The 55278-nt window shown below is 64.5% G+C and carries 59 protein-coding genes (1 of these 59 only partly in view); 24 read left to right on the top strand and 35 right to left on the bottom strand.

All coding sequences use genetic code 11. The features are described 5' to 3' along the window. Positions 1 to 565, bottom strand: the 5' portion of a protein-coding gene (gene xseA, locus EG244_RS11595) for an exodeoxyribonuclease VII large subunit (RefSeq protein ID WP_124965160.1). The gene continues 1007 nt to the left of window position 1, outside the view; only the first 565 of its 1572 coding nucleotides appear in the window; it begins with the start codon at positions 563 to 565; its stop codon lies beyond the left edge, outside the window. A gap of 70 nt (positions 566 to 635) precedes the next feature. On the opposite strand from xseA, the gene purD reads away from it, so the two are divergent. Both purD and EG244_RS11585 read left to right on the top strand, forming a co-directional pair. Next, on the top strand, positions 636 to 1898 hold the full coding sequence (gene purD / locus EG244_RS11590; protein WP_124965159.1) for a phosphoribosylamine--glycine ligase: 1263 nt from the start codon (positions 636 to 638) through the stop codon (positions 1896 to 1898). Positions 1899 to 1967: 69 nt separating this feature from the next. After that, entirely contained in the window at positions 1968 to 3140 is a 1173-nt protein-coding gene (locus EG244_RS11585; protein WP_124965158.1) for an aminotransferase class V-fold PLP-dependent enzyme, read from the top strand. Positions 3141 to 3221: 81 nt separating this feature from the next. Here EG244_RS11585 and EG244_RS11580 read toward each other — a convergent pair whose 3' ends face one another. Continuing rightward, entirely contained in the window at positions 3222 to 4478 is a 1257-nt protein-coding gene (locus tag EG244_RS11580) for a glutamate-5-semialdehyde dehydrogenase (protein ID WP_124965157.1), read from the bottom strand. 75 nt (positions 4479 to 4553) lie between these two features. Continuing rightward, positions 4554 to 4877: a 2Fe-2S iron-sulfur cluster-binding protein gene (locus EG244_RS11575; RefSeq protein ID WP_124965156.1), complete on the bottom strand. Its 324-nt coding sequence runs from the start codon at positions 4875 to 4877 to the stop codon at positions 4554 to 4556. Positions 4878 to 4997: 120 nt separating this feature from the next. On the opposite strand from EG244_RS11575, the gene EG244_RS11570 reads away from it, so the two are divergent. Beyond that, positions 4998 to 5480, top strand: a complete 483-nt coding sequence (locus EG244_RS11570) for a peptidoglycan-binding domain-containing protein (RefSeq protein ID WP_124965155.1) — start codon at positions 4998 to 5000, stop codon at positions 5478 to 5480. Positions 5481 to 5526: 46 nt separating this feature from the next. Here the strand turns inward: EG244_RS11570 and EG244_RS11565 are convergent, their stop codons facing one another. The 9 genes from EG244_RS11565 to EG244_RS11525 form a co-directional block, all read right to left on the bottom strand. Then, positions 5527 to 6975, bottom strand: a complete 1449-nt coding sequence (locus EG244_RS11565) for a DegQ family serine endoprotease (RefSeq protein WP_124965154.1) — start codon at positions 6973 to 6975, stop codon at positions 5527 to 5529. 228 nt (positions 6976 to 7203) lie between these two features. Continuing rightward, positions 7204 to 8088: a protease modulator HflC gene (gene hflC / locus EG244_RS11560; protein WP_124965153.1), complete on the bottom strand. Its 885-nt coding sequence runs from the start codon at positions 8086 to 8088 to the stop codon at positions 7204 to 7206. Beyond that, positions 8085 to 9281: an FtsH protease activity modulator HflK gene (hflK, locus tag EG244_RS11555; protein ID WP_124965152.1), complete on the bottom strand. Its 1197-nt coding sequence runs from the start codon at positions 9279 to 9281 to the stop codon at positions 8085 to 8087. Before hflK ends, hflC begins: the two co-directional genes overlap by 4 nt. 58 nt (positions 9282 to 9339) lie before the next feature. After that, positions 9340 to 10719 carry a glutathione-disulfide reductase gene (gene gor / locus EG244_RS11550; protein ID WP_124965151.1) on the bottom strand — a complete coding sequence of 460 codons (1380 nt, stop codon included), beginning with the start codon at positions 10717 to 10719 and terminating at the stop codon, positions 9340 to 9342. Next, the gene (locus EG244_RS11545) at positions 10716 to 11228 is read right to left on the bottom strand and encodes a PH domain-containing protein (protein ID WP_158617293.1); all 513 of its coding nucleotides are present in this window, start codon (positions 11226 to 11228) and stop codon (positions 10716 to 10718) included. The genes gor and EG244_RS11545 overlap by 4 nt, the downstream gene beginning before the upstream one ends. Continuing rightward, complete coding sequence (gene rpiA, locus EG244_RS11540) at positions 11203 to 11979, bottom strand: ribose-5-phosphate isomerase RpiA (protein WP_124965149.1); 777 nt, start codon at positions 11977 to 11979, stop codon at positions 11203 to 11205. Before rpiA ends, EG244_RS11545 begins: the two co-directional genes overlap by 26 nt. A 155-nt stretch (positions 11980 to 12134) precedes the next feature. Then, positions 12135 to 12410 carry a hypothetical protein gene (locus EG244_RS11535; protein ID WP_124965148.1) on the bottom strand — a complete coding sequence of 92 codons (276 nt, stop codon included), beginning with the start codon at positions 12408 to 12410 and terminating at the stop codon, positions 12135 to 12137. Positions 12411 to 12593: 183 nt separating this feature from the next. Then, on the bottom strand, positions 12594 to 13226 hold the full coding sequence (locus EG244_RS11530) for an MlaC/ttg2D family ABC transporter substrate-binding protein (RefSeq protein ID WP_407644045.1): 633 nt from the start codon (positions 13224 to 13226) through the stop codon (positions 12594 to 12596). Beyond that, a complete protein-coding gene (locus tag EG244_RS11525; protein WP_233588992.1) occupies positions 13186 to 13938 on the bottom strand; it encodes an MlaA family lipoprotein in 753 nt (250 codons plus the stop codon). The genes EG244_RS11530 and EG244_RS11525 overlap by 41 nt, the downstream gene beginning before the upstream one ends. Before the next feature lie 156 nt (positions 13939 to 14094). Between EG244_RS11525 and EG244_RS11520 the strand changes: the two genes are divergently transcribed. Genes EG244_RS11520 through EG244_RS11505 form a run of 4 tightly spaced genes read left to right on the top strand, consistent with a single transcriptional unit; the run spans position 14095 to position 18373 of the window. Beyond that, entirely contained in the window at positions 14095 to 15828 is a 1734-nt protein-coding gene (locus EG244_RS11520; protein ID WP_124965147.1) for a type I secretion system permease/ATPase, read from the top strand. Then, on the top strand, positions 15825 to 17123 hold the full coding sequence (locus tag EG244_RS11515; RefSeq protein ID WP_124965146.1) for an HlyD family type I secretion periplasmic adaptor subunit: 1299 nt from the start codon (positions 15825 to 15827) through the stop codon (positions 17121 to 17123). The genes EG244_RS11520 and EG244_RS11515 overlap by 4 nt, the downstream gene beginning before the upstream one ends. Before the next feature lie 23 nt (positions 17124 to 17146). Continuing rightward, positions 17147 to 17611, top strand: a complete 465-nt coding sequence (locus tag EG244_RS11510) for a RidA family protein (protein WP_124965145.1) — start codon at positions 17147 to 17149, stop codon at positions 17609 to 17611. A gap of 3 nt (positions 17612 to 17614) precedes the next feature. Beyond that, positions 17615 to 18373 carry a glycerophosphodiester phosphodiesterase family protein gene (locus EG244_RS11505; RefSeq protein ID WP_124965144.1) on the top strand — a complete coding sequence of 253 codons (759 nt, stop codon included), beginning with the start codon at positions 17615 to 17617 and terminating at the stop codon, positions 18371 to 18373. Positions 18374 to 18403: 30 nt separating this feature from the next. On the opposite strand, the gene lipA is transcribed toward EG244_RS11505, so the two are convergent. Further along, a complete protein-coding gene (gene lipA, locus EG244_RS11500; RefSeq protein ID WP_233588991.1) occupies positions 18404 to 19354 on the bottom strand; it encodes a lipoyl synthase in 951 nt (316 codons plus the stop codon). 142 nt (positions 19355 to 19496) lie between these two features. Here lipA and aqpZ point away from each other — a divergent pair, with 142 nt between their 5' ends. After that, positions 19497 to 20186, top strand: coding sequence for an aquaporin Z (gene aqpZ, locus EG244_RS11495; protein WP_124965142.1), 690 nt, complete (start codon positions 19497 to 19499; stop codon positions 20184 to 20186). A gap of 5 nt (positions 20187 to 20191) precedes the next feature. Here the strand turns inward: aqpZ and EG244_RS11490 are convergent, their stop codons facing one another. Then, positions 20192 to 21991 carry a peptidoglycan-binding protein gene (locus EG244_RS11490; RefSeq protein WP_124965141.1) on the bottom strand — a complete coding sequence of 600 codons (1800 nt, stop codon included), beginning with the start codon at positions 21989 to 21991 and terminating at the stop codon, positions 20192 to 20194. Between the two features lie 128 nt (positions 21992 to 22119). Between EG244_RS11490 and EG244_RS11485 the strand changes: the two genes are divergently transcribed. The 5 genes from EG244_RS11485 to EG244_RS11465 all read left to right on the top strand — a co-directional run bounded on the left by EG244_RS11485 (position 22120) and on the right by EG244_RS11465 (position 27154). Next, a complete protein-coding gene (locus EG244_RS11485; RefSeq protein ID WP_124965140.1) occupies positions 22120 to 23052 on the top strand; it encodes a glycine--tRNA ligase subunit alpha in 933 nt (310 codons plus the stop codon). 36 nt (positions 23053 to 23088) lie between these two features. Continuing rightward, positions 23089 to 23550 carry a DUF6446 family protein gene (locus EG244_RS11480; RefSeq protein ID WP_233588990.1) on the top strand — a complete coding sequence of 154 codons (462 nt, stop codon included), beginning with the start codon at positions 23089 to 23091 and terminating at the stop codon, positions 23548 to 23550. A 3-nt stretch (positions 23551 to 23553) separates the two neighbouring features. Further along, positions 23554 to 25692 carry a glycine--tRNA ligase subunit beta gene (gene glyS / locus EG244_RS11475; protein WP_124965139.1) on the top strand — a complete coding sequence of 713 codons (2139 nt, stop codon included), beginning with the start codon at positions 23554 to 23556 and terminating at the stop codon, positions 25690 to 25692. A gap of 108 nt (positions 25693 to 25800) precedes the next feature. Next, positions 25801 to 26433: a LysE family translocator gene (locus EG244_RS11470; RefSeq protein ID WP_124965138.1), complete on the top strand. Its 633-nt coding sequence runs from the start codon at positions 25801 to 25803 to the stop codon at positions 26431 to 26433. A gap of 64 nt (positions 26434 to 26497) precedes the next feature. Further along, positions 26498 to 27154: a pseudouridine synthase gene (locus EG244_RS11465; RefSeq protein ID WP_124965137.1), complete on the top strand. Its 657-nt coding sequence runs from the start codon at positions 26498 to 26500 to the stop codon at positions 27152 to 27154. 81 nt (positions 27155 to 27235) lie between these two features. Here EG244_RS11465 and uvrC read toward each other — a convergent pair whose 3' ends face one another. From uvrC to EG244_RS11445, 4 genes are all read right to left on the bottom strand, one after another. Continuing rightward, positions 27236 to 29116 carry an excinuclease ABC subunit UvrC gene (gene uvrC / locus EG244_RS11460; RefSeq protein WP_124965136.1) on the bottom strand — a complete coding sequence of 627 codons (1881 nt, stop codon included), beginning with the start codon at positions 29114 to 29116 and terminating at the stop codon, positions 27236 to 27238. Positions 29117 to 29476: 360 nt separating this feature from the next. Next, positions 29477 to 29935: a Rossmann fold domain-containing protein gene (locus EG244_RS11455; RefSeq protein ID WP_124965135.1), complete on the bottom strand. Its 459-nt coding sequence runs from the start codon at positions 29933 to 29935 to the stop codon at positions 29477 to 29479. Continuing rightward, positions 29932 to 30114, bottom strand: coding sequence for a hypothetical protein (locus tag EG244_RS11450; RefSeq protein WP_325050389.1), 183 nt, complete (start codon positions 30112 to 30114; stop codon positions 29932 to 29934). The genes EG244_RS11455 and EG244_RS11450 overlap by 4 nt, the downstream gene beginning before the upstream one ends. Beyond that, complete coding sequence (locus EG244_RS11445) at positions 30114 to 30923, bottom strand: S49 family peptidase (protein WP_124965133.1); 810 nt, start codon at positions 30921 to 30923, stop codon at positions 30114 to 30116. Before EG244_RS11445 ends, EG244_RS11450 begins: the two co-directional genes overlap by 1 nt. A 121-nt stretch (positions 30924 to 31044) precedes the next feature. On the opposite strand from EG244_RS11445, the gene EG244_RS11440 reads away from it, so the two are divergent. Both EG244_RS11440 and aroC read left to right on the top strand, forming a co-directional pair. After that, positions 31045 to 31929: a LysR family transcriptional regulator gene (locus EG244_RS11440; protein WP_124965132.1), complete on the top strand. Its 885-nt coding sequence runs from the start codon at positions 31045 to 31047 to the stop codon at positions 31927 to 31929. Between the two features lie 61 nt (positions 31930 to 31990). Then, the gene (aroC, locus tag EG244_RS11435) at positions 31991 to 33091 is read left to right on the top strand and encodes a chorismate synthase (protein ID WP_124965131.1); all 1101 of its coding nucleotides are present in this window, start codon (positions 31991 to 31993) and stop codon (positions 33089 to 33091) included. Between the two features lie 337 nt (positions 33092 to 33428). On the opposite strand, the gene EG244_RS11430 is transcribed toward aroC, so the two are convergent. Both EG244_RS11430 and EG244_RS11425 read right to left on the bottom strand, forming a co-directional pair. Then, entirely contained in the window at positions 33429 to 34061 is a 633-nt protein-coding gene (locus tag EG244_RS11430) for a DsbA family protein (RefSeq protein WP_124965130.1), read from the bottom strand. A gap of 15 nt (positions 34062 to 34076) precedes the next feature. Beyond that, positions 34077 to 34613 (bottom strand): DUF721 domain-containing protein, encoded by a 537-nt coding sequence (locus EG244_RS11425; protein WP_124965129.1) that lies wholly within the window; start codon positions 34611 to 34613, stop codon positions 34077 to 34079. 110 nt (positions 34614 to 34723) lie between these two features. Here EG244_RS11425 and mutY point away from each other — a divergent pair, with 110 nt between their 5' ends. From mutY to EG244_RS11410, 3 genes are all read left to right on the top strand, one after another. After that, positions 34724 to 35770: an A/G-specific adenine glycosylase gene (gene mutY, locus EG244_RS11420; protein ID WP_124965128.1), complete on the top strand. Its 1047-nt coding sequence runs from the start codon at positions 34724 to 34726 to the stop codon at positions 35768 to 35770. A gap of 201 nt (positions 35771 to 35971) precedes the next feature. Continuing rightward, entirely contained in the window at positions 35972 to 37123 is a 1152-nt protein-coding gene (locus EG244_RS11415) for an alkane 1-monooxygenase (protein ID WP_124965127.1), read from the top strand. Between the two features lie 79 nt (positions 37124 to 37202). Continuing rightward, positions 37203 to 37673, top strand: coding sequence for a hypothetical protein (locus EG244_RS11410; RefSeq protein ID WP_124965126.1), 471 nt, complete (start codon positions 37203 to 37205; stop codon positions 37671 to 37673). A 7-nt stretch (positions 37674 to 37680) separates the two neighbouring features. Here EG244_RS11410 and EG244_RS11405 read toward each other — a convergent pair whose 3' ends face one another. Then, positions 37681 to 38370: a rhomboid family intramembrane serine protease gene (locus EG244_RS11405; RefSeq protein WP_124965125.1), complete on the bottom strand. Its 690-nt coding sequence runs from the start codon at positions 38368 to 38370 to the stop codon at positions 37681 to 37683. 77 nt (positions 38371 to 38447) lie between these two features. On the opposite strand from EG244_RS11405, the gene trpS reads away from it, so the two are divergent. Beyond that, on the top strand, positions 38448 to 39488 hold the full coding sequence (gene trpS, locus EG244_RS11400; protein ID WP_124965124.1) for a tryptophan--tRNA ligase: 1041 nt from the start codon (positions 38448 to 38450) through the stop codon (positions 39486 to 39488). 113 nt (positions 39489 to 39601) lie between these two features. Here the strand turns inward: trpS and EG244_RS11395 are convergent, their stop codons facing one another. After that, positions 39602 to 40312: a response regulator gene (locus EG244_RS11395; RefSeq protein ID WP_124965123.1), complete on the bottom strand. Its 711-nt coding sequence runs from the start codon at positions 40310 to 40312 to the stop codon at positions 39602 to 39604. Continuing rightward, on the bottom strand, positions 40312 to 40818 hold the full coding sequence (locus tag EG244_RS11390) for a MarR family winged helix-turn-helix transcriptional regulator (protein ID WP_124965122.1): 507 nt from the start codon (positions 40816 to 40818) through the stop codon (positions 40312 to 40314). The genes EG244_RS11395 and EG244_RS11390 overlap by 1 nt, the downstream gene beginning before the upstream one ends. A gap of 155 nt (positions 40819 to 40973) precedes the next feature. On the opposite strand from EG244_RS11390, the gene EG244_RS11385 reads away from it, so the two are divergent. Then, positions 40974 to 41843 carry a branched-chain amino acid aminotransferase gene (locus EG244_RS11385; RefSeq protein ID WP_124965121.1) on the top strand — a complete coding sequence of 290 codons (870 nt, stop codon included), beginning with the start codon at positions 40974 to 40976 and terminating at the stop codon, positions 41841 to 41843. A 59-nt stretch (positions 41844 to 41902) separates the two neighbouring features. On the opposite strand, the gene EG244_RS11380 is transcribed toward EG244_RS11385, so the two are convergent. From EG244_RS11380 to EG244_RS11360, 5 genes are all read right to left on the bottom strand, one after another. Beyond that, entirely contained in the window at positions 41903 to 42091 is a 189-nt protein-coding gene (locus EG244_RS11380; protein WP_124965120.1) for a hypothetical protein, read from the bottom strand. 65 nt (positions 42092 to 42156) lie between these two features. Beyond that, positions 42157 to 43206 (bottom strand): tRNA epoxyqueuosine(34) reductase QueG, encoded by a 1050-nt coding sequence (queG, locus tag EG244_RS11375; RefSeq protein WP_124965119.1) that lies wholly within the window; start codon positions 43204 to 43206, stop codon positions 42157 to 42159. A gap of 84 nt (positions 43207 to 43290) precedes the next feature. Next, complete coding sequence (gene fzlA / locus EG244_RS11370) at positions 43291 to 43956, bottom strand: FtsZ-binding protein FzlA (protein WP_124965118.1); 666 nt, start codon at positions 43954 to 43956, stop codon at positions 43291 to 43293. Positions 43957 to 44016: 60 nt separating this feature from the next. Next, positions 44017 to 44751: a monofunctional biosynthetic peptidoglycan transglycosylase gene (gene mtgA, locus EG244_RS11365; RefSeq protein ID WP_124965117.1), complete on the bottom strand. Its 735-nt coding sequence runs from the start codon at positions 44749 to 44751 to the stop codon at positions 44017 to 44019. 49 nt (positions 44752 to 44800) lie between these two features. Continuing rightward, positions 44801 to 46483, bottom strand: a complete 1683-nt coding sequence (locus tag EG244_RS11360; RefSeq protein WP_124965116.1) for an acyl-CoA dehydrogenase family protein — start codon at positions 46481 to 46483, stop codon at positions 44801 to 44803. Positions 46484 to 46666: 183 nt separating this feature from the next. On the opposite strand from EG244_RS11360, the gene EG244_RS11355 reads away from it, so the two are divergent. From EG244_RS11355 to EG244_RS11340, 4 genes are read left to right on the top strand one after another with little or no spacing between them, the layout of a single operon-like run. Beyond that, positions 46667 to 47437, top strand: a complete 771-nt coding sequence (locus EG244_RS11355; protein WP_124965115.1) for a sulfite exporter TauE/SafE family protein — start codon at positions 46667 to 46669, stop codon at positions 47435 to 47437. 11 nt (positions 47438 to 47448) lie between these two features. Then, positions 47449 to 48222, top strand: a complete 774-nt coding sequence (locus EG244_RS11350) for an alpha/beta fold hydrolase (protein WP_124965114.1) — start codon at positions 47449 to 47451, stop codon at positions 48220 to 48222. Further along, on the top strand, positions 48215 to 48730 hold the full coding sequence (cobU, locus tag EG244_RS11345) for a bifunctional adenosylcobinamide kinase/adenosylcobinamide-phosphate guanylyltransferase (protein WP_233588989.1): 516 nt from the start codon (positions 48215 to 48217) through the stop codon (positions 48728 to 48730). Before EG244_RS11350 ends, cobU begins: the two co-directional genes overlap by 8 nt. Next, on the top strand, positions 48727 to 49305 hold the full coding sequence (locus EG244_RS11340) for a histidine phosphatase family protein (protein ID WP_124965112.1): 579 nt from the start codon (positions 48727 to 48729) through the stop codon (positions 49303 to 49305). Before cobU ends, EG244_RS11340 begins: the two co-directional genes overlap by 4 nt. Before the next feature lie 6 nt (positions 49306 to 49311). On the opposite strand, the gene EG244_RS11335 is transcribed toward EG244_RS11340, so the two are convergent. The 7 genes from EG244_RS11335 to EG244_RS20950 all read right to left on the bottom strand — a co-directional run. Continuing rightward, positions 49312 to 50133, bottom strand: coding sequence for an SDR family oxidoreductase (locus tag EG244_RS11335; RefSeq protein WP_124965111.1), 822 nt, complete (start codon positions 50131 to 50133; stop codon positions 49312 to 49314). A 14-nt stretch (positions 50134 to 50147) separates the two neighbouring features. Beyond that, positions 50148 to 50789 (bottom strand): 5'-methylthioadenosine/S-adenosylhomocysteine nucleosidase, encoded by a 642-nt coding sequence (locus tag EG244_RS11330; protein ID WP_124965110.1) that lies wholly within the window; start codon positions 50787 to 50789, stop codon positions 50148 to 50150. Then, complete coding sequence (dxs, locus tag EG244_RS11325) at positions 50786 to 52705, bottom strand: 1-deoxy-D-xylulose-5-phosphate synthase (protein WP_124965109.1); 1920 nt, start codon at positions 52703 to 52705, stop codon at positions 50786 to 50788. Before dxs ends, EG244_RS11330 begins: the two co-directional genes overlap by 4 nt. 19 nt (positions 52706 to 52724) lie before the next feature. Continuing rightward, complete coding sequence (locus EG244_RS11320; protein ID WP_233588995.1) at positions 52725 to 53531, bottom strand: polyprenyl synthetase family protein; 807 nt, start codon at positions 53529 to 53531, stop codon at positions 52725 to 52727. A 59-nt stretch (positions 53532 to 53590) separates the two neighbouring features. Next, on the bottom strand, positions 53591 to 53848 hold the full coding sequence (locus EG244_RS11315) for an exodeoxyribonuclease VII small subunit (protein WP_407644044.1): 258 nt from the start codon (positions 53846 to 53848) through the stop codon (positions 53591 to 53593). Positions 53849 to 53985: 137 nt separating this feature from the next. After that, positions 53986 to 54969: a complex I NDUFA9 subunit family protein gene (locus EG244_RS11310; RefSeq protein WP_124965107.1), complete on the bottom strand. Its 984-nt coding sequence runs from the start codon at positions 54967 to 54969 to the stop codon at positions 53986 to 53988. 38 nt (positions 54970 to 55007) lie between these two features. Continuing rightward, on the bottom strand, positions 55008 to 55278 hold a 271-nt coding region (locus EG244_RS20950), incomplete at its 5' end, for a hypothetical protein (RefSeq protein WP_233588988.1).

Genomic DNA, 55278 nt, shown 5'->3' with positions numbered 1-55278 from the left:
GGGCGCATTTCTCGCCCTGAACCACCACCGGCCAGATCAGCACATGACGCGGAAAGCGGTCACGCAGCCGGTGCAGAATATCGCGGATCACCGCCCCCGAAAGTGAGGTCACCACGCCGATCACTCCCGGCAGCGCCGGAGTGGGCTTTTTGCGGGCGGGATCAAAAAGCCCCTCCGCCGCCAGCGCCTTTTTGCGCTTCTCCAGCATCATCATCAGCGCGCCAAGGCCCGCCGGGGCCACATCATCGACGATCAGCTGATATTTCGACTGCCCCGGAAAGGTGGTCAGACGGCCGGTGGCGATGATCTCCATGCCCTCTTCGGGGCGCATCTGCATCTTTGCAACCTGCCCCTTCCAGGAGACCGCCGCGAGAACGGCATTGGCGTCCTTCAGATCGAAGTAAAGATGCCCCGAGGAGGGGCGCGAGACACGGCCCACCTCACCGCGCACACGCACCCGGGCGAATTCGCCTTCGAGTACGCGTTTCACCGCTCCGGAGAGTTCCGAGACGCTCAACTCGGGGGCATTGCCGCGCGGCGGCTCTTCTTCGAAGAGATCAATCATCAGGCTTCACTTGTTCTCATGGCAGCCAGACCTTAGAACGCGCGCAGCAAAAGGCCAAGCGGAGGCGGCGATGAACATTCTGGTGCTGGGCAGTGGCGGGCGCGAACATGCCCTCGTCTGGGCAATTCGTCAAAACCCGAAATGCGACCGGCTTTTCGTCGCGCCGGGCAATGCGGGCATGGGCTCGCTGGCCCGTCAGGTCGATCTTGATATCCTCAGCGCCGATGCGGTGCTGGAGTTTGTTGCCGCTGAAGCCATTGATTTCGTGGTGATCGGCCCGGAAGCGCCGCTGGCGGCGGGGGTGGGCGATGCCCTGGCGGCGGCGGGGATCCTGCATTTTGGCCCCTCAGCCGCAGCGGCGAAGCTCGAATCCTCGAAAAGCTTCACCAAAGAGATCTGCGACGCCTGCAAAGCGCCCACCGCAGGCTATGGCCATTTCACCGATGCGGAGGCCGCCAAAGCCCATATCCGCGCCAATGGCGCGCCGATCGTGGTGAAGGCGGACGGCCTTGCCGCCGGCAAAGGCGTGGTCGTTGCCATGACCGAGGCCGAGGCGCTGGCGGCCATCGACGATATGTTCGGCGGGGCCTTTGGCGCTGCAGGCGCGGAAGTGGTCATTGAGGAATTCATGGCCGGGGAAGAGGCCAGCTTCTTTATCCTGTCGGACGGCAAATCCATCCTGCCGGTCGGCACCGCCCAGGACCATAAGCGCGTCGGCGACGGCGACACCGGCCCGAACACCGGCGGCATGGGCGCCTATAGCCCCGCCCCGGTGCTGACCGATGCGATCCAGGACCAGGTCCTGCGCGAAATCGTGCAGCCGACGGTGGATGAAATGGCACGCCGCGGCACGCCGTTTAAGGGCGTGCTTTACGCGGGCCTGATGATCGAGAATGGCCGCGCGCGTCTGGTGGAATATAACGTCCGCTTTGGTGATCCGGAGTGTCAGGTGCTGATGATGCGGCTGGGCGCGCAGATCCTTGATCTGCTGCTGGCCTGCGCCGAAGAGCGCCTGCATGAGGTGCAGGTCAACTGGGCCGATGACCATGCGCTGACCGTTGTGATGGCGGCTGAGGGCTATCCGGGGGACTATAAAAAAGGCACCGAGATCCGTGGTCTTGCGACCCTGCCCGAGACCTCCTCGCAGATGGCCTTCCATGCCGGAACCCTTGAGCGTGATGGCAAAATCCTTGCCAATGGCGGGCGGGTTCTGAACATCACTGCCCGCGCTGACAGCCTGAGCGAGGCGCGGGTGCTGGCCTATGATATGGTGGCGCAGATCGACTGGCCGGAGGGCTTTTGCCGCAGCGATATCGGCTGGCGCGCGCTTTAAGCGCCTTTGCCCTTGCGGCAGAGTGCAGAACATCAGAGCCTCCGGGAGATCACTCCCGGAGGTTTTTTCATGCTCGATATCGCCCGCATCCGCTCTGAGACCCCTGGCGTTGAAAAGGTGCTGCATTTCAACAATGCAGGCTCCTCGCTGATGCCGCGCCCGGTTTATGAGGCGGTGAAGCGGGTGCTTGATCTGGAAAATGCGCTTGGCGGCTATGAGGTTGAGCGGCAGATGGCCCCGGAACTGGAGGCCTTTTACACCGAATTCGCGGGCCTTCTGAATGCAAAGCCCCATGAGGTGGCCTGGGTCGAGAATGCCACCCGCGCCTGGGATATGGCCTTTTACGGTCTGCCTTTGCAGCCCGGCGACCGGATCATCACCCATGCCTCGGAATATGTCTCAAATTACATCGCGCTTTTGCAGCAGGCAAAGCGGCGCGGGCTTGAGATTGATCTTTGCCCCTCAGATGAGAGCGGGCAGATCGATGTGGTGGCCCTTGAGCGGCTGATCGGGCCGAAGACACGGCTGATCGCGCTGACCCATGTGCCGACGCAGGGTGGGCTGGTGAACCCGGCTGAGGCCGTCGGACGGGTGGCGAAGGCGCATGGGCTTTTTTATCTGCTCGATGCCTGTCAGTCGGTCGGGCAGATCGATCTCGATGTGCAAAAGATCGGTTGTGACATCCTGTCGGGGACGGGGCGCAAGTTTCTGCGCGGGCCGCGCGGGACCGGGTTTCTCTGGGTTTCGGACCGGGTGATCGATCAGATTGAGCCGCCCTTTGCCGATATGCGCGCCGCCGACTGGACCTCAGACCAGGGCTATACCCTGGCGAAGGGCGCGCGGCGGTTTGAGAACTGGGAGACCTATGTCGGCGGCCGCGTCGGGCTGATGGCGGCGGTGCGCTATGCCCGCGCTCTGGGGCTTCCGGCGATTGAGGCGCGGGTTGAAAGGCTGGCGGCAGATCTGCGGGCCGGGCTGTCGGGCCTGTCCGGGGTGAGTGTGCGCGATCTTGGGGTGACGCGCTGCGGGATTGTGACCTTTGAGAAGACGGGTCTGGCCGCAAAAGAAATCTATGAGGCGCTGCGGGTGCAGGGGATCAATGTCTCGGTCTCAAGCCATAGTTCCGCGCGGCTGGATTTCGGGGCGCGGGGTCTTGAAAGCCTGGTGCGGGCCTCGGTGCATTATTTCAATGATGAGGCGGAGATTGCCCGGTTTCTCGCGGCTGTTGAGGCGCTGAAATGAAAAACGGGGAGGGCTGCCTGCCCTCCCCGAACCCCTCCCGGGAGTATTTTTAAAAGCCAAAGCCGAAGGGGCTGGCGCGGATCAGGCGCGGATGGTGCCATCGCCGCGGACGAGATATTTAAAGCTCGTCAGCTGGTCTGCGCCCACCGGGCCGCGGGCGTGCATTTTGCCGGTGGCGATGCCGATTTCACCGCCCATGCCAAATTCACCGCCGTCTGCGAATTGCGTCGAGGCATTGCGCATCAGGATCGCGCTGTCGAGGCGCTGGAAGAAGCGATCGGCGGCAGCGTCATCTTCGGTCAGGATCGATTCGGTGTGGCTGGAGCCGTAGCGGCGGATATGGTCGATGGCGCCGTCGACATCATCGACCACTGCCGCGGCGATGATCATATCGAGATATTCGCGGCCGAAATCATCGGGCTTCGCCTTAGTGACGCCCGGCAGGTGGTGAAGCCCCTCACCGGCGCGCACTTCGACGCCCGCGGCGATCAGATCGGCGATGATCTGCGCGCCGAGGCCCCCGACCAGATCGCGGTGGATCAGCAGGCATTCGGCTGAGCCGCAGATGCCGGTGCGGCGGGTTTTGGCGTTGAGGACCACGCGGCGGGCTTTTTCCGGGTCTGCCGCTTTGTCGAGATAGACGTGGCAGATGCCTTCGAGGTGGGCAAAGACCGGGACGCGGGCCTCGCGCTGCACCAGACCCACAAGGCCTTTGCCGCCGCGGGGCACGATGACGTCGATATAATCGGTCATGCGCAGCATTTCGGTCACGGCCTCACGGTCGCGGAGGGGGACGAGCTGGATCGCAGTCTCGGGCAGGCCTGCGGTTTTCAGGCCCTCGACCATGGCGGCATGGATGGCGCGGGCGGAATGGAAGCTTTCCGAGCCGCCGCGCAGAATCACGGCATTGCCGGCCTTGAGGCAGAGCGCGCCGGCATCGGCGGTGACATTGGGGCGCGATTCATAGATCACCCCGATGACGCCGAGCGGCGTGGAGACGCGCTGGATGTTCAGCCCCGTGGGGCGGTCCCATTCAGAGAGCACGCGGCCGACCGGATCGGGCTGGCCTGCCACATCGCGCAGCCCTTGGGCGATTGCTGCGATGCGTGCGGGGGTGAGTTCCAGCCGGTCGAGCATGGCCGGGGTCAGGCCCTTGTCGCGGCCGTATTGCATATCGAGGGCATTGGCGGCGAGCAGCGCGTCCTGATGCGCGATCAGGTGATCTGCGGCGGCTTCGAGCGCCCTGGTTTTCTGCTCTGGCGGGGCAAAACCGAGCCCGGTTGCAGCGGCGCGTGCGTTCGCGCCAATGGTCTGCATCAGTGCTGCGAGTTCGGTCATGATAAGCCCCTCAGGTCTGAAATCCGGCCGGGAGTTTCGCCCGGGGTCCGGCCGGAGGACGGGGCGTGAGCGCGCTTAGATCTGGCGCTCGGGAAGATGAACCACCAGGCCGTCGACCGCATCCGAGACGCGGATCTGGCAGGTGAGGCGCGATTTCACCGGGTCTGGTGCCCAGGCGAAATCCAGCATATCGGCCTCCATCGGGTCTTTCGGCGGCAGCCGGTCGACCCAGGCGGCATCGACGTAGCAATGGCAGGTCGAGCAGGCGCAGGCGCCGCCGCAATCCGCCTCAATGCCCGGCACGCCATTGTCGCGCGCGCCTTCCATCACGGTCAGGCCGCTGGCCACCTCAAGGACATGCTCGGTGCCATTGTGCTCGATATAGGTGATACGGGCCATAACCGGGGGGCTCCTGATGCTGCTGCCAGTCGTTTCAACACTCAGATAATGCAGCCGGAGAGGTTTGACCAGTGCCACGGCCTGCCGCTAAACTGAGGAAGGAACAGCAGGCAGGGCGGAATGCGCGGGTTGATTTACTACGGAGCCATGGCGCTTCTGCTCGGCGGATGCACGACGCGCCCTCAGGTTCCCCCGCCTCTGGCGCAGCCGGACCTGAGCGCAGAGCTGCGCTTTACCCCGCCCCTGCCCGATGCGGGACAGTGCTGGCACAGCAGCGAGCGTCCGGCGCAGTTTGAAACCGTCACCGAGCAGCGGCTTGATCCGTTGCGCGGAATTGTCAGCGAGAGTGTCCAGCGCGAGCTGCGCCCGCGCAGCCGGATCTGGTTTCGCATCCCCTGCCCGCCGGAAGTAGGCGGCGCAGATCTCTTTTATGCCTCCCTCCAGCGGGCCCTGAAGGCGCGGGGGCTTTATGAGGGGCCGGTGACCGGAGAGCCCGATGGCGCCACTCTGACGGCGCTGCAGCGCTATCAGGCGGCGGCGGGTCTCAACAGCCCGATCCTGTCGCGCGGCGCGGCGCTCTCGCTGGGGCTGATCGCGCATTAAAAAAGGCAGCTCCGCAGAGCCGCCTTTCCGGATTATCCGCGCAGGCTTATTGCAGCGCGAGCGCCACAAAGCGCGAATCCGTGCCGCGGCGCACCAGCAGCAGCAGCGATTTGCGGCCCGCATCCTTCGCCTCTTCGACGCGCTTTTGCAGATCCTGCACCGAGGCCAGCGGCTGTTGCCCGGCTTCGGTCAGCAGATCTCCGGCGCGCAGGCCTTTGGTTTCGGCTTCTGCACCCGCGTCAACAGCCTCAATCAGCAGGCCCTGGGCCACACCGGCGGCTTTGCCTTCGGCTTCCGTCACCGGGCGCAGGCGCATCCCCATCAGGTTTTCCTGCTGCGGCCGGACCTGCGCATCCGGACGGGCGGCATTGCCTTCGCCTTCAGCGGTCTCACGGCGACCCAGAGTGACGTCGATGGTTACTTCCTTACCGCCGCGCAGAACCAGCACCGGCACAGCTTTGCCGACATCGGTATCGCCGACCTGACGCACCAGCGCACGGGTATCGGCCACATCCACGCCGTCGAACTTCAGGATGACGTCATTGGCCAGGATGCCCGCGTCTTTGCCCGGGCCTTCCGGGACATCGGTCACCAATGCGCCTGCGGCTTTCGACAGGCCCATGGCTTCGGCGATATCCGGGCTCACGTCCTGGATGCGCACGCCCAGCCAGCCGCGACGGGTTTCGCCGAACTCACGAAGCTGCTCGACCACGCGCGAGGCGACATTCGAGCTCATGGCGAAGCCGATGCCGATCGAGCCGCCGTTGGGCGACAGAATCGCCGTGTTCACGCCGATCACTTCGCCGTCCATATTGAAGAGCGGCCCGCCCGAGTTGCCGCGGTTGATGGCAGCATCGGTCTGGATGTAATCGTCATAGGCCCCCTGGAGCGAGCGCTTGCGCGCCGAGACGATCCCGGCCGAGACCGAGAAGCCCTGACCGAGCGGGTTGCCCATGGCCACGACCCAGTCGCCCACACGCGAGGCATCGGCATCGCCGAAGGTCACGAAGGGCAGCTTTTCAGTGGCGTCGACCTTCAGCACCGCAATATCGGTCTTGGGATCGGTGCCGATCAGCGTGGCCTTCATGCGGTTGCCCGAGAAGAACTCAATCTCGATGTCATCCGCGCCTTCAATGACGTGGTTATTGGTGACGATCAGCCCGTCTTCCGAGATCACAAAGCCCGAGCCAAGCGCCTGGCCGCGCTGCGGAGCCTGCTGGCCGGGGTCGCGGTCCATGAACTCACGGAAGAAATCATTAAAGGGCGAGCCCTCGGGGAAACGTGGGCCGCCCTGGCCGGCGGGCTGCTCAACCACCGTTGAGGTGGTGATATTGACCACCGCAGGGCTGACTTTATCAGCCAGATCCGCAAAGGTTTCCGGCGCTCCACGCGCCTCAACAGCCATGGTCTGCGACAGGGCAAAAGCCAGCGCAACAACACCCAGCCAGAGCGCACGCAGCGGACGCTGCGGCAGGGTCAGGGGACTGGAATTCATCTCAAAGACATCCTCCGTCTTGGTCATGGGGCGCGGAGTGCCCCCATTCCTGTCGAACATGGGCAAAGGAAGGGGGAAAGCAAAGAGTGTTGCAACAATCTCCCCGGCTTGTGAGGACTCGCGATTAACGCGAGATGATCCGGCGTTATCACGCTTAAGCTGAACCCCGCTCAGGAAAAAAGGCCGGTCGCGGGGACCGGCCTTTTCTGCATTTCATCCTGCGAAGGATCAGTTGCCAGCCGGAGCCGGCGGCTGATCGGAGCGCAGATATTCGAAGAAGGTGCTGTCGGGCTGCATGACGATCGAGGAGTTCCCCGGCTTCATCGCGCGCTGATACGAGGTCAGCGAGCGGGTGAAAGCGAAGAATTCCGGATCGCGGCCAAAGGCTTCGGCATAGACGCGGTTCCGCTCTGCATCGGCCTCACCGCGGATCACTTCGGCCTGACGACGGGCGTCAGAGGTCAGCTCAACCACGGTCCGGTCTGCAGAGGCGCGCACACGCTGTGCGGCTTCTTCACCACGCGCGCGCTCATCCGCGGCCTCACGCTCACGCTCAGCCCGCATACGGGCATAGGTGGCGGCAAGGTTTTGCTCGGGCAGATCGGTGCGGGTCAGACGCACGTCGACGATATCCACGCCAAGCGACGCGGCCTGACGGCGCGCGCTGTCGCGGATGGTGTTCATCAGCGCGGTCCGGTCCTCTGAGAGCACCCGGTTCGAGGGCACGCCGCCGAGAACCTCACGGATCGCGGCGGTAACGATGCGCTCAAGACGGACCTGAGCCGCCTCTTCGCCGCCTGCGCCCACCGCTTCGCGGAAGTCCACGAGATTGGTGATGCGCCAGCGGGCGAAGGCATCAACCACCAGACGGCGGTCATCCAGCGGGGTGACTTCCAGCGGCTGGGTCTGCAGACCGAGGATCCGGTCTTCATAGGTCACGACTTCCTGGATCAGCGGGATCTTAAAGCCCAGACCCGGCTCTTCCTTGACCTGTTTGACCTGACCAAACTGCAGCACCATGGCCTTTTCACGCTCATCAACGATGAAGACCGACGAGAGCACGCCCACAGCGATCAGCACCAGAACAGGAATCGCAAAGTTCAGTTTGTTCATTGGCTTACCCCCGTCTGCGCAGCACCTGCCGCCGGCGCGGTCAGACCGCGGTTCAGCTCATTCAGCGGCAGGAAGGGCACCACGCCCTGGCCGTTTTCGCCGCCGCTTACGCCGTCAAGAATGACCTTGTTCACGCCGCCGAGTACTTCTTCCATGGTCTCCAGATACATCCGGCGACGGGTAACTTCCGGCGCTTTGACATATTCCTCATAGACCGCAAGGAAGCGGCTTGCCTCACCCTGGGCGGCGTTGACCACCTGGGCGCGGTAGCCCTCGGACTGCTCCATCAGGCGCGCGGCTTCACCACGGGCACCGGCGGTGACGCGGTTCGAATAGGCGTCTGCCTCTTTTTCAAGGCGGTCACGCTCCTGCTGCGCGGCCTGGACTTCGCGGAAGCTGTCGATCACTTCGCGCGGCGGGTCGGCGCGGTCAAAGTTGACCCGCACCACGTTGATCCCGGCCTCATAGCTGTCGAGGGTGGTCTGAACGGCCGCGCGCAGATCCGAGGCAATCGCGCCACGGTCCCGATTCAGAATCGGCGACAGCTCCGAGCGCGCAATGATGTCGCGCATCGCGGATTCAGAGACCGCCCGGATGGTATCCGAGGGCTCACGCAGGTTGAACAGGAACTTCGACGGATCCGAGACGTTCCAGACCACCTGGAATTCGATATCCACGATGTTCTGATCGCGCGTCAGCATCAGCCCGGTGTCAAGCGCACCGCCACGGCCGGTGCCGACATCGGTCACCCGCTCGCCGGTCACCTGAACGATCTCAGCGCGGACCAGCGGCCAGGGCGCGAAGTTCAGACCCGGGCTGCCGATGCCGCGATATTCACCAAGAAACAGCTCAACCGAGCGTTCTTCGGGCTTTACGGTGTAGAATGAGGCCATGCCCCAGACCACCGCAGCCCCCACAACCGCCAGCAGCGCCGTGCCTTTGGAGAACAGCGGGCTGCCCGAAGACGGGCCCCCGGGGCCGCGTCCGCCGCCCTGACCATTGCCGCCACGACCGCCCATAAGGACGCGCAGCTGCTCCTGGCCTTTCTTCATCAGCTCGTCGATTTCGGGGATCTGGGGACCCTCGGGTCCGGGCTTACGCCCGCCGCCACCGCCGTTGCCGCCCTGCTGGCCACGTTTATCACCGTCGTTGCCACCCGAGCCGCCGCCCCATGGTCCTCCGCTGCCTGCCATTCCCTGTTCCTTCTCACACAATCCGGTTGGTTCTAAACTGGGTATTGATCCGCTGAAATCAAGCGGTTCCCACGGTTCTGACCGGATTTCTCATGGTTACGAGTTCCTCGGCAATGGTCGGATGCACCGCCATCGTCCGGTCGAAATCTTCTTTTGTTGCGCCCATGCGGATCGCAATGGCCACCAGCTGGATCAACTCGCCGGCCGAAGGCGCGACAATATGACACCCAAGCACTTTGCGCGAGGTGGCACAGACCACCAGCTTAAAGAAAGCGCGATCATCGCGTCCGGCAAAAAGCGTCTGCATCGGGCGGAAGGAGGTCGTGTAGATCTCCACCACGCCCTGGGCCGCGGCGGCTTCTTCCGACAGACCCACCGTCCCCATCTCAGGCTGCGCGAAAACGGCGGCCGGGATCAGGCTGTGATCGGCCTTGCGCGGCTGGCCTTTAAAGACGGTATCGGCAAAGGCATGACCCTCGCGGATCGCCACCGGGGTCAGGTTGACCCGGTCAGTGACATCGCCCACCGCAAAGATCGAGGGCACCGAGGTCTGGCTGTAGTCATCGACGATGACCTCGCCCTTCACGCCCAGTTTCACGCCCGCCTCTTCAAGGCCAAGACCCTGCGAGTTCGGCACCCGGCCCGTGGCGAACATCACTGCCCCATAGGTGGTCACCGCGCCCGTGGTGTCGGTGACGGCGACGCCGCCCTGCGCTTTTTCAAGCTGCACCAGATCGGTCTCAAGGCGCAGATCAATCCCGCGCCCGGTCATGGCGCGCTGGACATAGCCCGTCGCCTCCAGGTCAAAGCCGCGCAGGATCTGTTTGCCGCGGTACATCTGCGTCACCTTCACCCCGAGCCCATGCAGGATGCAGGCGAATTCGCAGGCGATATAGCCGCCCCCCACCACCAGAATGCTTTCAGGCAGCTGGTCGAGCAGGAACATCTCATTCGAGGTCAGCGCCAGTTCCGCCCCCGGCAGATCCGGCACCATCGGCCTGCCGCCCACGGCGATCAGAATGTGTTTGGCCGTGACCTCTTCCCCGGTGCTGAGGCGCAGGGAATGCGGCCCCGTCACCGTGGCACGGGCGGCGTAAAGCGTCACACCCGCCCCGGTCTGGCCCGAGCGGTAAGCCGCCTCCAGGCGGTCAAGCTCGGCGTCGAGTTTGCCGCGAAACGCCGTCCAGTCGAAAGCGCCGACCGAGGCCTGCCAGCCATAGGCCGCCGCATCCTCAACCTGGGCCGGAAAGCCGCTGGCGAAAACCATCAGCTTTTTCGGCACACAGCCGCGGATAACGCAGGTGCCGCCCAGGCGGTATTCTTCGGCCAGAGCGACCTTTGCTTTGCCTTCACCGGCAGCGATCCTTGCCGCGCGCACGCCGCCTGAGCCGCCGCCGATGACAAAGAGATCATAATCAAAAGCCTGCGCGCCCGTCATTCTGCGCTCTCCTTCGTCTGCGCGAGGGGGATCCCCGGCTGTCCCATGGTCTGCGGCAGATCCGGGCGGTGCTGCGCGAAAAGCGCTGCCGCCTCCTCAAGATCCGCCACACTGGCGATGCGCTTGGGCACAGCCGCATAGCGCATATTGCCATTGATATAGCCGCCAAGGATCACCGCGCGATCCGAACCGTCGAAATTCGCGAAGGTGAGGTCCTTCCACGCGAAACTGTGATGTCCGATCAGCCGCCGCACCCGCACGCCCGTGCCATCCGCCGACATCAGCACCGGACGGCGCAGCCCGTTGGAGATCACCCCCGCCCAGAGCAGCAGCAACACCCCGACGATGATCATCGCCGTTGAGGGGCGCAGCGCCATATATTCGCGGCTCAAAAGCAGGCAGCCTGCCCCGAGAAAAAGCCCAAGGCTGACCAGGGAAGAAAGCGTGCCGCGGGCTGAGCGGCGGACATCCACCGTCATGCGCTCAAAGATCTCCGTCGGTGAAGACATTGCCCGGCACCGGCTCATCCCCGACTTCGCGCCCGGCCATGTCGTGCAGCTCCACCCGGCCATCGCCATAGCCCACGATCACCGTGTCGCAGATATCGAGGAAAAGGCCGTTTTCGACCACCCCCGCGATCTGGTTCAGCAGCAGCGACAGCTCACGCGGATTGCCGATGCGGCCCAGATGCAGATCCAGGATGAAGTTGTTCTCATCGGTGCGGAAGGGCTGATCGCCGTTCATCCGCAAAGTGATCTCATGGCCCATGACATCCGAGCCGCCGATCAGTTCAGCGATCAAAGTGCGGCTGGCCTGCCAGCCAAAGGGGATCACCTCCACCGGCAGCGGGAAGGCACCAAGATGCTTCACCTCTTTGGCGGCATCGGTGATGACGATCATCCGGTCCGAGGCCGTGGCCACGATCTTTTCCTGCAAAAGCGCACCGCCGCCGCCTTTGACGAGCGAGAGTTCGGGATCAAACTCATCCGCCCCATCGATGGTCAGATCCAGCCAGCCCGCCTCTTCCAGGGTGACGATATTGAGGCCCAGTTCCCGCCCCAGCTCCGCCGTGCGGGTCGAGGTCGGCACGCATTGCAGCTTCAGCCCTTCGGCCTTCACCCGCTCTGCGAGGCAGCGCACCATCCAGGCGGCGGTCGATCCGGTCCCGAGGCCGACCCGCATTCCGTCCTCAACAAAATCCACCGCCCGGCGCGAGGCGGCATATTTGGCGCGGTCAATGGGGGAAAGGTCTGCAGGCATAACAACACTCCGTCTGGCATGCCTGCTTATAGGCAAACCGGCCTGCCGGGGCGAGAGGAAATCCCCCCGCAGGTCTTATCGCAATCCACCAGGGGCATGAAAAAGCCCGCCTGCGGGGGACACAGACGGGCCAGGGGAGGAGGAGAGAGGTCTTTTCAGATCCGCCGCGTGGCTGCAGCCCTGGCAGAGGAATTCGCCTCAGAGCGCCTTTCCCGCAGGGCGTCCAGATCAGCGGCAAGTTCATAGTGCAGCCGTGACGACGCTTCGGAACCGGCTGACAGGGCGCGGCGCAGAGTGACCCCGAAAACCACAATCAGGCAGAGCCAGATCCCCAGCACCGACCACAGTCCCACACCACTCAGGCTGATGACAGCGAGGACCGACAGCAGCCAGCCCAGCGAGGACAGAATTATCAAAACAATCACAGGCATCATCATCACCTTATATCAGGGTCATGCTGCAACCAACAGATGCAGGATACGATGCTTTCTTAATTTTAGTCCACACTAAAGTATGTAATACATACAATGTGATATGTTAAGCTTAACGGCGGCGCCGTCCCAAACGAAAAAGGGGGCCCGAAGGCCCCCGTTGTGTGATTCTGTCGCCTGCGCTCAGATCGACTTCAGATCCTGGATCAGCAGGTTCAGATCGCCACGGCGACGGTCGAACATGGCGCCAATCTCTGCACGCTCGGTCGCAAGCATATTGATGCCTTCAATAATAATATTGAAAAACAGCGGCTTGCCTGAGCGGTCCGAGACCTGCCAGCGCAGATCAAAGGGCGACTGACCGCGCAGACGCGCGATCGAGCTGACCTCAAAGTAGCTTTTGATCGGCTTCGCCCCGGTCACTTCGATCTGCCCGCCGATAAACTCGCGGAAGCGGCGGCCATATTTGCGCGCGATATAAACGCGGAACGCCTCGGTGAAAGCCGCAAGCTGTGGGGCAGAAAGCGACCGCGCGGTCGGCCCCAGCGCAGAGCGCGCGATGGCATTCACATCCGCATAGCGGGCGAAAATCCCTTCAAAATCGCGCAGCATGGCGGCCTCGCCCTTACCAGAGGCGATGATCCCATTCACATCGGCAATCGCGCGGTCGATCAGACTGCGCGCCGAATTGACGTCAAATGCCATAACCGGCGCACCCGCCAGCATCAGCCCGGCAAAAACCGCGCCTCCTGCCAGCAAGGCCCGACGGCGCGGGTCAGTTGCTGTCAGCGTCTTCATACGGATCGATGAACGCATCGTCTCCGGCCTCCTGACCAAGTTCAAAGCGGCGGTTCTGTTGATACATCAACCGCGTCTGCGCGTAACTATCGGCACTTCCGTAGAGGATCGAGTCCACAGTCTCCAGATAGCGGGCCCGATCACCGACTTTTGACAGGACCCAGGCGCCGGTCGCCACCTCCTGCTGCCCGTCGCTCAGCACATTATCGAGCGGATCGGTGAAGACATCGACGACTTCTCCCAGCGCATCGCGGGCGTTCGACGGCCCCTTCAGCGGCAGCATGACGAAGGGCCCCTCGCCCATGCCCCAGCTGTGCAGCGTTTCGCCGAAATCGGTGTCGCGCTCCTCCAGCCCCATCACGGTCGCCGGATCAAAGAGACCGGCAAGGCCGATGGTGCTGTTCACCGCAAAGCGCCAGGCGCTGTGGGTGGCATCGGCAAAGCGCGCCTGCAGCAGGTGATTGACCGCTGCCTGAGGCGTGCCAAGGTTATCCGAGAAATTGCTGACCGCCGTGCCCACCGGGCTTTGCATCACCGGACCACTCACCACCGCCGCCGGGCGCAGCACAAAGCGGTCGGCAGCCAGGTTAAAGCCGTGCACCGCCCGGTTCACCGGCTCCAGCGGATCTTCGGCGCTGCGCGGTGCCGGCGCACAGGCCGTGAGCAGAACCGCAGCAGACAGTGCCGCCAGCGGAAAACGGGATGATTTGGCAGATGCTACAACGGTCACGTGATACCTCACCAGGGGCGGATCTTCGACAGAACATTCCGGCTGTCCTGATATACCTAAAATTCTCGGGGTCAACCGCAATGGAGCACCCGATTTATCGCATTATATTAACCGTTTTCAGGCTCACTTCTGCGGCAACGGAAGGGAGTCTCTGCGATGAGAGAGGCGGACAGCCGCACAGGTCTGCAGGAGTTGCGCGCCGCGCAGCGCGGCCAGCGCGGGCTGTTTGTGACGGTGTTTTTCTTCACCGCCATGGTCAATCTGCTGATGCTGGCGGGGCCGGTTTATATGCTTCAGGTCTACGACCGGGTGCTCGGCTCTCACTCAGAGGCCACACTCGTCGCATTAAGCGGGCTGATTGTCTTTCTTTTTTCCGCCATGGGGCTGCTTGATCATCTGCGGGGGCGGATTGCGGCCAGGATCGGCGCGGTTTTCCAGGAGCGCCTCGACGGGCGGGTGTTTCTGGCAGCGGCCCGGCTCGCTGCCGTCTTTCCCGGTGATGCTCTGGCACAAACCGCCCCGCGCGATCTGGAGGCCGTGCAGCGCCTGCTGATCTCGCCCGCGCTGATGGCGCTGTTTGATCTGCCCTGGGCTGCGCTCTTTTTGCTGCTGCTTTTTGTGTTTCACCCGCTCTGCGGCGCTTTTGCGCTGTGCGGCGGCGCGGTGCTGATCTGTGTGACCCTGCTCAATGAGCGGGTGACCCGCCTGCCGCTGATCCGCGCCGCCGCGACCGCGCAGCACGAAGAGCAGCTCGCCGATCAGTTTCGCGCAGAGGCCGCCACCCTGCGCGTTCTGGGGATGCAGGCAAACGCGCTTCACCGCTGGACAGAGGCGCGCCGCGCGCGGACGGCGGCGGCGCTGCAGGCCTCGGATGCGGGGGGCGGCTTTGGCGCGCTGACCCGGACATTTCGGCTTTTGCTGCAGTCCCTGATGCTGGGGCTTGGGGCATTTCTGGTCCTGCGCGACGAGTTGACGGCAGGCGCGATGATCGCGGCGTCGATCCTGCTGGGCCGCGCCCTTGCCCCTGTTGAAGCGGTTATCGGCCAATGGGGCGTCATCACCCATGCCCGTGAGGGTCATGCGCGTCTGGCGCGCCTGCTGACCCGCGTGCCCAAGCCCACCCCCCGTCTGCCCCTGCCGCGCCCCCGCGCGCATCTGTCGGTGCAAAACCTGACGCTCGCGCCGCCCGGAGAGGCGGCGGCCGTGCTGCGCGGCCTCAGTTTTGATCTGCACCCCGGCCAGGCTCTGGGTGTCATCGGCCCTTCGGGGGCGGGAAAATCCAGCCTTGCCCGCGCGCTGACCGGTCACTGGCCCGCCGGAGCCGGGCGCATCACCCTGGATGCAGCCCCCCTTGCGCAGTTCGACAGTGACCGGCTCGGCCGGCTGATCGGCTGTCTGCCGCAGCGGGTTGTGCTTTTTGAAGGCACGGTCGCCGAGAATATCGCCCGTCTGGATCCTGCGCCTGAGCCTGCCGCCATTCTGCGCGCCGCCGCCCGCGCCGGAGCCCATGAGATGATCCTGCAGCTTCCCCAGGGCTATGAGACCCGGCTCAGCGCCGCGGGCGCGCCGCTCTCAGGCGGGCAGATCCAGCGCATCGGTCTGGCACGCGCGCTCTATGACGATCCGGTGCTGCTGGTGCTCGATGAGCCGAATTCCAACCTTGATGCCGAAGGCTCAGGCGCGCTGAATCAGGCCGTGCGCAGCGTCAAAGAGGCGGGCGGGGCCGTGCTGATTATGGCGCACCGCCCTGCCGCCATTCAGGAATGCGACCTTCTTCTGGTGCTTGAAGGCGGGCTTTGTACCGCCTTTGGTCCCCGCGATCAGGTGCTGCGCGCGCAGGTGCGCAACCACACGGACCTGCGCTCAGCCGTGACGGGGGGCGCATCATGACAGCCCCGCCCTGGTCCGCACGCCGACAGGTTCTTCCGGGACTTGTGACGGTGGCTCTGCTTTTCGCAGGCAGCATCGCCTGGGGCATGATGACCAGGATCACCGGCGCGATTGTCGCATCCGGGCGCATTGAGGTCGCAGAAAGCCGCCAGATCCTGCAGCATCCTGAGGGCGGCATGGTGGTGGAAATTCTGGTGCGCGAAGGCGACGCGGTGACCGAGGGCCAGGTTCTGCTGCGCCTTGACGGCGGGATGCTGCGCTCTGAGCTGGCGGTCCTTGAGGCGCAGTATTTTGAGCTGCTTGCCCGCCGGGGCCGTCTTGAGGCGGAAGAAGCCGGCCACCGCATACCGCAGATGCCCTCTGAACTGCAGGAGCGCGCCAGGCTGTCGCCGGAGACCGCCGCAGTTCTGACCGCGCAGACCTCTCTCTTTGAGGCGCGCCGCGCCAGCCTGACCCAGCAGCGCGCACAGCTGAACCTGCGCGCCGCCCAGACCCGCAGCCTGCGCGAAGGCCTGGTCGCGCAGACCATCGCCCTTGAGGAGCAGTCGCGCCTCATCGGCCAGGAGTTGCGCGCCCAGCAGGATCTCTTTGACAAGGGGCTGGCGCAGATCGGCCGCCTTCTTGCGCTGCGCCGTGAGGCGGCGCGGCTGTCGGGCGCGCGGGGCGAACTGCTCGCCGCGCAGGCCCAGGCGGGAGAGCGCATTGCCGAAACCGCGCTTGAGGTCCTGCGCCTTGATGCCACCCGCCGCACCGAGGCCGGGCTGGAGCTGCGCGAGACCGCCCTGCGCCTCGCCGAACTCTCTGAGCGCCGCCGCAGCCTGACCGACCGTATCGCCCGGCTGGATCTGCGCGCCCCCGCCGCGGGCCTTGTGCTGAACCTTGCGATCACCACCCCCCGCGCCGTGCTGCGCGCCGCCGAGCCTGCGCTTTATATCGTTCCGCAGGACCGACCCCTGGTCATCAGCGCCCGGGTTCCGGACCGATATATCGATCAGGTATACCCCGGCCAGGAGGTGCGGATTACCTTCCCTGCCTTCACTTTGCGCAATGCGCCTCAGATGACCGGCACCATCGCGAGGCTTTCTGCCGATGCCCTCAGCGAAGCGAATCACCCGCAGCCCTACTACCGCGCCGAAATCACATTGCACGACGCAACCACCGGGAATCTGCACGGAGTGACCCTCCGGCCAGGGATGCCCGCTGACGCCTGGATCCGCACCGAAGAGCGAACTCCTTTGCAGTTCCTGATCCGGCCCTTTACGGATTACTTCACCCGGGCCTTCCGGGAGAGTTGAGCCGATACGACAGGAGATTGCAGATGACCGGTAAAATCGACGCCCGCCTTACGGAACTTGGCCTCACCCTGCCCGACGCCCCCGCCCCGGCGGCAAATTACGTCCCCGCCGTCAAAAGCGGCACGATGCTTTATGTCTCGGGCCAGATCAGCGCAGGCCCCGAGGGCCTGATCACCGGCAAACTCGGCGCCGGGCTGAGCACCGAAGACGGCGCTGCCGCCGCAAAGCGCTGTGCCCTGGCCCTGATTGCCCAGGCCCGTGCGGCCTGCGGGGGCGATCTCGACCGGATTGCCCGCGTCGTGAAACTGGTGGGCTTTGTCAATTCGACGCCTGAGTTCACCGACCAGCCGAAGGTGATCAACGGTGCCTCGGATCTGATGGTTGAGGTCTTTGGCGAGGCAGGCCGTCACGCCCGTTCGGCGGTCTCGGCCGCCTCGCTGCCCTTTGGCGTGGCGGTCGAGGTTGAGGCCATCTTCGAGCTGGTCTGAGCCATGCCCGCGCCACGGCTGCCGGAGCGGTTAAAGCGCCTGCCTGTGGCGCATCGCGCCCTGCATGACGGCACCGCCGCCTGCCCCGAGAACAGCATGGCTGCCATCCGCGCGGCCATGGCTGCGGGCTATGCGGTTGAACTGGACCTGCAGATCAGCGCCGATAATGAGGTTTTCGTCTTTCACGACGAAGACCTCAGCCGTCTGACCGGCACATCCGGCCGGGTGGATGAAACCCCGGCCGGACGCCTGAGCACCCTTCCGCTGCTGGGCGGAGCGGAGCATCCGCCGCCTCTGTCTGATGTGCTGGATCTGGTGGCAGGCAGCGTACCGCTTTTGCTGGAATTCAAACCCCAGCGGGATGGCGGCGACCGCCTGGCCGCGGCGGCAGCGCCCCTGCTGCGCAGCTACCGGGGCGCTCTGGCGGTGATGTCTTTCGATCCCGCCCTCGTCGCCTCGCTGGCGGATCATCTGCCCGATGTGGCCCGCGGGCTCACCACCATGACCTGGCGCGGAAAAGACGCCGAAGGGCTGTCCCCGGCGACGCGCGCCCGGCTGAACGCAATTGCCGATTACGAGACCACCGGGGCCTCGTTCATCTCGCATCACCACCGCGATCTCGGCAGCGCTGCGGTGACACGGCTGCGCGGGCTTGGGGCGGATGTGCTGTGCTGGACCATCCGCTCTGCAGCGGAAGAAGCCAAAGCGCGGCAGATCGCCTGCAATGTGACCTTTGAAGGCTACCGCGCTGCGCTGCCATGAAAAAGCCGCCCCGGGGGGCGGCTTATCCGTTCAGACCCGGCCGAGGCGGGCTTCGCGCGCGGCGCGCATCCGCTGAAAATCATCGCCCGCGTGATAGCTCGAACGGGTGAGAGGCGTGGCCGACACCATCAGGAAGCCCTTGTTCAGCGCGGCTTTTTCATAAGCGGCGAACTCTTCGGGCGTGATGAACCGCGCGATGCCGTGGTGCTTCGGCGTCGGCTGCAGATACTGACCGACGGTCAGAAAATCGATATCCGCCGAGCGCATGTCATCCATGACCTGCAGCACCTGCTGACGCTCTTCGCCCAGGCCGACCATGATGCCCGATTTGGTGAACATCGACGGATCCAGCTCTTTCACGCGCTGCAAAAGACGCAGCGAATGGAAGTAGCGCGCGCCAGGGCGCACTTCGTGGTAAAGCGCGGGCACGGTTTCGAGGTTGTGGTTGAAGACATCCGGGCGCGCCTCGACCACCTTCTCAAGCGCTGAGGGCGGGCATTTCAGAAAGTCCGGCGTCAGCACTTCAATCGTCGTCCCGGGCGAGCGGTGGCGGATCGCGCGGATGGTCTGAGCGAAATGCTCGGCCCCGCCGTCCTCCAGATCGTCGCGGTCAACCGAGGTCACAACCACATGGTTCAGACCGAGTTTCTGCACCGCATGGGCCACGCGGCCGGGCTCAAAGGCGTCAAGCGCCTGGGGCTTGCCGGTGGCGACGTTGCAAAAGGTGCAGCCGCGGGTACAGATCTCGCCCATGATCATCATGGTGGCGTGACCCTGGCTCCAGCATTCGCCCACATTGGGGCAGCCCGCTTCTTCGCAGACGGTGACCAGCTTATTCGACTTCAGAATATCGCGGGTCTGCCTGTAACCCTCTGAGGTCGGGGCTTTCACCCGGATCCAGGATGGTTTTTTCGGCTGGGCATTGTCCGGACGGTGGGCTTTTTCCGGATGGCGCTGTTCGGGCAGCTTGAGATCGCGCAAAGGAATTCCCCCCCTGACGGCATGGCTGACCCTGAGATAGGCTGATTTTGCCCGCAACGCAACGCCACCTGCCCAAGGGCCGGGGTGAGCCATTTTCAGCGGGATGTATCAGGAGCCCCGCCAGGCGGGGAGGGAGTATTTTATGTCGCATAAACTCGTCGCAGAGGCGCTCGGAACTTTTATTCTTGTCATATTCGGCTGTGGCGCCGCCGTCCTTATGGGCGATAAAATCGGTATGCATGGCATCGCGATGGCCTTCGGGATCGGCGTGATTGCCGCCGCTTATGGTCTGGGGGCGATTTCCGGTGCCCATCTGAACCCCGCCGTGACCATCGGTATGGTCAGCGCGGGCCGCATGCCCATGGGAGAGGCCGCGGGCTATATGATCGCCCAGGTGATCGGGGCGGTGATTGCCGCTGCTCTGCTGTGGATGATTGCCAGCGGCACTGCGGGCTATGACATCTCGGTCAATGGCCTTGGCCAGAACGGCTATGGCGCGGGCTATCTGGGGGAATACAGCCTCGGTGCCGCGCTGATCTTTGAATTTGTGATGACCTTTGTTTTTGTCACCGTGATCCTTGGCGCCACCTCGGCGGCAGCGCCTGCGGGCTTTGCGGGTCTGGCGATCGGTCTGACCCTGGCGGGCATTCACCTTGTCGGCATCAATGTCACCGGCGTTTCGGTGAACCCCGCCCGCTCGATCGGGCCTGCGCTCTTTGTCGGGGGCAAGGCGCTGGCCGATCTCTGGGTCTTCATCCTGGCGCCGCTGGCGGGTGGTATCGTCGCCGGGGTGGTTTATGCGGCGGGCCTGACGCGGCCCGACGCGAAGTAAGCCGCTTAACTGCGGCAGATCACCTGCACCGCGAGGTCTGACCCGATCCGGGTCAGATCCTCCGGGGCTTTGACCCCACCCTGAGACGGAGCGGCCTGCAGACGCGGGCCGCCACGGCCCAACCCACCGAGGATCTGCGGCGCGGGCGCGATCAGCGACACGCCCTCTGGCAGGGCCGTGCCCGCAACCTCGGTGTCGGGCAGCAGCACACCGATCACCAGCCCGTCCGGCCCCAGCACGGCCCCGCCCGCATCCGCGAGGGTCGCCGCCATGCGCAGGGTGGCGCGGCCCGGCGTGCCGTCCGGCGCGGTCCCGGCCTCCAGCCGCCCGAAGCTGACCGAGGGCAGCGAGAGCCCCGCGCCAAAGGAAAAACCGCTGAGCACGGCTTCCGCGCCGCGCACCGGCAATGCAGCCGCAAAGCCCGCCACCACCGCGGGCGCAAGCGGCGTGGCCGGGCGCAGCACTGCCAGCCCCAGATCCGCATCCTGCCAGCTCACCTCAGCCCGGGTAACATTGTCGAGATAGACCTCGCGGCAGCCCTCCAGCGGTGCGAGGGCCGTCATGACCTGACCGGCACCGTCGATGTAAAACCCGCTGAGGGCTGCCCGCGGCGGCGCAGGCTCAAGCCCGTTTTGCAGCTGCGCGCGCAGCCCCTCATCAATCGGCACGAGACCAGGGTCGAGGACCTGCCGCCCGATGCCCTTAAAGCCCGAGGACAGGCTCTGCATCACCCGCAGGCTGCGGTCCGCCTCAGCCACCGGGGCGCGCAGCAGCCAGCCCCGGATCGCCGCGCCATCAAGCTCCGCCCGGGCATGCACCTCGACCGCGCCATCGCGACCCGAAAGGGTAAAGCCGCCGCGGCGCAGCTCGCGCGGCCCCTCAGAAGGCACGAGGCCACTGGCAGCGAGGTCGTGATAAAGCGCCTCCAGCAGCGCCTGATCGCCGGGCTGGCTGATAAGGCGCAGCTCCATCCCGCTTTGCGCTTTGGGTCGGTAGAGCACGAAGGGCGGGGCATAGCGGTCAAATTCCACCAGCCCCAGCGGCAGCACCGCCTGAATGCCCGCCTCTTCGTCCTTCACCAGCTCCAGCCCCAGGGCCGTCACCTCGGCCTGCCAGGCACCGACCAGCTCGCTGCGCTGCGCCGTGCTGAGAACGCCGGTCGGATCATACTCCATCCGGCCCTGCCATTCGCTGATGGCCGCCCGGGTGCCCGGACCAAAGGCCCCGTCCACCGCAGAGGTATAGGTTCCCGCCCAGGCCAGAGCTTCCTGGATATTTCGGCGCTCTTCGCGGGTCAGACGGGCTTCCGCGGCGCGGGACTGTGCAAGTGTCTCAGCCGGAGCCTCGGGCGCAGGGGAAGTGACCTCCGATGCCCCGGGGCCCGGCGCGGCCGGATCCGTCAGCGGCGCGGCTGTGACCGGCGCAATCGGTGCCCCCAGCGGCGGGGCGGCCAGTGGCGCGCTGCCGTCTGACCAGATTTGTTCGCGCAACAGGCGGTTGTCGGGGATATAGCTGTCGGCGGGGATCATCCCGGCGGCGCGCAGCTCGCTCAGCCTTGCGCGGGCCTCATCGGGGGAGAAAGGGCCAATGGCCACGGCGATCCAGCCCGAAGACAGCCGAAAGCCCGTCACACCGGGAAGCTCTGCCGACCAGCGCTGCAACCGCTCTTCTGCGGCGGGAAGCGAGTTGCGCGCCTCGATCTGAATCCAGACCTGTCCGGCCCCCTCCTGTGCCCGCACCGCCCCGGTCCATCCCACCAGAGCCACCAGAGCCGTCGCCGTTCCAAGTCTCAACCGCCGCACCATCCGCACCCGTTCCTTCAAAATCCGTCTTACCCGGAAGATTTGTTAACAAAAACTGCGCTGAATCGAGCCCTTTATTGACCCTTCCCCGCCTCTTGCCTATGAGACAAGGGCTTTTCAAGAGGTCAACCATGGCTGTCAGCCCCGAGAAACCCCGTTGTTTCCAGGATGTGATCCTGCGTCTTCAGAATTACTGGGCGGCCCAGGGCTGCGCGGTTCTTCAACCCTATGATATGGAAGTCGGCGCCGGCACCTTCCATCCCGCCACCATTCTGCGTGCGCTCGGCTCGCGCCCCTGGGCTGCGGCCTATGTGCAGCCCTCGCGCCGTCCGACCGACGGACGCTACGGCGAAAACCCGAACCGGATGCAGCATTACTATCAGTATCAGGTCATCCTGAAGCCCTCGCCGCCGAACCTGCAGGAGCTCTATCTGGGCTCTCTGAAAGAGATCGGCCTCGACAGCAGCCTGCATGACATCCGCTTTGTCGAAGACGACTGGGAAAGCCCGACGCTGGGCGCCTGGGGCCTCGGCTGGGAAGTCTGGTGCGACGGGATGGAAGTCTCGCAGTTCACCTATTTCCAGCAGGTTGGCGGGCATGACTGCCGCCCCGTCCCGGGTGAGCTGACCTATGGGATCGAGCGTTTGGCGATGTATGTCCTTGGCGTCGACCACGTCATGGAGATGCCCTTCAACGATCCCGACAGCCCGGTGCCGCTGAGCTATGGCGATGTCTTCCGCCAGACCGAGCAGGAATACAGCCGCCACAACTTCGACGGGGCCACCCCTGAGATGCTGCTGCGTCACTTTGAGGATGCCGAAGCCGAATGCGCGCGTCTGCTGGCCTTTGAGGCCACGGATCCGAAGTTCCACGGCCGCGCCAATGTCATGGTGCACCCGGCCTATGACCAATGCATCAAGGCCTCGCATCTCTTCAACCTGCTCGACGCGCGCGGCGTGATCTCGGTCACCGAGCGTCAGGCCTATATCGGCCGCGTCCGGGCGCTGGCGAAGAAATGCGCCGATGCCTTTGTGCTGACCGAAGCCGCAGGTGCCACCCTATGACCCGTGCGCCTGAGCGCCGGAACGGGAAGGTCTGACATGGCTTTCACCGGACGCACCGCCGCCATCGCCATCGTCGCCTCTGCCGCTCTGGCGGGGGGGGCGATGTACTGGCTGCAGGTCTATGCCTATTACGACACGCTGCCCGAAACGACCGTGCTGCGCGCCACCACGCAGACCGGTGTTGAGCCGCTGTCGCTCTCAGAGTTTGAGGGGATCGACGCCACCTCCTCGCCGCTGCGCTTTCGCGCCTGCGCCCAGCTGGCCGATCCGGGTGAGCTGAGCCACGCGGTTCCGGCCGAAAAGCCCGAACCGCTGACGGGGCCGTCGTGGTTCTCCTGCTTTGACGCCGCCACCATTGGCGCGGATCTGCAAAGCGGAGCCGCCAAAGCGCTGCTTTCTGAGCGCGAAATTCACCTCGGTGTTGACCGAATTCTTGCAGTTTACCCTGACGGCCGGGTCTTTGCCTGGCACCAGCTTAACGGCACATTGGAGAACTGAGCCATGCCGGACCTTCTGATCGAGCTTTTCTCGGAAGAGATCCCCGCCCGCATGCAGGCGCGTGCGCGTGAGGACCTGAAGAAACTGGTCACCGACGGTCTGGTTGAGGCGGGTCTGACCTATGCCTCAGCCGGTGCCTTCTCGACCCCGCGCCGCCTGTGCCTGACCATTGAGGGCCTGAGCGCCGAAAGCCCGGCCCTGCGCGAAGAGCGCAAGGGCCCGCGCACCGACGCCCCCGGCCCCGCCATTGAGGGCTTTCTGCGCTCGACCGGGCTGACGCTGGACCAGCTGGTCGTGCGCGACGACAAAAAGGCCCAGGTCTATTACGCCGTGGTGGAAAAGCCCGGCCGCAAAGCCCCGGCGATCATCGCGGATGTGCTGGAAAAAACCATCCGCACCTTCCCCTGGCCGAAGTCGATGCGCTGGGGCTCGGGCAATCTGCGCTGGGTGCGTCCGCTGCATTCGATCCTGTGCATCCTCACGACTGAGGCCGGAGCCGAAGTGGTCGATCTGAACGTCGATGGCATCGTCGCCGGCAATTCCACCCAAGGCCACCGCTTCCTCGCGCCGGGCCGCTTTGGCGTGCAGAGCTTTGACGATTATCTCGCCAAGCTTCGCGCCGCCAAAGTGATCCTCGATCAGGCCGAGCGTGCTGAGATCATCCGCAATTACGCGACCCAGACCGCTTTTGCCCAAGGGCTGGAAGTGGTGGAAGACGCGGGCCTTCTGACCGAGATCGCGGGTCTGGTCGAATGGCCGGTGCCGCTGATGGGGCCGATTGCGGAAGAATTCCTCGGCCTGCCGCCGGAAGTGCTGCAGACCTCGATGAAAGAGCATCAGAAGTTCTTCTCGATCCGCAACCCCGCCACGGGCCGCATTGAAAAGTTCCTGACCGTCGCCAATACCGAGGCCGCCGACAATGGCGCGACCATCCTTGCGGGCAACGGCAAGGTTCTGGCCGCACGTCTGTCGGATGCGCGCTTCTTCTGGGACAACGATCTGCGCGTTGCCAATGAAGGCATGACGCTCTGGGCCGAAGGCCTGAAGTCCGTGACCTTCCACAACAAACTCGGCAGCCAGGCCGGTCGTATCGACCGCATCGCCCTGCTCGCCCGCGAGCTCTCCGCGGTGACGGCTGCGGATGCCGCGCTGACCGAACGCGCCGCCCGCCTCGCCAAGCTCGATCTGCGCTCGGCCATGGTCGGCGAATTCCCCGAGCTTCAGGGCACCATGGGCCGCTATTACGCTCTCGCCGCCGGTGAAGATCAGGCTCTGGCCGATGCCGCGCGCGATCACTACTCGCCGCTCGGGCCAACCGACACGGTGCCGACCGCGCCGGTTTCGGTCGCCGTGGCGCTGGCCGATAAGCTCGACACGCTGACGGGCTTCTGGGCGATCGATGAAAAGCCCACGGGCTCAAAAGATCCCTTCGCGCTGCGCCGCGCGGCTCTGGGGGTGATCCGTCTGATCCTGACCAATGATCTGCGCCTGAACCTGCTGCAAACGCTGGTAGAGCCGGTGCGCCGCAACCGCGCCGCCATGCCGGTGGTGACCTCGGACGAGGCCCCGAGCCTCTCTTCCGACCGCGTTGAGGCCGAATGCGCCCTGACGCCTGCCACCGATCTGCTGGGCTTCATCCACGACCGCCTGAAGGTCTTCCTGAAAGACGAAGGCATCCGCCACGACGTGATCGACGCCTGCCTTGCCATGCCGGGCAATGATGACATCACGCTGCTGGTGAAACGCGCCCGCGCGCTCTCGGCGATGCTGTCGACGGAAGATGGCACCAACCTGATCCAGGGCTTCAAGCGCGCCAATAACATCCTCACCCAGGCCGAGGCGAAAGACGGCGTCGAATACAGCTTCGGCCCCGACATCAAATTCGCCGAAGGCGATGAGGAAAAGGCGCTCTTCACCGCGCTCGACCAGGCTGAAGCCAGCATCACCCCGGCCATGCGCACCGAGGATTTCGCCGCTGCCATGGCCGCCATGGCCGCCCTGCGCGCGCCCATTGATGCCTTCTTCACCGCCGTTCAGGTCAACAGCGACAACCAGCTGGTGCGCCGTAACCGGCTGAACCTGCTGCACCGCATCCGCACGATCTGCGGCCAGGTCGCCGACCTCTCCCGCATCGACGGCTGAGACCTTTCAAAAACCCTCAGGGCCGTGAAGCACCCGCTTCACGGCCCTTTGCTTTGCCCTTGCGCAGACCACCCGCGCGGTCCACCGTCCCCTGAGACGGAGACTGACATGCCCGAAATTCTGACTTTCCTGAGCCTGCCGCAGCTGATGACCTTTCTCTCAGCCGGTATCGTGCTCAATCTGATCCCCGGATCCGATGTCCTGACCGCCACCGCCTTTGGCATCAAAGCCGGGCCACGCGCAGGCGCAGCCTCCGGCTTCGGCACCGGCCTTGGCAGCCTTTTCCACATCGCCCTCGCAGCCCTTGGTGTCGCCGCCCTCATCGCTGCCCATCCCCTGGCCCTCGACGTGATCCGCTGGGCCGGTGCGGGCTATCTGGTCTGGCTCGGCTGGAAAAGCTTCACCGCAACACCAGGCCCGGATGCGACAGAGGTCGGCCGCAGCGACCGCCTGCTGCCGGTGATCGCCAAAGGCGCGCTGACCAATATCCTCAACCCGAAACCGATCCTCTTTATCCTCGCCTTCCTGCCCCAGTTCATCACCCCCGAAGGCCCGCCCGCCGCACTGCAGATCCTGGCCCTCGGCCTTCTCTTCTGCACCACAGGCACCCTTGTCACCATGGCCTACGGCCTCCTCGCGGGGCTTGCAGGCCGCAGCATTGGCCGCCGCATGGGGCTTTTGAACCGCATCGCCGGGCTGATGTTCGGCGCCCTGGCCCTGCGGCTTGCCACCTCAGGCTGAGGCGCTGGAAAGCAGCCGGCCAATCCGCTAGAACCCCCCGACCATCAGCCCGGGGACCACCAGCGTGAGCGAGACCACCTTCATCTATGCCCCCCCGCCGGGCCCGCCCGCGATCCTCTTCGCGGATGAAACCCTCATCGTTGTGAACAAACCCTCAGGCCTCCTCTCCGTGCCGGGACGCGGCGAAGACCGCACGGATTGCCTGATCAACCGACTGCGCGATGACTTCCCCGATGTGCTGCTGGTCCACCGCCTCGACCTCGACACCTCCGGCGTCATCATCTTCGCCCGGACCAAAGCCGCCCAGGGCCACCTCGGCAAACAATTTGAGGCGCGGATCCCGAAGAAAGTCTATGCCGCCCGCCTTTGGGGCGAAATGGCGCAAAAAGAAGGCCGGGTGGATCTGCCGCTGATCGTCGACTGGCCCAACCGCCCGCGCCAGCACGTAAATTTCGAAACCGGCAAACCCGCCATTACCGACTGGCGCGCGGTCAAAACCGGCCATGGTGAAACCCGCGTGCGCCTCATGCCGCTGACCGGCCGCAGCCACCAGCTGCGGGTGCATATGGCCGCCCTCGGCCATCCAATCCTCGGCGATCCGCTCTACGCCGAGGGCGAGGCCGGCAATCACCCCCGCCTCATGCTCCACGCCGAGAGCCTGCGCCTGCGCCACCCCGACACCGGCGTCATGCAAAGCTTCACCGCCCCCGCCCCCTTCTGACGTACTCCCCGGCTTTGGCTTTTCTCAAATACTCCGGGGTCCGGGGCAGCGCCCCGGCGCTCTCCAACCCGGACAGCCCTCTCACCCTTTGGCGTTGAAGAAATCATAAATCTTCTGCGCCAGAGAGGCTGAAATCCCCTCGACCGCCATCAGATCCGGCACCCCCGCCCGGCTCACCGCCTTGGCCGAGCCGAAATGCGCCAGCAGTGCGCGCTTGCGCGCCGCCCCCACTCCCGGCACTTCATCAAGCGGCGTCGCCATCATGGATTTCGCCCGCTTCGCCCGATGGGTGCCAATGGCAAAACGGTGCGCCTCATCGCGCATGCGCTGGATGAAATAGAGCACCGGATGATTGCGCGGCAGCGCCATGGGACGCTGACCGGGGCGGTGGAATTCTTCCTTGCCGTGATCGCGGTCCACCCCCTTGGCCACCCCGATAAAGGGGATATCCTCCACCCCCATCCCGGCCAGAACCTCCGCCACGGCAGAAATCTGCCCCGCCCCGCCGTCGATCAGCAAAAGATCCGGCCAGGACGGAGAAGCCCGCTCCGGATCCTCTTTCAAAAGCCGGGCAAAGCGCCGCGTCAGCACCTCTTTCATCATGCCGAAGTCATCGCCCGGCGTCAGATCTTCGCCGCGAATGTTGAACTTGCGGTATTCGCCTTTCATCATCCCCTCAGGGCCCGCGACGACCATGCCCCCCACGGCATTGGTCCCCATGATGTGAGAGTTGTCGTAGATCTCGATGCGCTTTGGCGGCGCATCCAGCTCAAAGGCCTCCGCCAGCCCGGCCAGCAGCTTTGACTGCGCCGTGGTCTCGGCCAGCCGGCGGCCCAGCGACTCGCGGGCATTGCGGGCGGCGTTTTCCACCAGCTCTGCCTTCTCACCGCGTTTGGGCACCAGGATTTCCACCTTGCGGCCTGCCTTTTGCGACAGAAGATCACTCAGAAGATCCGGGTCCTCAACCTCATGCGACAGCAGGATCTGCCGCGGCGGCTCATGGGCGTCATAAAACTGCGCAAGGAAGGCCTGCAAAATCTCGGGCTCTTCCGCGCCTGCGCCGGTGCGCGGGTAGAAATCCCGGTTGCCCCAGCTTTGATTGGCGCGGATGAAAAACACCTGAACACAGGCCTGCCCGCCCTCCAGATGCAGCGCCACCACATCGCCCTCAGCCAGGCTGCGCGGGTTGACTGCCTGGCCCTGCTGCACAGCCGTCAGCGCGCGGATACGGTCGCGCAGCGCCGCCGCGCGCTCAAATTCCATCGCCTCAGAGGCCGCCTGCATCTGCCCGGCCAGATCGGCCTGAATGCGGGTGGATTTTCCTTCCAGAAAGCGGCGGGCGTCTTCGACCAGCGCCTGATAGTCCGGCTCGGAGATCTCGCCGGTGCAGGGAGCCGAGCAGCGCTTGATCTGATAAAGCAGGCAGGGCCGGGTGCGGCTGGCGAACATCGTATCGGGGCAGTTGCGCAGCAAAAACACCCGCTGCAACTGCGTCAGCGTACGGTTCACCGCGCCCGCGCTGGCGAAGGGCCCGTAAAAATGCCCCGGGCCCGAGCGGCGGCCGCGGTGTTTGGTGATCTGCGGATAGCCCGGATGGGCAGTGATCAGAATATTCGGAAAGCTTTTGTCATCGCGCAACAGCACGTTGTACCGCGGCTTCAGCTGCTTGATCAGGTTTTGCTCGAGCAGCAGCGCCTCGGTCTCTGTCCGGGTGGTCAGAAACATCATGGCGGTTGTTTCAGAGATCATTCGCGCAATGCGGCCCGAATGGCCTGAGGGGCGGGCATAATTCGACACACGCGCGCGCAGGTTGCGCGCCTTGCCGACATAGAGCACCTCATTTTTGGCGTTCAGCATCCGGTAAACCCCGGGCGAGCCATCAAGGCGACGCACCTGATCGGCGATCAGCGCATGACCCGTCAGCCTGGATTCACCCTCTGTTTCCGGTCTTTCGTCCATCATTCTGATTCCCGCCTTTGAGTCGTCATCGGCTGCCCTGGTGATTTGCTAAGATCAAGTGCCAAGTCATCCACGGAATATGTGGATAACTCTGCGGAGAAACATTGGGGAACGTCGATTTTCCCTTAAATTTAACAACCTTTATCGGTTTGCCTGTTTTTTAGGCGCTCGTGTAACTTATTGATATTACTAATAAATTATATTCACGCGCCCTATAGTCCCCCTCAGCCCTTCGGAATCAGCCTTTGATCGGCCGCAAAATGCCCGCAGTGGACAAGTCAAGAGCCCTGGCCCGGAATCTGCCTGCGCGAAGCGTCGCGGAACAGATCAGGACCACCCCTGGGGGCTGCGCATCTGTCGTGGTTAACGCGGCTTTGACCCCAGGATCTGGCCCGTCACCACCGGACTCCGGGCCAGCCAGAAGAAGGCGGGGCGCAGAAAACCTTCCGGCTCTGCATAGGAGCCTGCCAGCAGATTGACCCGCAGATTCGGCGCGAATCGCAGGGCCAGCCCCGGCAGCAGCCCCGCCAGCAGGCGGCTCTCCCCGCCCCCTTCTGCACCACAAAGCAGGAGCAGCGCCCCCCGGGCCCGTTTCTCCCCGGAGTTGTCCCCAGCCGGGGGACCGCAGCGGTCCGCATAGTGGCGCCAGGGCCCCGTGACCTCCCCGGCGAGCGCGTGCGAAACATCCTGCGCGGGTGCCAGAGGCGCGCACCAGACCATCAGATCCGGCAGATCTTCACCTGCGGGACGGCAGCCCTGTGCGCGCAGCCCTGCCTCCAGCGCCGCGCAGATCCCCGGCTCTCCGCGCAGGGCGATCTTCACGCCTCCGGTGCCCCGCAGACGCAGGGCCCCTTGCCGATGACCGGGCGACCGCAGCCCCGGCAGTTCCGCGGCTTTGCCAGCGATTTCGGCCGCCGTGCCCCCGGCAGCCCCAGGCGGACCCGGCCAAAAACCGCCAGCGCGGCCAGCACCAGAAGCATCAGCCCCGCGATTTTCAGCATCACAACCCCACCCGCGCCCAGAGAGCACGCTCCTCTGCCACTTCCGCCAGGGCCTCTGCCCCGGCTTTCAGACCCAGTTTCGACAAAAGCCCGCGCCGCGCCACCTGCGGCACCAGTTTCACTTTCTCGCCATAAATCCGGCGCAGCACCGGCACCGCATGGCCGATGCCATCCGCAAGCCCGATCCGCACCGCATCCTGACCGGCCCAGAAAGCACCCTCAAACAGATCCGGCGTGCTCAGATCCAGTTTCGCGCCGCGCCGCTCTTTGACATGGGCGATAAAGGCGCTGTGGATCGGATCGAGGATCATCCTGAGGCGGGCCTCATCTTCAGGCGTCTCAGGGCGGAAGGGATCGGCGGTGCTTTTAGAGCGTCCTGCCGTATGCACCCGCCGCTCAATGCCGTGGCGCGCGATCAGATCGGCAAAGCCAAAGCCCGCCGAAATCACCCCGATGGAGCCCAGGATCGAGCTGTCATCCGCATGGATGTCATCCGCCGCACAGGCCAGCCAATACCCGCCCGAGGCCGCCGCATCTTCGACGAAGGCATGGACGGGCAGTTGCTTCTCCTCCGCCAGACGCCGGATGCGGGCCGCAATAAGCGAGCTTTGCACCGGCGAGCCGCCGGGGGAATTGATGATCAGCGCCACAGCAGCAGGCTTACCAACGGTAAAAGCGCGCTCAATCAGCGGGGCCAGGGCCGCATCATTCAGCCCGCCGCCAAAGCGGCCCGCCGCACCAATGGCCCCTGAGAGCCGGATCAGAGAGACGCGGGGCGGTTTTGCGAGAAAGGGGAGCGAGAGTTTCATAGCCCAGATGTAAGCTGCCCCCCTCTGTCTCACAAGGCTGGCGTCCGGGCGTGATGCACCAATCGCCTCTGGCCCGGCCCTCCCCCGGGTGGCAGACTGCGCCTGCACGACGGAGGCGCAGATGATTGACCGGCTTGAGATGTTTCTGGCACTGGCCCGCGAACGCCATTTCGGCCGCGCCGCAGAGGCCTGTGGGGTGACGCAGCCGAGCCTGTCGTCCGCGATCCGCCAGCTTGAAGACCAGCTTGGCGTGCAGCTGGTCATCCGCGGCTCGCGCTTTCAGGGGCTGACCCCCGAGGGCGAGCGCGTGCTGGAACGCGCCCGCGCCATCACCGCCGATGTCCGCAGTCTGCGCGAGGAGATGCGCGCCGCGCGTCACGGGCTGACGGGGCAGCTGCGGATCGGGGTCATCCCCACGGCCCTGCCGCGCATCGCCGATCTGACCGCGCCTTTCCTGCGCCGCAACCCCGGCATCCGCGTGAAGATCCATTCCGCCACTTCAGCCGAGATCCTGCAAAGGCTCGCCGATCACAGCCTTGATGCGGGCCTCAGCTATCTCGACCATGAGCCTTTGGGCAAAGTCGCCGCGATCCCGCTTTTTCAGGAGCGTTATGTGCTGCTGACCACGCCTGCGGGGCCATTGGGGCGGCGCAGTACGGTGGAATGGGCGGATCTCGCCGGGCTGCCGCTCTGCCTTTTGAGTTCCGAGATGCAGAACCGGCGGATCGTCAATCATCATCTGACCGAAGCGGGCCTGCAGACCGAGGCGGCGATCGAATCGAATTCGGTTCTGGCGCTGATCGGCCATGTCGCCACCGGCCACTGGCATTCGGTCCTGCCCGAGGCGCTGGCGGGCATGGTGACCGGCGATGCGCGCCTTCTCGCGCTGCCGCTGGTGGCCCCGGCGGTCGCGCATCGCATCGGGCTGATTACCCCGGCGCGCGATCTGCACACCCCCGCGCTTGAGGCGCTTCTGGCGGCTGCGCGGCGGCTGCCCTCAGGCTGAGAGGGCTTTCCCCGGCCTCATTCCCCGGCTAGGAAAGCCCGGTCAGAGAAGGAGAGCGGCGATGAGCTTCAATACGTTCGGCCACACATTCCGCACCACCACCTGGGGCGAAAGCCACGGGCCCGCGCTTGGCTGCACGGTGGATGGCTGCCCGCCGAATATCCCGCTCTCGGAAGCTGACATCCAGCAATGGCTGGAGCTGCGCAAACCCGGCACCTCGAAATTCACCACCCAGCGCCGTGAGGCCGATCTGGTGAAGATCCTCTCGGGTGTCTTTGAGGGCAAAACCACCGGCACGCCGATCCAGCTGATGATCGAAAACACCGACCAGCGCTCAAAGGACTATGGCGATATCGCCACTTCCTTCCGCCCCGGCCATGCCGATATCGCTTATCACCTGAAATACGGCCACCGCGACTACCGCGGCGGCGGGCGTTCATCGGCGCGCGAAACCGCGGCCCGGGTGGCGGCAGGCGGCGTCGCCCGTCAGGCCCTGGCCGCCCTTGCGCCCGATCTGAAGATCACCGGCTATATGGTGCAGATGGGCACGAAAACCATCGACCGCGCCCGGATGGACCTCAGCACCCTCTCGGACAATCCCTTCTGGTGCCCCGATCCGGTGGCGGCTGTGGAATGGGCGGACTACCTCGACGCGCTGCGCCTGTCGCATAACTCGGTCGGCGCGATTATCGAAGTGGTGGCCGAGGGCGTGCCGCCCGGTCTGGGCGCGCCGCTTTACGCCAAACTCGACACCGAGCTTGCCGCCGCCATGATGAGCATCAATGCCGTCAAAGGTGTTGAGATCGGCGAGGGCATGGCCGCCGCCATGCTGACCGGCGTGGAAAACGCCGATGAGATCCGCATGGGCAACGAGGGTCCGCGCTACCTCTCCAACCACGCGGGCGGCATCCTGGGCGGGATTTCCACCGGCCAGCCGGTGGTTGTGCGCTTTGCGGTCAAACCCACCTCCTCGATCCTGACCCCGCGTGAGACGGTCAATCTGAGCGGTGAAGAGGTTGATCTGATCACCAAAGGCCGCCATGATCCCTGCGTCGGCATCCGCGCCGTACCGGTGGGGGAGGCGATGATGGCCTGCGTGCTGCTGGACCATCTGCTGCTCGACCGTGGCCAGACCGGTGGCCTGCGCGGGCAGATCGGCTAAGCTTGCGGCCTTTGAAAACCGCGGCCCTGTGCGGCTGAGCCGGGGCCGCGCTGCCCTGGCGTAGCGAGGCCTGGCCCGGGCCTTCTCAGCGCGGGATCCGACACCCGGGCAAAGCTTTCCATGTCCGGATGGTGCCAGACAACTCCGGAAAAGACTGAGAGTGCCGGTCCCCCGGCATCGCGCATGTGCCGCTGCAAAGACCGTGAAATTGCAGGCTGTAAAACCGCCTGCGCCTGACGTCTCGCGCCCTCCTGTCCAGGTCAACCTCTGGCCTCAGAACGAAAACACCCCGCCTGCCGCGCAGACGGGGTGTTTTAATGTCAGCAAAACCTGAGGCTTACTTCGCCAGTTCGGCGTCCAGAAGCTTTTTCAGATCGGCATAGTTCATATTGCCATGCTTGGTGCCATTGATGATCAGCGAGGGCGTCGAGGTGATATCATCGGCCTTCACATTGGTCTCATAGGTGTCGATCAGCGCCTGAGCGGTTGCGCCATCGCTCATGCAGACGTTCAGCTGCTCCTGGCTCAGACCGGCGGTCAGACCGATCTTTTGCAGCGCGGCGCTGGTCGCCTCACCACCACCCGCAGCCCAGTCTTTCTGCTGCGCATAAAGCATCTCCTGGATGCCGAAGTAGCGCATATCCCCGCCACAGCGCGCAACCATCGCCGCCCAGAGGCCGGGGCGGTCAAAAAAGACCTCACGGTAGACGAATTTGATCTTACCGGTGTCGATGTAATCGCGCTTCAGCTCTTTAAAGACGCCCGAGTGGAAGTTCGCGCAATGCGGGCAGGTATAGGAGGCATATTCCGTCAGGGTGACGGTGGCGTCCTTATTGCCCAGCACCAGTTCCGGGATCTCGACCTTCTTCTGCTCGCTCGCCTGGGCCATGGCCGGAGCCGCGCTCATCGCGGTCATGCCAAAGGCGGTCAGGGTCGCAAGGGCCAGAGCCGCCGCAAAGGGTTTCATCATGATGGATTTCCTCTTTCAGGTCCGCTTGCGGGACAGCACATTCTGGGCCAGCTGCGCCAGAGCGCGTCTGAGCCCGTCATCTTTCACATCTTCGGCCACAGCCTGCGCCTCCGGACCGGGCTGAACCGGCTCGGGGGCGGTCTCTGTGCGGTCCGCATGATCAAAATCCGCCTGCCCCTCGGAAAAGCCGACGGCAGCGGTCTGCGTCAGATGGATGCGCGCGATGGCGTTATAGCCGTAAACCGCATTCACCCGCTCCCGCAGACGTTCTTTGCGCATCTCCACCAGAGGCGCGGCAGCGGGCTGCACCAGCACCGTCAGCGTGGCGCCCAGGCCTTCGCGGGTATAGCCCACCTTGATCGGACGGGTCAGCTTTGCCAGATCCGCCCCGGCGACTTCCGGCCAGTGGGTCAGCAGGCGGCTGATCGCAAAGCCCCGGCTTTCGCCGGCCTTGCGGATCCTTTGCGTCAAAAGCCCCCCGGCAGATTCAAAACCACGCCGCCGCCGCGAGGACGGGCTGCGGTCATCGGGGGCTGCGGGCTTTCGCGCCATGGACGGAGGCATCCTTTTATGCGAGGTGCGGAGAGCTCCCCCGCAGTTTGGCCCATCTTACAACCCGGGGCGTCCTGCGCCAGACGGGAGGCGCTCCGGAGACATGAAAAATGTGTGAAAGCTTCGCCGAAGACCTGCTCGCCTGGTATGACCGCCACGCCCGTGAGCTGCCCTGGCGGATCTCTCCGGCGGATCACGCAAAGGGGCTGCGCCCCGATCCCTACCGCATCTGGCTCTCAGAGGTGATGCTGCAGCAGACCACGGTGGCGGCGGTGAAGGATTACTTCAACCGCTTCACCACCCGCTGGCCCGATGTTGCGGCTCTGGCGGCGGCCCCTGATGCAGAGGTCATGGCCGAATGGGCAGGGCTTGGCTATTACGCCCGCGCGCGCAATCTTCTCGCCTGCGCCCGCGTGGTGGCGGATGCCGGCGGCTTTCCGCAGACCGAGGCCGGCCTTCTGACCCTGCCCGGTGTTGGCCCCTATACCGCCGCCGCCATCGCCTCGATTGCCTTTGCGACGCCCGCCGTGGTCGTTGACGGCAATGTCGAGCGCGTGACCAGCCGCATCTTTGCCATGGGCGATCCGCTGCCCGCCGCACGGCCAAAGCTGCGCGAACTGGCGGCACAGCTCTCGCCGCAAAAGCGCCCGGGCGATTATGCTCAGGCCATGATGGATCTGGGCGCCACGATCTGCACGCCGCGCAACCCCGCCTGCACGATCTGCCCGGTCTTCGCCCATTGCGAGGCCCGCCGCCTTGGCATCGCGGCGGACCTGCCGCGCAAAACGCCCAAAGCGGCCAAACCCGAGCGCGCGGGCGTCGTCTATATCGCCCGCCGCCCCTCGGACGGGGCCTGGCTGATTGAGACGCGCCCCGACAAGGGTCTCCTCGGCGGAATGCCGGGGTTTCCCGGTTCTGACTGGGCCGTCGGCGGCGCCCCGGCGCATGAGCCACCGCTTGCGGCCGACTGGCTGACGCTGAACGGCGAAGTGCGCCATACCTTCACGCATTTCCACCTGACCCTGCAAATTCGCATCACCCGCAGCGAAGCGGAGCCGCAGCAGGGCGCGTGGCGGCCTGCGTTTTCGCCCGCCGCCCTGCCCACCGTGATGCGCAAAGCCTGGGATCTGGCCGCACCGCAGTTTCATGACGTCTGAGCTTGTAAAAACACCATCGAAACCCAGGAAGTCAGCCTGATTTCACGCTGCAATATGGCTGACCTCCCGCTTTTCAGCAGATCCCCCGGCCCCCCACGCCCGGGAGCCGTTTGCCCCACCTTTACGCAGCCGCGCGGCAGCCATAGGGTGCAAAGCTGCAGGCCGCAATCCGCAGGCGGCCCCCCGCAGCCTGGAGCCAGCATGCCGGACATCCCCCCTGCCCGCGCGTTCAAAGACTGGCGCTCTGCGCTGCCGTTCTGGTGCTCGCTGCTGCTGATCCCGGTGGCATACATCGCCGCCACCAAAGGCGGCTGGTGGGTGGCCCTGCTGCCGCTTTCGGGCTGGACCATGGTGTCGATCCTCGATCTTGCGGGCGGGCTGGAGGAGGAAAACCCCGATCCTGCCACGCCCGAGCGCGATCTCTTCTGGTACCGCCTCATCACGCTGATCTGGTTGCCGCTACAGTTTATCGTGGTCTTTGCCTGCCTCTACCACGCCACCCATGGCGGGCTCAGCGGTACGGCGGAAAAGATCGGGCTGTTTTTTGGCCTTGGCGTGATGTCCGGCGCGGTCGGCATCGTCTATGCCCATGAACTCCTGCACCAAAAGAACCGCCTTGAGCGGCGCATGGGCGATCTGCTGCTGGCTATGGTGCTCTATTCGCACTTCCGCTCAGAGCATCTGCTGGTGCATCACCGCTATGTCGCCACCCCCCGCGATCCGGTCTCGGCGCGCTACAACGAGGGCTTTCACCGCTATTTCAAACGGGTGCTGACCCGCTGCCCGCCCTCAGCCTTCGCCGCAGAGCGGCAGTTGCTGGCGCGGCGCGGCCTGCCTTTCTGGCACCGGCGCAACCCCTTCTGGCTTTACGCCGCGCTGCAGCTGGGCTTTCTGGCGCTGGCCTTTTGGATCGGCGGCTGGGAGGGCCTGGGCCTCTTTCTCGTCCAGGCCCTCAGCGCCGTCTGGCAGCTGGAGCTGACAAATTACATCGAGCACTACGGCCTCACCCGCCGCCACCTCGGCGAGGGCCGCTATGAACATGTGCTGCCGCGCCACTCCTGGAATGCGGCGCATAAGGTCTCCAACTGGTTTTTGATCAATCTGCAGCGCCACTCGGATCACCACTATAAACCCGACCGCCGCTTTCCGCTTTTGCAGACATATAGCGCAGATGAGGCCCCGCAGCTGCCGCATGGCTATCCCGCCATGGCGGCCCTGGCGATGATTCCGCCGCTCTGGCGGCGGGTGATGAACCCCAAAGTCCGCGCCTGGCGGCGGCAGTTCTATCCCGATATCACCGATTGGACGCCCTATAACAAAGGCACACTGCCGCCGCCCAAAGGCTCCTCCTGACGGGGGAGGCAGGGGATTTTCCTTGCGAAACGCATCCCCCCGCGTGCAGATCAGCGGCAGTCAATCCCGGAGACCGCCCTTGCGCCTGACCGCTTTTCTGACCGCATTTCTTCTGCCGGGCGCCGCCCTCGCCGCCTGCCCGGGCAAAATGATCCTCTCCTGCGACACCTCCCAGACCCGCCGGCTGGAGGTCTGCCTGTCCGATGGCGCGTTTCACTACCGCTACGGCCCGAAGGGCAAAGCCGATCTGGCCCTCAGCGCGCCCCTCAGCAGCGGCCCCGTAGAGCCCTGGCCCGGTGTCGGGGGCAACATCTGGTCAAAGCTGATCTTTCGCAACGGAGCCCACCGCTATGAGGTCTGGACCGCCTCCAGCCGCCTGGGCGATGATCCGCAATCCGCAGGCGTGGCCGTGCTGAAGGGCGAGACCCCGATTACAGAACTGACCTGCCTGCCGGGCCGCATCCACACCCCCGATGTGCTCTTTGAGGATGTGATGACCGAAGAAGGCTGGTGCGTGACCGACAATCAGAAAACCTGGCGGCGCTGCTGAAGGCGCCTCAGCGCGCCCGCAACAGCGCCAGCAGCCGCTTCGGCCCGCCGGGGATCAGCACGAAAGAGAGACCAAATCCGGCGGCAAAGCCCGCCAGATCGGCAATCCAGTCCGGTGCCACACCGCCAAAGATCCCAAAGGCCATCCGCACCAGGATCATCACCCCGATCAGACTGAAAGCCTGCAGCCCGCTTTCCCCGCGCTGGCGCAACCGCACCCAAAGCACGAAGGAAAAAGCCCCGATCAGCCCAAAGGCCCCGGCATAACCGCCGACCAGCGGCACCTTCTGCCCAAGCGCCGCATAGACCACCGCCGCCAGGATCGAGGAGCCGAAAAACAGCCCCACCAACGCCAGCGGCCGGAACAGCTCTCCCACAAATTTGCCAAGCGCCAGCACAAAGACCACCACAAAGGCGGCATGCATGAAGCTCAGATGCGCGAAGGGATAGATCACAATCCGCGCAAGCTCGCGGGGCGGGAACTGCCCGGTCTGCACCATCCACAAAAACTGCTCCGGGATAAACACCATCCGCTCCAGCGCCTGCATACGCCAGCCGATGCCATCCGCACCCCCGATCAACCCCTGACCGGAAAGCTGAAAGATCACCTCAAAAAGGATCATCGGCACCACCAGCGCCCAGACCACCGGCGGCAAAGGGTTCAGCGGAGACTGCGGCAGATGCGGGTTGGTACTCATGGCGCCCCTCGTCGTTGACGTCTTTCCCCCTGAGCGATAAGCCGCCTTCACTGCCTTTTCCAGCCCCGGAGGCCCGAATGTCCGACGCAACCGCAACCCCCGCCGTCCCGAACCGGATTTTCTCCGGCATCCAACCCTCGGGAGGCCTGACGCTTGGCAATTACCTCGGTGCGCTGCGCCGTTTTGCCCAAAAGCAGGATGAGGGGATCGAATCGATCTATTGCATCGTCGATATGCATGCGATCACCGTCTGGCAGGACCCGGCCAAACTGCGCCACGCCACGCGTGAGCTGACGGCCGCCTATATCGCCTCCGGGATTGATCCGGAAAAATCGGTGCTCTTCAACCAAAGCCAGGTCTCGGCCCATGCCGAACTGGGCTGGATCTTCAACTGCGTGGCGCGTCTGGGCTGGATGAACCGCATGACGCAGTTCAAAGACAAAACCGCCGGCAAAAACGCCGAAGCCTCATCGCTGGGCCTCTATGCCTATCCCGCGCTGATGGCCGCCGATATTCTCGCCTATAAGGCCACCCATGTGCCGGTCGGTGACGATCAGAAACAACATGTGGAACTGACCCGCGACATCGCCGCAAAGTTCAACCATGACTTCGGCGTGAACTTCTTTCCCATGCCCGAACCGGTCATCGAAGGCGCGGCCACCCGCGTCATGAGCCTGCGCGACGGCACCAAAAAGATGTCGAAATCCGACCCTTCCGACGCCAGCCGCATCAACCTCACCGATGACGCCGACACCATCGCCAAAAAGCTGCGCAAAGCCGTCACCGACCCCGAGCCGCTGCCCGAAACCGCCGAGGGCCTCGCCTCGCGCGCCGAAGCCCGCAACCTCGTGAATATCTACGCAGCCCTCACCAACAGCAGCGTCGAGGCGGTGCTTGGCGAATTCGCAGGCCAGGGCTTCGGCACCTTCAAGCCGAAACTCGCAGAACTCGCCGTCTCCGTCCTCTCGCCGATCTCCACCGAGATGACGCGCCTGATGCAGGACACCGGTGAAATCGACCGCATCCTGTCGCGTGGCGCCGAGCGCGCCGAGGCCATCGCCCGCCCGATCCTCGATGACGTCTATGACATCATCGGCATGGTCCGCCGCAAAGCCTGACGAAAAAAGCCAAAGCCCCACCCCGGCTTTGGCTTTTTTAAAATACTCCGGGGTCCGGGGCAGCGCCCCGGCGCTCTGCGCCAGGCACGCCCCCGCCCAAAACCGCCCGCCCCTTACTCCGGGGCCAGCCGATAGCCCTCACCGCGGATGGTCTGCAGATAACGCGGCTGCTTTGGATCACTCTCCAGCTTGCGCCGCAGCCGGGTGATCTGCACATCCACCGCCCGCTCGCTGGACTGGGTTTCCTCCCCGGCCAGCTCGGCAATCAGCTCATCCCGCGCCACCACCTCGCCCGAGCGTGCCGCAAAAATCCGCATCAGCGCCACTTCCGTCGAGGTCAGCCGCACCGGCTGATCGCCCTGCCACAGCTCGCTGCGGTCGATGTCATAGCGCAAAGGCCCCAGCATCAGACTGCGCGAGGGCGGCGCTGCAGGCTTCAGCGGCTGCGGCATCCGGCGCAGAATGGCATGGATGCGCAACAGCAGCTCCCGCGGCTCAAAGGGCTTGACCAGATAATCATCCGCCCCCGCCTCCAGCCCGTCGATGCGGTTCGAACTTTCCCCCCGCGCCGTCAGCAAAAGGATCGGCAGCACCAGCCCCTCATCGCGCAGCGCGCGGGTCAGCGTCACACCGTCTTCCCCCGGCATCATCACATCGAGCACCAGAAGATCAAACTCCAGCCCCGCCAGCAGGCGGCGCGCGCGTGCGGCATCATCCGCCACGGTCACCAGATAGCCATTCCGGATCAGAAATTTCTGCAATAGGCCACGGATGCGGTCATCGTCATCGACAACCAGCAGATGCAGCGGGGCGGTGTCACTCATCAGGTCCCTCCGTCACGCAACGACATATACTGCCGCATCTGCTCGGGGTCCATCATCTCTTCCAGCACCTGCCAGAAGCCCGCCACAGCCTGCGGCCCGGCCCGCCGGTAAGCGCCGCGCATCCGCCCGCGCTGGCCCTCAGAGAGTTCTTTCTCAAACTCCGTCCCGGCCGGGGTCAGGTACAGATGTCGCTCGCGCTTATCGCGCCGCCCCACCCGGTTCTCGACAAAACCATCCTCAATCAGCGCCCGCAGCACCCGGTTCAGGCTTTGTTTCGTCACCCCCAGAATCGCCAGCAGCGTATTGACGGTCATGCCCGGACGGCGGTGGACGAAATGCAACACCCGGTGATGCGCCCGGCCATAGCCGCGGCTCTCCAGAACCCGGTCGGGATCAGAGGTAAAGCCGCGATAGGCGAAATACATCGCCTCAATGCCTTTGCGGATCTGCTCGTCGGTCAGATAAAGCAGGGCATCCCCGCCCATTGGACCCGGGGTTCTGTTCATGGGGATCTCCTGTCAGGCGTTTCGTGTTTTTATGTCAGCCTTGTTGACTTTCCAAGTCCGAATCGGTAACCCAAAGACCGGATTTCGCAAGATCATGTCGAAGTGACACTCCTCTTGCGCAATTTTTGCAAAGCCTGCGGGGCGAAGGAGGCACTATGGCCGGTTCTTATGAAGATCGTGACGGCAAGATCTGGATGGATGGCAAGCTGGTGGAGTGGCGCGACGCCAATGTCCACTTCCTGACCCATGCCCTGCACTACGCCTCAGCCGTCTTTGAGGGTGAGCGCTGCTACAATGGTAAAATCTTCAAAGGCCGCGAGCATTCGCAGCGCCTGATCGATTCCGCCCGCATGCTCGATATGGAGCTGCCCTGGACCGTCGATCAGATCGAAGAAGCCAAATATGCCACCCTCGCGGCCAATGGCTTCAAAGATGCCTATATCCGCGTGCTGGCCTGGCGCGGCGCGGGCGAAGAAATGGGCGTCGCAGCCCACGGCAACCCGGTCCGCATGGCGGTGGCTGCCTGGGAATGGGGTGCCTATTACGGTGATGCGAAATGGCAGGGCGCCAAACTCGACATCGCCAAATGGAAGCGCCCCTCGCCCGAGACCATTCCGACCGCGGCCAAGGCTTCGGGCCTTTACATGATCTGCACCATGTCCAAACACGCGGCCATGGCGAAGGGCTGCTCGGATGCGCTCTTCTATGACTACCGCGGCTATGTGGCCGAAGCCACCGGCGCCAATATCTTCTTCGTCAAAGACGGCGAGATCCACACCCCGGATCCCGATTGCATCCTGAACGGCATCACCCGTCAGACCGTGATCAAAATGGCCGAAGAGATGGGCTATAAGGTCAATGTCCGCCGCATCCTGCCGGAAGAGCTTGCGACCTTTGAGGAATGCTGGCTGACCGGCACCGCCGCCGAAGTGACCCCGGTGGGCCAGATCGGTGAGCATAAATACACCGTGGGTGCCACCACCCGCGCCGTGGCCGAAGCCTATGAGGCCCTGGTCCGCGCATAAGCGCTGATCTGACCGCAAAACGCCCGCAGCTTTCTGCGGGCGTTTTTTAGTGTCTGGCCTCAGGCGGTGCGACCGCGCTCAATGCGCAAAAAAGCCTCCAGGCGGTCCTTCTCCCCCTCAGGTCGCGGACGGCGCAAAAGCTCCATCGTGGCGGGATGCACCTCGCGCTGCCGGCGGGCGATCTCAAAAAACGCCCGGTTTTTCTCCGTGCCCGCGGCGCTGCGCGTGTCGGCGATATGACGTGTCATCTTACCCTCCTGACTGACGAAAACAGGACAGAGGTAACACAAAAGCACCCGGTTGGCTCCGAAATTCAGCCCCTGAGCCGGGCCGCCGCCCAGGCCGCCGCCTCCGCCACCACCGGATCGGGATCCCCCGTCAAAGCTTCGGCCCGGGGCAACAACTCAGAACGCCCCGAATTTCCAATGGCATAAAGCACATTGCGCAAAAATCGATCCCGCCCGATCCGCTTGATCGGAGAGCCCGAAAACCGCGCCCGAAATGCTGCGTCATCAAGCTCCGCCAGCTCCGCGAGCAGCGGTGCGCCCACCCGGTGCCCATAGCCCGGATCCACCGCATCCACGGCGAATTTATTCCAGGGACAGGCCGCCAGACAATCATCACACCCATAGATCCGATTGCCCATCCGGGCCCGCAGATCCTCCGGCACCGGGCCTTTATGCTCAATCGTCAGATAAGAGATGCAGCGCTTCGGGTTCAGCCGCCCCTCGCCCTCAAAAGCCCCGGTGGGACAGGCGGTCAGACAGGAGGTGCAACTGCCGCAATGCGAAACCTCTGCCGCATCGGGCGCAAAATCGACGGTCGTGAAGATCGAGCCAAGAAACACCCAATTGCCAAACTGACGGCTCAGCAGATTGGTGTGCTTGCCCTGCCAGCCGAGACCCGCCGCCTGAGCCAGCGGCTTTTCCATCACCGGCGCGGTATCGACAAAAACCTTAATCTCGCTGCCCGGAGCCTTGTCGATCAGCCAGCGCCCGACGCGCTTAAGACGTTTCTTCACCAGATCGTGGTAATCTTTGCCCTGCGCATAGACCGAGACCGCCGCCCGGTCAGATTGCCCCAGCACCAGACGAGGATCCTCGGGCGGGGTATAGCTCTCCGCCAGCATGATCACGCTGCGCGCCTCGGGCCAGAGAGCGGCGGGGTTACCGCGCCAGGCCATACGCTCGGCCATCCAGGCCATCTCGCCATGATAGCCGCCTTCGACAAAGGCCTCCAGCGCCTCTGCCGCATGGGGAATCGCATCGGGGCGACAAAAGCCCACGGCGACAAAGCCCGCTGCCTTCGCCTCAGCGATCAAAGCGGTCCTCAACCCGGTTGTGTCAGGGGGTGCAAGTGCCATAGCGGCCTCCGGGGATTTTCAAGGGGTGCGGGCCGCACCCCTTGAAGCGGGGGGCGCGGGGGGCGGCAGCCCTCCGCCCTTCCCTCAGAAATCGAGATCAGCGTAATGCAGCGGCGGCGGGCTGCCGGGGATCTGATCGGCCAGAAGCGAGCGGAACGAGGGCCGCGATTTGATCTTGGCGTACCAGTCCTTCACCAGCGGCTGGCGGTCCCAGTCCACGTCTGACGCATAATCGAGGCAACTCAGATGCGCGGCCGCCGCAAAATCCGCCAGCGTCATCTGATCGCCCGCCAGCCAGCGGCGCTGTTCCAGCAGCCAGGCCATATAATCAAGGTGATATTTGATCTGCGCCGCCCCTTCGCGGATGCGCTTGCCATCCGGATAACCCTGCTTGGTGACCTTCTTCATCAGCCGCTCATGCAGCAGATTGCAGGTCACTTCGCGGTGGAACTTATCGTCAAACCACGAACAAAGCCTGCGCACCTCATAGCGCTTCAGCGCATCGCGCGGGATCAGCGCGGGTTCCGGGAAGATCTCGTCGAGATATTCGCAGATCGCCTGACTTTCGGAGAACATCCGCTCGCCCATCTTCAGCACCGGGATTTTTCCGGCCGGATTGCGGCGCAGCAACTCCTGGCTGTGCTCCCAGTAGCGCTCCTCCACCAGTTCCACCTCAATGCGCTTTTCCGCCAGCGTCAGGCGGACTTTGCGGCAAAAGGGAGAGAGGGCAAAATGAAACAGACGGTTCATGGACATGGGCTCCGGGAGACTGATCTTCCTTGCACTGAAAGGCCTGAAAACTCAAGCCGATCAGGGCTGAAAACATGCCGCACGGCCGTCAGCGGCAATGGTTTGCGCACCATCCATGATCGCAGCGGTGCGCCGCCGCTGCGCCGCCGAGGGTTTGGCCGCCGAGCGCGCTTTGGGATTGGGCAGCACCATGGCCAGACGGGCGGCCTGGGTCGGGCTCAGCTTCGCGGCAGAGACGCCGAAATAATGCCGTGCCGCCGCCTCCACCCCGAAGACGCCTTCGTCAAATTCGGCGACATTCAGATAGACCTCCAGAATGCGCCGCTTGGACCAGAGCGTCTCCACCACCGGCGTCAGCATGGCCTCCAGCGCTTTGCGCGACCAGTTGCGCCCATGCCAGAGAAAGACGTTTTTCACCACCTGCTGGCTGAGGGTCGAGGCGCCACGAGTGTTGCCGCGGTTCATCGCCCGGCGGATCTCGATCATATCAAAGCCCCAGTGATTGCAGTAATTGGCGTCTTCCGCCGCCACCACCGAGCGCAGCATCACCGGCGCAATATCATCGACATTCACCCAAGTGCGGCTGATCCCGCCCAGACGCGCGCCCTCCTGGCGCATATAAAGCCCCGCAGGCGGGTTCACAGCCGCAAAAAGCCAGACCCAGAGCACGACGAGGACCACAAAGCCCAAAAGCCCGCGCCACGCCCATTTGAACCCCGAACGGCGGAGCTTTTGCCGAAAACTCAGCGGCGCGGCCTTCTTGCGGCGGGAGGGCGTGGGGGCAGCATCAGACATATCCGATCCTGTCCATGTTCCACGCCCCCCCGTCAAGTCAGAGGCCGCCTCAGTCGAGCAGACGCCGCGCGATCACCTGGGCCTGGATCTCGCCCGCGCCCTCAAAGATATTGAGGATCCGCGCGTCACACAGGATGCGGCTGATGGTATATTCCAGCGCAAAGCCGTTGCCGCCATGGATCTGCAGCGCGTTATCCGCCGCAGCCCAGGCCACCCTTGCGCCAAGCAGCTTCGCCATACCGGCTTCCAGATCGCAGCGGCGGTCATGGTCTTTCTGCCAGGCGCTGTAATAGGTCAGCTGACGGGCAATCATGATCTCGACGGCCATCATCACCAGCTTATCGGCCACCCGCGGGAATTCGACCAGGGATTTGCCGAACTGCTTACGGTCTTCGGCATATTGCAGCCCGACCTCCAGCGCGTTCTGCGCCACGCCGATCGCACGGGCGGCGGTCTGGATGCGGGCGGATTCAAAGGTCTGCATGAGTTGCTTGAACCCCTGCCCCGGCACGCCGCCCAGCAGGTTTTCGGCCTTCACCTTAAAGCCGTCGAAACCCAGCTCATATTCCTTCATCCCGCGGTAGCCGAGAACCTCAATCTCGCCGCCGGTCATGCCCTCGGTCGGGAAGGGGTTCTCATCGGTGCCCGGGGTCTTTTCCGCCAGAAACATCGACAGGCCACGGTAATCCGTGGTCGCGGAATCCGTGCGCGCCAGCAGCGTCATCACATGGGCGCGCGCCGCATGGGTGATCCAGGTCTTATTGCCGGTGATCTGCCACTCACCGGCCTCAGATTTCACCGCGCGGGTGCGCAGGCTGCCGAGGTCCGATCCGGTATTGGGTTCGGTAAAGACCGCCGTCGGCAGGATTTCCCCCGAGGCGATCTTCGGCAGCCAATGCGATTTCTGCTCATCGGTGCCGCCGCAAAGGATCAGCTCGGCCGCGATCTCAGAGCGGGTGCCCAGCGAGCCCACGCCGATATAGCCACGCGAAAGTTCCTCCGAGACCACCACCATCGAGGCCTTGCTGAGGCCAAGCCCGCCAAGGTTCTCCGGGATCGTCAGGCCGAAGACGCCCAGATCCGCCAGCTCCAGCACGATCTCCATCGGGATCAGCTCATCCTTCAGATGCCAGTCATGGGCATGGGGGATGACCTTATCGTCGGCAAAGCGGCGGAACTGATCGCGGATCATTTCCAGCTCATCATCAAGTCCGGTCGCGCCAAAGGTCGCCCGGCCCTGATTTTCGCGCATCAGCGCCATCAGATGGTTGCGCGCCGCGACCGAATTTCCGGCGATCAGCGCCTCAACCTCAGGGGTGCGGAACGCTGCGGCCTCAGCTCCGGTGATCCACAGATCCGAGAGCCGCAGGATCTCGCCCTGGGTCATCGGCAGGCCACCGAACAGCTGCGCGAGATATTCCCCCGCGCCGATCTGCAGCAAAAGCTGCTCCATCGCGCCAAAGCGGCCTTCCGCGCGCAGGCGGCCCGACCAGGCCTCCATCTGCGCCAGAGCTTCGACATAGGTCGCAATCCAGGAGAGGCCATGGGCGGCCCGCTGCTCGGCCTCAAGCCGCTTTGCGCTGATACGGTCCCCTTCGGTGACCGCAGCCCGCAGCTTTTCCTTTGCCAGCGCCAGCAGCCCCTGCAGCGGCGCCTGAACCGCGCCGGAAAGCGCCTCCAGTTCTGCCAGAACCGCCCCACCCTGATCGGACATACGACCGTCTTCAGCCATGATTTTCCCCTCTCTGTCCAGGCCCGCAAGCCTGGCAGAAGGGATAGTTATTTCGCAGTTGCAGCGCAATAATTATTCAAAGTAGCTGGTCATTCTTTTCAAATATAACCCCATCATCTTTAAGGATGCGGGGCAGAAGCGGCCAGGCTATACCCTTAACGGCAAAGGGAAAGGCGGAGCAGGATGGATTTCTTCTACGGCGGGCTGACGGCAGAGACCTTCTGGATCGCAGCCCTCGTCACGCTTTTCGCAGGCTTCGTCAAAGGCGCCATCGGCTTTGCGATGCCGCTTATTATGATGGCTGTCTTCGCCTCGATCATGCCGCCGCAACTGGCACTGGCGGGGCTGATCCTCTCGGTGCTGACGACCAATCTGCATCAGTCACTGAGGGACGGCTGGCCTGCCTTTCGTGAGAGCGCCTGGGGCTATCGCCGTCTGATCGGGGCCACGATCATCGGTATCGCCATCTCTGCGCCCTTTGTCGTCTATATCCCGGCGCGCCTGCTGCTGGGGCTGCTGGGCCTGCCGGTTGCGCTTTTTGCGCTCTACCAACTCTCGGGCCGGCCGATGAAAATCGCGCTCCGCCACCGCAACCGCGCGGAATATGTGCTGGGGCTGATCGCCGGGCTTTACGGCGGGCTGGCCGGGATCTGGGGGCCGCCGGTGGTGATTTATCTGCTGTCGATCGCCGCAGATAAAAAGGAAACCGTTCGCGTTCAGGGCGTTATCTTCCTGATCGGCGGCACGGTTCTGGCAGCCGCGCATCTGGGCACCGGGATTCTCAATGAGGTTACTTTGCCCTTCTCGGTCGCGCTGGTGATCCCGGCCTTCGCGGGGATGCTGGCGGGCTTCCGGCTGCAGGACCGGCTCGATCCGGTAAAATTCCGCCGCTGGACGCTGATCCTTCTGGCGCTGACCGCGCTGAACCTGCTGCGCAAATCCATCTTCGGCTGACAGGAGGCCCCATGCTCAATTTCATTCGTCATGGCGAAGGCAGCGGCGTCCCTTTGCTGATCGTTCACGGGCTCTTCGGCTCAGGCCGGAACTGGGGGGCGATTGCAAAGCGGCTCTCCGCGCGGGGTCCGGTCATCACGGTGGACCAGCGCAACCACGGCGAAAGCCCCCGCGCGGCCACACAGAGCTATGAGGATATGGCCGCAGATCTGGCCGGGGTGATCGAGGCCCATGGCGGTCAGGCCGATGTGCTGGGCCATTCCATGGGCGGCAAGGCCGCGATGCATCTGGCGCTCACAAGGCCGCAGATGCTGCGCCGCCTGATCGTCGCGGATATTGCCCCCGTGACCTATAACCACTCGCAAAGCGCCAATATCGAGGCCATGCGCAGCCTTGATCTGAGCGGGCTGAACGGCTCGCGCCTTGAGGCGGACCGGCGCCTGCAGGCCCGGCTGCAGGATCCGGCGTTGCGGGCGTTCTTCCTGCAAAGCCTTGATCTGAAAAGCGAGCCGCCGCGCTGGCGGCTGAACCTCGATGTGCTGGAGGCCGAGATGGACAAAATCACCGGCTGGCCGGGCACCGAAGGTATCTATGAGGGGCCGACGCTCTTTCTGACCGGGGCGCAGTCGCACTACGTGCAGCCTGAGCATAAGCCCCTGATCACCGCGCAGTTTCCGCGCGCGCGCTTTGTGAAGCTCTCGGGGGCCGGGCATTGGCTTCATGCCGAGAAGCCGCGGGAATTTGAGGCCTCAATCCTTGCATGGATGGAGGCCACGGGTGGCTGATCTGACGCTGGTGATCGGGGGCGCACGCTCGGGCAAATCGCGCTATGCTGAAGGCCTGGTGCGCCGCCACCCCGGCCCCTGGCATTACATCGCCACCGCCCAGGCCTTTGACACTGAAATGGCCGACCGCATTGCGCAGCACCGCGCGGACCGCGGGCCCGACTGGATCACCCATGAAGCGCCGCTGGAGCTGACGGATGCGCTGCGCGGCATTGATGAGGGTGTGGTGCTGGTGGACTGCCTGACACTCTGGCTCAGCAATCATCTGCTGGCAGGCTCTGATCTGACCGCCGAGGCCGCCGCGCTTGAGGCCGCATTGCAGGACCATCCCTGCCCGGTGACACTTGTGTCTAATGAGGTGGGCTGGGGCATTGTGCCGGACAATGCGCTCGCGCGTGCCTTTCGCGATGCGCAGGGGCGGCTGAACCAGCGCCTGGCAGCCCGCGCGAGGCATGTCATCACCACCATCGCGGGCCTGCCGCTGGGCTTGAAGGGGGATCTGCCATGACCCGGTTTCTCTGGCTGCGCCACGGGCCCACGCATCAAAAGGCCATCACCGGCTGGCGCGATGTGCCTGCCGATCTGTCTGATCTGGCGCTGATTGCGCAGATCGGCGCGGGCCTGCCCGCGGAGGCGCGGCTGATCTCCTCAGATCTGATCCGGGCGGTGGCGACCGCCGATGCGCTGAGCCTTGGCCAGCCCCGCCTGCCGCATGACCCCGATCTGCGCGAGATCAATTTCGGCAGCTGGGACGGGCTGTTACCCGCCGAAGTCTCGGCCCGCGACCCCGAACTCAGCCGCGCCTATTGGGAGACCCCCGGCGATCTCTGCCCGCCCGGCGGGGAAAGCTGGAACCAGACCTCGCTGCGCATTGAGCGCGCCGCACAACGGTTGCATCAGGGCGGCACGGTGATCGTGGTCGCCCATTACGGCGCGATCCTGACCCAGGTGCAGCGCGCCACCGGCCAGACAACGACCAAGACCCTTGGGCAATATATCCGCCCGCTCTCGCTGACGGAGATTATCTGGCACGCGGACGGGCGCCGCGAGCTGCTGCGGGTGGACGAATTGCCAAACCCGTGACGCGCTTCAGTGACCCGCCGCCAGCAGGGCGCGCAGCCCCTCGCGGTAGTCGGTATGCACGAGGCTGACCCCAAGGCGGGCCTTCATCCGCGCATTGGTGACGCGCTTGTTGTCGTCATAAAAGCTCCGCGCCATGGCCGACAGGACGGCCTGATCGAAGTCCTCTTCGGGGGGCGGTTCAAGACCCAGCAGGCGCGCGGCGAAAGTGATGACATCCTGCGGCGGGGCCGGATCATCATCGGCCACATTGATGACCAGCCCCGGCTGCGGCGCCTGCATCGAGGCCCGCAACACCTGCACAATATCCTCGACATGAATGCGGGAAAAATACTGCCCCGGCTTGACGATACGGCGCGCATCCCCCGCCCGCAGCCGGTCAAAAGCGGAGCGCCCGGGGCCGTAAATGCCCGCCAGCCGGAAGATATGCAAAGGCAGCCCGCTGGCCGCCCAGGCCTCTTCCGCCCGAAGGCGCTGCGCGCCGCGCGGACCCGTGGGGGTGGCGGGGGTTTCCTCATCCACCCAGGCCCCCTGATGATCGCCGTAAACAGAGGTCGCTGAGAGATAGCCGACCCAGTCCGGGCGCGCCTCGCGCAGGGCCCCGCGGTCGTGCGACAGGAAGGGATCGCCCCCCGGCCCCGGTCCCGCCGAGATCAGGATATGGCTGTAGCCGGTGAAATCGAGCCCCTCAGGCGACAGGGGCGTGATGCCAAGCGCCTGAAGCTGCGGGTGTTTTTCAACCGACCGGGTGGTGCCGAAAATCTCTGCATCCGGCAGGGCGCGGGCCAGATGCTGCGCCACATATCCGGTCCCAAGGCATAACAGTCGCATGGCCGTCCCCTTTGTCACAGGGCGATTGCGCCCTCAGCCAGCGCCGCCTCCAGCAGATCCACCGCTGCGGCCAGGCGCTCATCGATCACCCCCAGAAGGGCGGTCCAGTCGGAATAGCCGCGCAGTTCCTCAACCCCGTCCGAGATCCCGCGCAGGCCCAGCAGCGGCAGACCAAAGCGCGCGGCAGCCCGCATATGCGCCCAGGTCTCCATATCGACCATATCGGCGTCGATCGCCTCATAGGCGGCCCCCGAGACCACATTGCCCCCGGTTGACAGCCGTGCCTGAGGAAGGCCGGGAACCGCCTCCGTCAGGGTCACTTCGGCAGGCAGATCCAGAAGCGGCGTGCGCCCTTTTTCAAAGCCAAGCGCCGAGGCATCCATATCGCGCCAGGAGACGGAGGAAGCCTGATAAACCTCGCCCTGACGCAGGCCGCGCGCCCCCGCCGAGCCGAGCGAGACCACCAGCGCCGGCAGCTCATGCCGCGCGGCAAGGACGGACAGCGCCGCCGTCAGCGCAACCGCACCTTCAACCGGGCCGATGCCGGTCATCACCGGACGGATACGCGCCTGCAGCGCCGGGCCATATTCAGCGGGCGCAGCCATGACGAAGAGAACCGGAAGACCGGCCAGGCGGTCAGGACGGATCTCACTCATGCGCGTTTTCCCAGGCTTTCCACGCCCAGAGTGGCGAGAACCTTCGCCTCAATCTGCGCGGCTTCCATGCCCGCGACGCGGTACATGGCCTCGGGGCTGGCCTGATCGATGAAGATATCGGGCAGCACCATCGAGCGGAATTTCAGCCCGTGATCAAAGGCCCCCTCCTCGGCCAGAAGCTGCGCAACATGGCTGCCAAAGCCGCCGACTGCCCCCTCTTCGATGGTGATCAGCGCCTCATGGTGGCGGGCAAGTTGCAAAATCAGCTCGCGGTCGAGGGGCTTTGCGAAACGCGCATCCGCCACCGTCGGCGAAAGCCCCCGGGCGGCCAGCGATTCGGCGGCCTTTTTCACCTCCGCCAGACGGGTGCCGAAGGAAAGCAGCGCCACGCGGCTGCCCTCGCGGATAATGCGGCCTTTGCCGATTTCCAGCGGGATACCGCGCTCAGGCATATCCACGCCCACGCCCTCGCCCCGCGGGAAGCGGAAGGCGGAGGGGCGGTCGTCAATCGCGGCGGCAGTGGCCACCATATGGACCAGCTCAGCCTCATCCGCGGCGGCCATGACCACCATATCGGGCAGGTTCGCAAGGAAGGCGATGTCGAAAGAGCCAGCATGGGTCGCGCCATCGGCCCCCACCAGACCCGCGCGGTCGATGGCGAAGCGCACCGGCAGGCGCTGGATCGCCACATCATGCACGATCTGGTCGTAGCCGCGCTGCAGGAAGGTCGAATAAAGCGCGCAGAAGGGCTTCAGCCCCCCGGCGGCCAGACCGGCGGCAAAGGTCACGGCATGCTGCTCGGCGATGCCGACATCAAAAAGCCGCGCCGGGAAGCGCTCGGCAAAGAGGTTCAGCCCGGTGCCATCCGGCATCGCCGCCGTGATGGCGACGATTTTGCCATCCGATTCGGCTTCGCGGATCAGGCTTTTGGCAAAGACGCTGGTATAGGAGGGCGCGTTTGACGGCGCTTTCACCTGCTCACCGGTGATGACGTCGAATTTGCCGGTGGCATGGCCCTTGTCGCGCGCGCGCTCAGCCGGGGCGTAGCCCTTGCCCTTTTTGGTCAGCACATGGATCAGCACCGGGCCGGTGGCGCGGGATTTCGCCGCGCGCAGCACCGGCAAAAGCTGGTCCAGATCATGACCATCAATCGGGCCGATATAGGAAATCCCCAGCGATTCAAAAAGCGTACCGCCGACCGCCATGCCCTTGAGCATATCGCGGGCGCGTTTGGCACCTTCCTGGAAGGGCTCGGGCAGGAATTTCACCGCCCCTTTGGCGACTTCCTTCAGCTCATGCAGCGGGGTTCCGGCGTAAAGCTTCGACAGATAGGCCGAAAGCGCGCCGACCGGGGGCGCGATCGACATCTCATTGTCGTTCAGGATGATGAACATGCGCTTTTTCAGATGGCCCGCATTGTTCATCGCCTCAAAGGCCATGCCCGCCGACATTGAGCCGTCGCCGATCACCGCCACCGCATCGCCCGGATCGCCGCCCAGATCGCGCGCCGCCGCAAAGCCCAGAGCCGCCGAGATCGAGGTGGAGCTATGCGCCGCGCCAAAGGGGTCAAACTCTGATTCGGAGCGCTTGGTGAAACCCGAAAGCCCGCCCTCCATCCGCAGGGTGCGGATGCGTTCGCGCCGTCCGGTCAGGATCTTATGCGGATAGCACTGATGGCCGACATCCCAGATGATCTTGTCGCGCGGAGCCTCAAAGACGGCATGAAGCGCGACGGTCAGCTCCACCACACCCAGGCCCGCGCCAAGGTGGCCCCCGGTGACAGAGACCGCAGAAATCGTCTCTGCCCGCAGCTCATCCGCCAGCGATTTCAACTCCCGATCAGAGAGCGCGCGCATATCGGCAGGAACGGTGACACGATCAAGCGTCGGCGTGACGGGTCGGTGATTGGTGCTCATGGCGCGGCCTCCCGGGGCGTTAGCTGTCGCGCGAAATGGTAAAACGTGCGGTATCGATAAGAGTTGCAGCCGCAGAGCCATAAAGGGCAAGCGCCGCCCCCGCCTCTGTGACCAGAGCTTCGGCCCGCGCGCGCGCGCCCTCTGCTCCCAAAAGCGACACGAAGGTGGCTTTGCCGGCCTCGGCATCTTTGCGCAGCTTCTTGCCCGCCTTGCCCGCATCGCCTTCGACGTCGAGAAGATCATCCGCGATCTGGAAAGCCAGGCCAATGGCATCGGCATAGGCCGCCAGCGGCGCAGGATCAGCCCCGGCCATCAGCGCACCTGCGGTGGCGGAAAAGCGGATCAGTTCCCCGGTTTTTCCGGCCTGCAGGCGGGTGATCTCAGCCAGCGTCAGCGGCGTCGCGGCGCTTTCTGCCGCGACATCCAGGGCCTGGCCGTAGACCATACCCGCAGCCCCTGAGGCTTTCGCCAGCGCAGCTACCAGGGCCAGGCGGCGGTCCGCAGGCAGATCCTGCGGCAGGGTCAGCAGCTCAAAGGCGAAGGTCTGCAGCGCATCCCCGGCCAGAACGGCCGTGGCCTCATCCCATTTGACATGCACCGTGGGCTGGCCGCGGCGCAGATCGTCATTATCCATGCTTGGCAGATCGTCATGCACAAGGCTATAGGCGTGCAAACATTCCACCGCCGCAGCGGCATCAAGTGCCACCGCTTCGGCGATGCCATGCAGTGCCGCCGATTCCAGCACCAGAAAACCGCGCAGGCGTTTGCCGCCCTGCACCGCATAGCGCATCGCTTCAGAGACCGGACCCTCCGGCAGCAGCGCCATGCGGGTCTCAAGATGCGCAGCGATCAGCCCCTGGGCGCGGGCGAGACGTGTCGAAAACATCAGAGACCTTCGGCAGGCTCAGTCCCGACCGCGACGCCATCGCGGCTGCGGATCTTTTCGATCTTTTCTTCTGCGGCGCGCAGAACGCGGTCGCACTGCGCCTTCAGGGCCGAGCCCTGCTCATAAAGCGCGATCGATTCCTCCAGCGGCACGGAGCCCGATTCGAGTTTGCGCACAATCTCTTCGAGGCGCGCCATAGCGGCCTCAAAGCTGAGGGATGCGATCTCTGACATGGGCTCTGACATGGGCTGTGACACAGGCGGCTCCGTCCTTGAACTGAAAGGCCCGGACCAAAGTCCGGCGCGGGCACTTTAACCTGCCCTTTGCGCCGATACCATGCGAAGCGGTTCGCGCCAAAAGATTTTGCCCCGCCGTTTGACGGGCGGGGCAAAGATCAGGCGCGCATATTGCGGGCTGATTGTTTGATGGCCGCATATTGCCCGGCCGGGCGATACTGCCAGAGGTAATCCTCAAGAAGCGGCGCGGCGGCGCGCGGGGTAATCCCCAGATCGGCAAAGCCTTTCGCGTCAGATGCCACCACATTATCCGAGGCAAGGAAGCGAAGCTGGTCGCGGGTCAGCAGCCCGTTGGCCAAAAGACCCAGCGTCACGCCCTGCACCATATCCAGCAGGAAAGCCGGAATGGCCAGCAGCGCCGAGGGCATCGGCAGAAACACGCGTTTGCGGCCAATCACGCTGCGCGCCTGCTCAGCAGCTTCGCGCAGGGTGACCACATCCGGGCCGCCAAGCTCATAGATCCCCGGGGCGGCATGACCCGGAACGGCGCGGGCGGCGGCATCGGCCACATCATCCACATGCACCGGCTGCACACGGGTGCCTGCGGCCATCAGCGGTACCAGCGGCGCCATGCGGATCAGACCACCAAGACGGTTGTAGAACTGATCCTCAATCCCGAAGATCACCGAAGGACGCAGGATCACGGCAGCGGGATAGGCCGCCAGCACCGCGGCCTCGCCTTCGGCCTTGCTGCGCGCGTAATCGCTTTGCGAGCCCGCATCCGCGCCGATGGCCGAGATATGCACCAGCGAAGGGATCCCCGCTGCGGCCGCGAGACGCGCCACACGGCCGGCACCTTCCACATGAACGGCGTCGAATTTGTTTTTGCCAAGGCTGTTCAGCACGCCGACGCAGTTCACCACCGCATCCGCACCCTTCATCGCCGCAGCGACGCTGGCCTCATCGCGGATATTGCACAAAACCGGCTCAAGCTGGCCCACGTCACCATAGCCGCGCACGAAGATGGCTTCATTCGGGCGACGCACTGCCACACGCACGCGCCAGCCTTCTTTGGCCAGACGGCGCGCGATGTAGCGCCCGACAAACCCCGAACCGCCGTAGATTGTGACGAGCTTCGACATCCGATTTCTCCTGACCGCTGTTGCCCTCCTTTACCCCGTCACCCGGGGTGCGGCAAGAAGTCCCGCAAGGAAAAGCGGGGTTTTAAGGGATTTCCCGGGCCGAAAGAAGATCCGCCGCAAAGCGCCCCTCTGCGGGCGGATATACGCGCGCGCAAACCTGTTACCAGGGGTGAAAAGCCCGGCAATTCAAAAACTTCCGCCAAAATCCAAATTTCCGCAAAAGCCGTGTTGACACCCCCCCGCTGCACAGCTAAATCCTGCCTCACCGAAACGGAGCCCAGATGGCGGAATTGGTAGACGCGCACGGTT

It is taken from the genome of Falsigemmobacter faecalis (assembly GCF_003863335.1).
Classification (GTDB): Bacteria; Pseudomonadota; Alphaproteobacteria; order Rhodobacterales; family Rhodobacteraceae; genus Wagnerdoeblera; species Wagnerdoeblera faecalis.
The sequence above is the reverse complement of the archived record's forward strand: the minus strand, read 5'-3'. Positions and strand labels throughout refer to the sequence as shown.

Bases quoted from the DNA above. Each gene is read 5' to 3' on its own strand.
- purD (WP_124965159.1), top strand. From the start codon at position 636: ATGAACATTCTGGTGCTGGGCAGTGGCGGGCGCGAACATGCCCTCGTC.
- EG244_RS11585 (WP_124965158.1), top strand. From the start codon at position 1,968: ATGCTCGATATCGCCCGCATCCGCTCTGAGACCCCTGGCGTTGAAAAG.
- EG244_RS11580 (WP_124965157.1), bottom strand. From the start codon at position 4,478: ATGACCGAACTCGCAGCACTGATGCAGACCATTGGCGCGAACGCACGC.
- EG244_RS11575 (WP_124965156.1), bottom strand. From the start codon at position 4,877: ATGGCCCGTATCACCTATATCGAGCACAATGGCACCGAGCATGTCCTT.
- EG244_RS11570 (WP_124965155.1), top strand. From the start codon at position 4,998: ATGCGCGGGTTGATTTACTACGGAGCCATGGCGCTTCTGCTCGGCGGA.
- EG244_RS11565 (WP_124965154.1), bottom strand. From the start codon at position 6,975: ATGAATTCCAGTCCCCTGACCCTGCCGCAGCGTCCGCTGCGTGCGCTC.
- hflC (WP_124965153.1), bottom strand. From the start codon at position 8,088: ATGAACAAACTGAACTTTGCGATTCCTGTTCTGGTGCTGATCGCTGTG.
- hflK (WP_124965152.1), bottom strand. From the start codon at position 9,281: ATGGCAGGCAGCGGAGGACCATGGGGCGGCGGCTCGGGTGGCAACGAC.
- gor (WP_124965151.1), bottom strand. From the start codon at position 10,719: ATGACGGGCGCGCAGGCTTTTGATTATGATCTCTTTGTCATCGGCGGC.
- EG244_RS11545 (WP_158617293.1), bottom strand. From the start codon at position 11,228: ATGTCTTCACCGACGGAGATCTTTGAGCGCATGACGGTGGATGTCCGC.
- rpiA (WP_124965149.1), bottom strand. From the start codon at position 11,979: ATGCCTGCAGACCTTTCCCCCATTGACCGCGCCAAATATGCCGCCTCG.
- EG244_RS11535 (WP_124965148.1), bottom strand. From the start codon at position 12,410: ATGCCTGTGATTGTTTTGATAATTCTGTCCTCGCTGGGCTGGCTGCTG.
- EG244_RS11530 (WP_407644045.1), bottom strand. From the start codon at position 13,226: ATGCGTTCATCGATCCGTATGAAGACGCTGACAGCAACTGACCCGCGC.
- EG244_RS11520 (WP_124965147.1), top strand. From the start codon at position 14,095: ATGAGAGAGGCGGACAGCCGCACAGGTCTGCAGGAGTTGCGCGCCGCG.
- EG244_RS11515 (WP_124965146.1), top strand. From the start codon at position 15,825: ATGACAGCCCCGCCCTGGTCCGCACGCCGACAGGTTCTTCCGGGACTT.
- EG244_RS11510 (WP_124965145.1), top strand. From the start codon at position 17,147: ATGACCGGTAAAATCGACGCCCGCCTTACGGAACTTGGCCTCACCCTG.
- EG244_RS11505 (WP_124965144.1), top strand. From the start codon at position 17,615: ATGCCCGCGCCACGGCTGCCGGAGCGGTTAAAGCGCCTGCCTGTGGCG.
- aqpZ (WP_124965142.1), top strand. From the start codon at position 19,497: ATGTCGCATAAACTCGTCGCAGAGGCGCTCGGAACTTTTATTCTTGTC.
- EG244_RS11490 (WP_124965141.1), bottom strand. From the start codon at position 21,991: ATGGTGCGGCGGTTGAGACTTGGAACGGCGACGGCTCTGGTGGCTCTG.
- EG244_RS11485 (WP_124965140.1), top strand. From the start codon at position 22,120: ATGGCTGTCAGCCCCGAGAAACCCCGTTGTTTCCAGGATGTGATCCTG.
- EG244_RS11480 (WP_233588990.1), top strand. From the start codon at position 23,089: ATGGCTTTCACCGGACGCACCGCCGCCATCGCCATCGTCGCCTCTGCC.
- glyS (WP_124965139.1), top strand. From the start codon at position 23,554: ATGCCGGACCTTCTGATCGAGCTTTTCTCGGAAGAGATCCCCGCCCGC.
- EG244_RS11470 (WP_124965138.1), top strand. From the start codon at position 25,801: ATGCCCGAAATTCTGACTTTCCTGAGCCTGCCGCAGCTGATGACCTTT.
- uvrC (WP_124965136.1), bottom strand. From the start codon at position 29,116: ATGATGGACGAAAGACCGGAAACAGAGGGTGAATCCAGGCTGACGGGT.
- EG244_RS11450 (WP_325050389.1), bottom strand. From the start codon at position 30,114: ATGCTGAAAATCGCGGGGCTGATGCTTCTGGTGCTGGCCGCGCTGGCG.
- EG244_RS11445 (WP_124965133.1), bottom strand. From the start codon at position 30,923: ATGAAACTCTCGCTCCCCTTTCTCGCAAAACCGCCCCGCGTCTCTCTG.
- EG244_RS11440 (WP_124965132.1), top strand. From the start codon at position 31,045: ATGATTGACCGGCTTGAGATGTTTCTGGCACTGGCCCGCGAACGCCAT.
- aroC (WP_124965131.1), top strand. From the start codon at position 31,991: ATGAGCTTCAATACGTTCGGCCACACATTCCGCACCACCACCTGGGGC.
- EG244_RS11430 (WP_124965130.1), bottom strand. From the start codon at position 34,061: ATGATGAAACCCTTTGCGGCGGCTCTGGCCCTTGCGACCCTGACCGCC.
- EG244_RS11425 (WP_124965129.1), bottom strand. From the start codon at position 34,613: ATGGCGCGAAAGCCCGCAGCCCCCGATGACCGCAGCCCGTCCTCGCGG.
- mutY (WP_124965128.1), top strand. From the start codon at position 34,724: ATGTGTGAAAGCTTCGCCGAAGACCTGCTCGCCTGGTATGACCGCCAC.
- EG244_RS11415 (WP_124965127.1), top strand. From the start codon at position 35,972: ATGCCGGACATCCCCCCTGCCCGCGCGTTCAAAGACTGGCGCTCTGCG.
- EG244_RS11405 (WP_124965125.1), bottom strand. From the start codon at position 38,370: ATGAGTACCAACCCGCATCTGCCGCAGTCTCCGCTGAACCCTTTGCCG.
- trpS (WP_124965124.1), top strand. From the start codon at position 38,448: ATGTCCGACGCAACCGCAACCCCCGCCGTCCCGAACCGGATTTTCTCC.
- EG244_RS11395 (WP_124965123.1), bottom strand. From the start codon at position 40,312: ATGAGTGACACCGCCCCGCTGCATCTGCTGGTTGTCGATGACGATGAC.
- EG244_RS11390 (WP_124965122.1), bottom strand. From the start codon at position 40,818: ATGAACAGAACCCCGGGTCCAATGGGCGGGGATGCCCTGCTTTATCTG.
- EG244_RS11385 (WP_124965121.1), top strand. From the start codon at position 40,974: ATGGCCGGTTCTTATGAAGATCGTGACGGCAAGATCTGGATGGATGGC.
- EG244_RS11380 (WP_124965120.1), bottom strand. From the start codon at position 42,091: ATGACACGTCATATCGCCGACACGCGCAGCGCCGCGGGCACGGAGAAA.
- queG (WP_124965119.1), bottom strand. From the start codon at position 43,206: ATGGCACTTGCACCCCCTGACACAACCGGGTTGAGGACCGCTTTGATC.
- fzlA (WP_124965118.1), bottom strand. From the start codon at position 43,956: ATGAACCGTCTGTTTCATTTTGCCCTCTCTCCCTTTTGCCGCAAAGTC.
- mtgA (WP_124965117.1), bottom strand. From the start codon at position 44,751: ATGTCTGATGCTGCCCCCACGCCCTCCCGCCGCAAGAAGGCCGCGCCG.
- EG244_RS11360 (WP_124965116.1), bottom strand. From the start codon at position 46,483: ATGGCTGAAGACGGTCGTATGTCCGATCAGGGTGGGGCGGTTCTGGCA.
- EG244_RS11355 (WP_124965115.1), top strand. From the start codon at position 46,667: ATGGATTTCTTCTACGGCGGGCTGACGGCAGAGACCTTCTGGATCGCA.
- EG244_RS11350 (WP_124965114.1), top strand. From the start codon at position 47,449: ATGCTCAATTTCATTCGTCATGGCGAAGGCAGCGGCGTCCCTTTGCTG.
- EG244_RS11340 (WP_124965112.1), top strand. From the start codon at position 48,727: ATGACCCGGTTTCTCTGGCTGCGCCACGGGCCCACGCATCAAAAGGCC.
- EG244_RS11335 (WP_124965111.1), bottom strand. From the start codon at position 50,133: ATGCGACTGTTATGCCTTGGGACCGGATATGTGGCGCAGCATCTGGCC.
- EG244_RS11330 (WP_124965110.1), bottom strand. From the start codon at position 50,789: ATGAGTGAGATCCGTCCTGACCGCCTGGCCGGTCTTCCGGTTCTCTTC.
- dxs (WP_124965109.1), bottom strand. From the start codon at position 52,705: ATGAGCACCAATCACCGACCCGTCACGCCGACGCTTGATCGTGTCACC.
- EG244_RS11320 (WP_233588995.1), bottom strand. From the start codon at position 53,531: ATGGCGCTGCTGCCGGAGGGTCCGGTCTCTGAAGCGATGCGCTATGCG.
- EG244_RS11310 (WP_124965107.1), bottom strand. From the start codon at position 54,969: ATGTCGAAGCTCGTCACAATCTACGGCGGTTCGGGGTTTGTCGGGCGC.